Origin of the sequence: Clostridium sp. BSD2780061688st1 H5, from assembly GCF_005845155.1 — a bacterium.
Classification (GTDB): Bacteria; Bacillota; Clostridia; order Lachnospirales; family Lachnospiraceae; genus Claveliimonas; species Claveliimonas intestinigallinarum.
The window spans coordinates 1-57671 of sequence record NZ_SPGT01000018.1 but is presented as its reverse complement, the minus strand read 5'-3'; the positions used below and the strand labels follow the sequence as shown (position 1 = coordinate 57671).

General features: G+C 48.1%; 53 protein-coding genes and 1 CRISPR repeat array (1 of these 54 running past the window's edge). Of the genes, 48 read left to right on the top strand and 5 right to left on the bottom strand.

Annotation, left to right across the window (positions count from 1 at the left end):
• The 12 genes from FGQ86_RS11710 to FGQ86_RS11655 all read left to right on the top strand — a co-directional run.
• Nucleotides 1-143 carry the 3' end of a response regulator transcription factor gene (locus FGQ86_RS11710; protein WP_138304169.1) on the top strand. 523 nt of this gene lie to the left of the window's left edge, so the window shows 143 of its 666 coding nt (coding positions 524-666); its start codon lies off the left edge, out of view; it ends in the stop codon at nt 141-143.
• An 88-nt stretch (nt 144-231) separates the two neighbouring features.
• Nucleotides 232-1146, top strand: a complete 915-nt coding sequence (locus FGQ86_RS11705; protein WP_138304168.1) for an ATP-binding cassette domain-containing protein — start codon at nt 232-234, stop codon at nt 1144-1146.
• Entirely contained in the window at nt 1139-1906 is a 768-nt protein-coding gene (locus FGQ86_RS11700; RefSeq protein WP_138304166.1) for an ABC transporter permease subunit, read from the top strand. Before FGQ86_RS11705 ends, FGQ86_RS11700 begins: the two co-directional genes overlap by 8 nt.
• Before the next feature lie 88 nt (nt 1907-1994).
• Nucleotides 1995-2813: a HAMP domain-containing sensor histidine kinase gene (locus FGQ86_RS11695; RefSeq protein ID WP_226811947.1), complete on the top strand. Its 819-nt coding sequence runs from the start codon at nt 1995-1997 to the stop codon at nt 2811-2813.
• 233 nt (nt 2814-3046) lie between these two features.
• Nucleotides 3047-3445, top strand: coding sequence for a conjugal transfer protein (locus tag FGQ86_RS11690; protein ID WP_138304164.1), 399 nt, complete (start codon nt 3047-3049; stop codon nt 3443-3445).
• Entirely contained in the window at nt 3423-5873 is a 2451-nt protein-coding gene (locus tag FGQ86_RS11685) for an ATP-binding protein (RefSeq protein WP_009898619.1), read from the top strand. The genes FGQ86_RS11690 and FGQ86_RS11685 overlap by 23 nt, the downstream gene beginning before the upstream one ends.
• On the top strand, nt 5873-8083 hold the full coding sequence (locus tag FGQ86_RS11680) for a YtxH domain-containing protein (RefSeq protein ID WP_138304162.1): 2211 nt from the start codon (nt 5873-5875) through the stop codon (nt 8081-8083). The genes FGQ86_RS11685 and FGQ86_RS11680 overlap by 1 nt, the downstream gene beginning before the upstream one ends.
• A complete protein-coding gene (locus FGQ86_RS11675; RefSeq protein WP_138304160.1) occupies nt 8080-9087 on the top strand; it encodes a C40 family peptidase in 1008 nt (335 codons plus the stop codon). The genes FGQ86_RS11680 and FGQ86_RS11675 overlap by 4 nt, the downstream gene beginning before the upstream one ends.
• A gap of 16 nt (nt 9088-9103) precedes the next feature.
• Nucleotides 9104-10015 carry a conjugal transfer protein gene (locus FGQ86_RS11670; RefSeq protein WP_138304157.1) on the top strand — a complete coding sequence of 304 codons (912 nt, stop codon included), beginning with the start codon at nt 9104-9106 and terminating at the stop codon, nt 10013-10015.
• A 178-nt stretch (nt 10016-10193) separates the two neighbouring features.
• Nucleotides 10194-11051 (top strand): GNAT family N-acetyltransferase, encoded by an 858-nt coding sequence (locus FGQ86_RS11665; protein ID WP_009264279.1) that lies wholly within the window; start codon nt 10194-10196, stop codon nt 11049-11051.
• A complete protein-coding gene (locus FGQ86_RS11660) occupies nt 11044-12411 on the top strand; it encodes an MATE family efflux transporter (RefSeq protein ID WP_009264278.1) in 1368 nt (455 codons plus the stop codon). Before FGQ86_RS11665 ends, FGQ86_RS11660 begins: the two co-directional genes overlap by 8 nt.
• Nucleotides 12408-12632, top strand: coding sequence for a hypothetical protein (locus tag FGQ86_RS11655; protein WP_003431901.1), 225 nt, complete (start codon nt 12408-12410; stop codon nt 12630-12632). Before FGQ86_RS11660 ends, FGQ86_RS11655 begins: the two co-directional genes overlap by 4 nt.
• 45 nt (nt 12633-12677) lie before the next feature.
• On the opposite strand, the gene FGQ86_RS11650 is transcribed toward FGQ86_RS11655, so the two are convergent.
• A complete protein-coding gene (locus tag FGQ86_RS11650; protein ID WP_009264277.1) occupies nt 12678-13970 on the bottom strand; it encodes a HAMP domain-containing sensor histidine kinase in 1293 nt (430 codons plus the stop codon).
• Nucleotides 13964-14650 (bottom strand): response regulator transcription factor, encoded by a 687-nt coding sequence (locus tag FGQ86_RS11645; RefSeq protein WP_009264276.1) that lies wholly within the window; start codon nt 14648-14650, stop codon nt 13964-13966. The genes FGQ86_RS11650 and FGQ86_RS11645 overlap by 7 nt, the downstream gene beginning before the upstream one ends.
• Nucleotides 14651-14812: 162 nt before the next feature.
• On the opposite strand from FGQ86_RS11645, the gene FGQ86_RS11640 reads away from it, so the two are divergent.
• The 18 genes from FGQ86_RS11640 to FGQ86_RS11555 all read left to right on the top strand — a co-directional run bounded on the left by FGQ86_RS11640 (nt 14813) and on the right by FGQ86_RS11555 (nt 31605).
• Nucleotides 14813-15307: a hypothetical protein gene (locus FGQ86_RS11640; RefSeq protein ID WP_005342377.1), complete on the top strand. Its 495-nt coding sequence runs from the start codon at nt 14813-14815 to the stop codon at nt 15305-15307.
• 11 nt (nt 15308-15318) lie between these two features.
• A complete protein-coding gene (locus tag FGQ86_RS11635; protein WP_009264274.1) occupies nt 15319-16542 on the top strand; it encodes an FtsX-like permease family protein in 1224 nt (407 codons plus the stop codon).
• A gap of 3 nt (nt 16543-16545) precedes the next feature.
• A complete protein-coding gene (locus FGQ86_RS11630) occupies nt 16546-17991 on the top strand; it encodes an ABC transporter permease (RefSeq protein WP_138304155.1) in 1446 nt (481 codons plus the stop codon).
• Nucleotides 17992-18004: 13 nt separating this feature from the next.
• Entirely contained in the window at nt 18005-18640 is a 636-nt protein-coding gene (locus FGQ86_RS11625) for an ABC transporter ATP-binding protein (protein ID WP_138304153.1), read from the top strand.
• Between the two features lie 274 nt (nt 18641-18914).
• Nucleotides 18915-19355: a hypothetical protein gene (locus tag FGQ86_RS11620; protein ID WP_003431889.1), complete on the top strand. Its 441-nt coding sequence runs from the start codon at nt 18915-18917 to the stop codon at nt 19353-19355.
• The gene (locus tag FGQ86_RS11615; RefSeq protein ID WP_138304151.1) at nt 19340-19573 is read left to right on the top strand and encodes a helix-turn-helix domain-containing protein; all 234 of its coding nucleotides are present in this window, start codon (nt 19340-19342) and stop codon (nt 19571-19573) included. The genes FGQ86_RS11620 and FGQ86_RS11615 overlap by 16 nt, the downstream gene beginning before the upstream one ends.
• 315 nt (nt 19574-19888) lie before the next feature.
• Nucleotides 19889-20092, top strand: coding sequence for an excisionase (locus FGQ86_RS11605; protein WP_002347229.1), 204 nt, complete (start codon nt 19889-19891; stop codon nt 20090-20092).
• 77 nt (nt 20093-20169) lie between these two features.
• On the top strand, nt 20170-21360 hold the full coding sequence (locus FGQ86_RS11600) for a site-specific integrase (protein WP_138304149.1): 1191 nt from the start codon (nt 20170-20172) through the stop codon (nt 21358-21360).
• Between the two features lie 176 nt (nt 21361-21536).
• Nucleotides 21537-21893 carry a hypothetical protein gene (locus tag FGQ86_RS11595; protein ID WP_138304147.1) on the top strand — a complete coding sequence of 119 codons (357 nt, stop codon included), beginning with the start codon at nt 21537-21539 and terminating at the stop codon, nt 21891-21893.
• Nucleotides 21894-21911: 18 nt separating this feature from the next.
• Nucleotides 21912-22640 (top strand): type I-C CRISPR-associated protein Cas5c, encoded by a 729-nt coding sequence (gene cas5c / locus FGQ86_RS11590; protein WP_138304187.1) that lies wholly within the window; start codon nt 21912-21914, stop codon nt 22638-22640.
• A complete protein-coding gene (gene cas8c / locus FGQ86_RS11585) occupies nt 22634-24439 on the top strand; it encodes a type I-C CRISPR-associated protein Cas8c/Csd1 (RefSeq protein ID WP_138304145.1) in 1806 nt (601 codons plus the stop codon). Before cas5c ends, cas8c begins: the two co-directional genes overlap by 7 nt.
• Before the next feature lies 1 nt (nt 24440).
• On the top strand, nt 24441-25298 hold the full coding sequence (gene cas7c, locus FGQ86_RS11580) for a type I-C CRISPR-associated protein Cas7/Csd2 (RefSeq protein WP_138304143.1): 858 nt from the start codon (nt 24441-24443) through the stop codon (nt 25296-25298).
• Nucleotides 25295-25969: a CRISPR-associated protein Cas4 gene (cas4, locus tag FGQ86_RS11575; RefSeq protein WP_138304141.1), complete on the top strand. Its 675-nt coding sequence runs from the start codon at nt 25295-25297 to the stop codon at nt 25967-25969. Before cas7c ends, cas4 begins: the two co-directional genes overlap by 4 nt.
• A complete protein-coding gene (gene cas1c, locus FGQ86_RS11570; protein ID WP_138304139.1) occupies nt 25966-26988 on the top strand; it encodes a type I-C CRISPR-associated endonuclease Cas1c in 1023 nt (340 codons plus the stop codon). The genes cas4 and cas1c overlap by 4 nt, the downstream gene beginning before the upstream one ends.
• 9 nt (nt 26989-26997) lie before the next feature.
• Nucleotides 26998-27288 carry a CRISPR-associated endonuclease Cas2 gene (gene cas2, locus FGQ86_RS11565; RefSeq protein WP_138304137.1) on the top strand — a complete coding sequence of 97 codons (291 nt, stop codon included), beginning with the start codon at nt 26998-27000 and terminating at the stop codon, nt 27286-27288.
• Nucleotides 27289-27446: 158 nt separating this feature from the next.
• Nucleotides 27447-28618: direct repeats of the CRISPR family, unit length 33 nt; unit sequence GTCACGTCCCGCAAGGGGCGTGTGAGTAGAAAT.
• A gap of 544 nt (nt 28619-29162) precedes the next feature.
• Entirely contained in the window at nt 29163-29324 is a 162-nt protein-coding gene (locus tag FGQ86_RS16265; protein ID WP_171031559.1) for a hypothetical protein, read from the top strand.
• A 443-nt stretch (nt 29325-29767) separates the two neighbouring features.
• Nucleotides 29768-30688 (top strand): NYN domain-containing protein, encoded by a 921-nt coding sequence (locus FGQ86_RS11560; RefSeq protein ID WP_033126952.1) that lies wholly within the window; start codon nt 29768-29770, stop codon nt 30686-30688.
• The gene (locus FGQ86_RS11555; RefSeq protein WP_138304136.1) at nt 30685-31605 is read left to right on the top strand and encodes an AEC family transporter; all 921 of its coding nucleotides are present in this window, start codon (nt 30685-30687) and stop codon (nt 31603-31605) included. Before FGQ86_RS11560 ends, FGQ86_RS11555 begins: the two co-directional genes overlap by 4 nt.
• Before the next feature lie 55 nt (nt 31606-31660).
• Here FGQ86_RS11555 and FGQ86_RS11550 read toward each other — a convergent pair whose 3' ends face one another.
• Complete coding sequence (locus FGQ86_RS11550; protein WP_138304133.1) at nt 31661-32296, bottom strand: HAD family hydrolase; 636 nt, start codon at nt 32294-32296, stop codon at nt 31661-31663.
• Nucleotides 32297-32578: 282 nt separating this feature from the next.
• Here FGQ86_RS11550 and FGQ86_RS11545 point away from each other — a divergent pair, with 282 nt between their 5' ends.
• The 5 genes from FGQ86_RS11545 (at nt 32579) to FGQ86_RS11525 (ending at nt 36120) form a co-directional block, all read left to right on the top strand.
• On the top strand, nt 32579-33211 hold the full coding sequence (locus FGQ86_RS11545; RefSeq protein WP_033126954.1) for a cell wall hydrolase: 633 nt from the start codon (nt 32579-32581) through the stop codon (nt 33209-33211).
• Between the two features lie 189 nt (nt 33212-33400).
• The gene (gene eno / locus FGQ86_RS11540) at nt 33401-34696 is read left to right on the top strand and encodes a phosphopyruvate hydratase (RefSeq protein ID WP_138304131.1); all 1296 of its coding nucleotides are present in this window, start codon (nt 33401-33403) and stop codon (nt 34694-34696) included.
• Between the two features lie 196 nt (nt 34697-34892).
• Entirely contained in the window at nt 34893-35399 is a 507-nt protein-coding gene (locus tag FGQ86_RS11535; RefSeq protein WP_138304129.1) for a hypothetical protein, read from the top strand.
• 18 nt (nt 35400-35417) lie between these two features.
• The gene (locus FGQ86_RS11530; RefSeq protein ID WP_138304127.1) at nt 35418-35888 is read left to right on the top strand and encodes a hypothetical protein; all 471 of its coding nucleotides are present in this window, start codon (nt 35418-35420) and stop codon (nt 35886-35888) included.
• A gap of 10 nt (nt 35889-35898) precedes the next feature.
• On the top strand, nt 35899-36120 hold the full coding sequence (locus FGQ86_RS11525) for a helix-turn-helix transcriptional regulator (RefSeq protein WP_033126958.1): 222 nt from the start codon (nt 35899-35901) through the stop codon (nt 36118-36120).
• 51 nt (nt 36121-36171) lie between these two features.
• On the opposite strand, the gene FGQ86_RS16710 is transcribed toward FGQ86_RS11525, so the two are convergent.
• Both FGQ86_RS16710 and FGQ86_RS11515 read right to left on the bottom strand, forming a co-directional pair.
• Nucleotides 36172-37533, bottom strand: a complete 1362-nt coding sequence (locus FGQ86_RS16710) for a TetR family transcriptional regulator (protein ID WP_347562510.1) — start codon at nt 37531-37533, stop codon at nt 36172-36174.
• Between the two features lie 136 nt (nt 37534-37669).
• Nucleotides 37670-38053, bottom strand: coding sequence for a hypothetical protein (locus FGQ86_RS11515; protein ID WP_033126959.1), 384 nt, complete (start codon nt 38051-38053; stop codon nt 37670-37672).
• A 261-nt stretch (nt 38054-38314) separates the two neighbouring features.
• Here FGQ86_RS11515 and FGQ86_RS11510 point away from each other — a divergent pair, with 261 nt between their 5' ends.
• The 13 genes from FGQ86_RS11510 (at nt 38315) to FGQ86_RS11450 (ending at nt 57441) form a co-directional block, all read left to right on the top strand.
• A complete protein-coding gene (locus FGQ86_RS11510; RefSeq protein ID WP_138304125.1) occupies nt 38315-39490 on the top strand; it encodes a glycosyltransferase family 4 protein in 1176 nt (391 codons plus the stop codon).
• Nucleotides 39457-40302 (top strand): glycosyltransferase, encoded by an 846-nt coding sequence (locus FGQ86_RS11505; protein ID WP_138304123.1) that lies wholly within the window; start codon nt 39457-39459, stop codon nt 40300-40302. Before FGQ86_RS11510 ends, FGQ86_RS11505 begins: the two co-directional genes overlap by 34 nt.
• A 24-nt stretch (nt 40303-40326) precedes the next feature.
• A complete protein-coding gene (locus FGQ86_RS11500) occupies nt 40327-41649 on the top strand; it encodes a hypothetical protein (protein WP_033126960.1) in 1323 nt (440 codons plus the stop codon).
• The gene (locus FGQ86_RS11495) at nt 41646-42404 is read left to right on the top strand and encodes an ABC transporter permease (protein ID WP_033126961.1); all 759 of its coding nucleotides are present in this window, start codon (nt 41646-41648) and stop codon (nt 42402-42404) included. Before FGQ86_RS11500 ends, FGQ86_RS11495 begins: the two co-directional genes overlap by 4 nt.
• Nucleotides 42405-42419: 15 nt before the next feature.
• Nucleotides 42420-43196 carry an ABC transporter ATP-binding protein gene (locus FGQ86_RS11490; RefSeq protein WP_033126962.1) on the top strand — a complete coding sequence of 259 codons (777 nt, stop codon included), beginning with the start codon at nt 42420-42422 and terminating at the stop codon, nt 43194-43196.
• Nucleotides 43197-43201: 5 nt separating this feature from the next.
• Nucleotides 43202-45262, top strand: coding sequence for a hypothetical protein (locus FGQ86_RS11485; RefSeq protein WP_033126963.1), 2061 nt, complete (start codon nt 43202-43204; stop codon nt 45260-45262).
• Nucleotides 45263-45277: 15 nt separating this feature from the next.
• Complete coding sequence (locus FGQ86_RS11480) at nt 45278-46660, top strand: exopolysaccharide biosynthesis polyprenyl glycosylphosphotransferase (protein WP_171031558.1); 1383 nt, start codon at nt 45278-45280, stop codon at nt 46658-46660.
• Entirely contained in the window at nt 46638-48215 is a 1578-nt protein-coding gene (locus FGQ86_RS11475; protein WP_033126964.1) for an aldolase catalytic domain-containing protein, read from the top strand. The genes FGQ86_RS11480 and FGQ86_RS11475 overlap by 23 nt, the downstream gene beginning before the upstream one ends.
• Nucleotides 48216-48731: an HAD hydrolase family protein gene (locus tag FGQ86_RS11470; protein ID WP_242842878.1), complete on the top strand. Its 516-nt coding sequence runs from the start codon at nt 48216-48218 to the stop codon at nt 48729-48731.
• A complete protein-coding gene (locus FGQ86_RS11465; protein ID WP_138304121.1) occupies nt 48712-51426 on the top strand; it encodes a hypothetical protein in 2715 nt (904 codons plus the stop codon). Before FGQ86_RS11470 ends, FGQ86_RS11465 begins: the two co-directional genes overlap by 20 nt.
• A complete protein-coding gene (locus FGQ86_RS11460) occupies nt 51423-53024 on the top strand; it encodes a polysialyltransferase family glycosyltransferase (protein ID WP_033126966.1) in 1602 nt (533 codons plus the stop codon). Before FGQ86_RS11465 ends, FGQ86_RS11460 begins: the two co-directional genes overlap by 4 nt.
• On the top strand, nt 53021-53755 hold the full coding sequence (locus FGQ86_RS11455; RefSeq protein WP_033126967.1) for a 3-deoxy-manno-octulosonate cytidylyltransferase: 735 nt from the start codon (nt 53021-53023) through the stop codon (nt 53753-53755). Before FGQ86_RS11460 ends, FGQ86_RS11455 begins: the two co-directional genes overlap by 4 nt.
• Nucleotides 53756-53892: 137 nt before the next feature.
• Entirely contained in the window at nt 53893-57441 is a 3549-nt protein-coding gene (locus FGQ86_RS11450; protein WP_033126968.1) for an ABC transporter ATP-binding protein/permease, read from the top strand.
• Nucleotides 57442-57671: the final 230 nt, after the last annotated feature.

Genomic DNA, 57671 nt, shown 5'->3' with positions numbered 1-57671 from the left:
GTATAAGCGAAGAAACACCTGATTGTATGGAAAGTTCACTAAGAGTGCATATAAGTAATCTAAGAAAAAAATTAAGGGACATTTCCGATAAAGAATATATTGAAGCAGTATGGGGGATTGGATTTAAAATCGCTGAGGAATAAATCTTTACACTTTCTTAACAATTTCCTTAACAGATTTCTTAACACTTTTGATTTAGTATTTTGACTGTAAATAAAGGAGGCTGAAAAAATGGAATATGTATTGAAAACGAAAGATTTAAAGAAAACATACGGTAATTATAACGCATTAAATGGACTTTCAATGAATGTTCCTAAAGGTTCTATCTACGGTTTGATTGGTAGAAATGGGGTTGGAAAAACAACTTTAATTCGTTTGATTTGTGGATTACAAAAAGCAACAGAGGGGGATTTTTCGCTATACGGAATAAATAATCACTCTAAAGGGATTGTTCGTTCCAGAAAACGAATAGGAGCTGTTGTTGAAACACCGTCTATTTATTTAGATATGAGTGCGGAAGATAATTTAAAACAGCAGTATCGAATATTAGGTATTCCCTCTTACAGCACTATTCCAGATTTATTAAAATTAGTCGGACTTGAAAATACGGGTAAAAAGAAAGCTAGAAATTTTTCTTTAGGTATGCGTCAACGACTAGGAATTGCAATCGCTTTATCGGGTTCTCCAGATTTCCTTATCTTAGATGAGCCGATAAATGGACTTGACCCACAAGGTATTATTGAAATTAGAGAACTGATTTTAAAACTTAATCACGAACATGATATTACGGTTTTAATTTCCAGTCATATTCTTGATGAGCTTTCTCGCATTGCCACACATTTTGGATTTATAGATAAAGGGCAAATGATACAAGAAATAAGTGCTTTGGAATTAAATACGAAATGTAGGAAATGTGTAAAACTGACCGTTTCAAATATGGAAGTGTTATGTAACGTTCTTACAGAAAAAGGATATGATTATTCTGTCATATCAGATAAAGAAATAGATGTATTTGCCAAATTAGATATAACATCACTTGTTGTAGAACTGGCAAAAAAAGAATGCAATGTTCTTAATATTCAAGAGCAGGACGAAAGCCTAGAGAATTATTATATCAATTTGATTGGAGGAAACCGTAATGAATAACTTACTTTCCGCATATTTTCAACGCTTACTTAAAAGCAGATTGTACTGGTGTTTACTTGGACTTATGATACTTTCTGGAATAATTATTCCTATATTAGCACACCGTGAAATGATAGCTTATGGAACAGATTATACTTTAGAAAGCAGACTGGTATGGCATTTTCTTATAATCGGTTTTATTGTTGCTATCTTCTGTTCTTGGTTCTTAGGAACAGATTATTCAGACGGAACAATTAAAAATAAAATCATTGCAGGAAATAGTCGTTTAAAAATATATATTTCTGCTTTGCTGATATGTGTGATTGCCAGTGTTATTTTAGTGGTGGCACATCAAATAACAATCATTGGGCTGGGTACTTGGTTAATAGCTCCGTTTAAAACCGATATTCACACTATATCTTTAATTATAGGGATTTCTATTCTTGCAACAATAACATTTGCTGGAATAAATACCATGATTGTTATGATAAATCAAAATAAGGCTTCGTCTTCAATCATCTGTTTAGTAGTTAGTTTATTGATGTTTGGAATATCATTTTATGTGTTAAGTGTGTTGTTTTCTTCTGATATGGCTCATTCAGATAGCATTGTGAAACAAATTTATGAATTTTTAAATATCTTTTTACCAACAGGACAACTTTTAAATTTAATCAATTTGCAAATTATACAAGCTACGGAAATGATTATTTACAATATACTGATACTTGTAATAAGCACGGGAACAGGTATAATGGTCTTTGAGAAAAAGAATTTAAAATGAATTTGTAGGGAATGATGTTATGTTGTGGAAAATAATGGTGTTTTTCTTGCTGGTAATAATATTTGCTTTACTTTTGAAAATCTTTTATATGAGAAAAGCAATTAGAGAGATAAAAAGAGGGTTTTCAGAAAAATTATATACAGATACGAATACTCCGATTATGCTTTCCTCACATGATAAATTGGTTTCTTCTTTAGCAAATGATATAAATGTAGAGTTGAAAGAATTACAAAAACAAAAGCACCGCTATATACAAGGCGATAAAGAATTAAAAAACGCTATTACGAATATATCCCATGACTTACGAACTCCTCTTACAACAATTTGCGGTTACTTAAGCTTATTAGACAAAGAAGAAAAAAGTGAACATATTGCTAGACAATTATCAATCATTAAAAATCGTACTTTTGCATTAAAACAGCTAGTAGAAGAACTATTTCGATATACAACTATTATTTCTGATACCGAAAATAGCGTTTATACAGAAACCGTAATCAACAATGTTTTAGAAGATTGTATTTCGTCCTATTATGCGATATTTAAGGAAAAAGGCATTACTCCGAATATAAATTTGTGCGAACAAAAAATTGTGCGTTCCGTTGATAAAACTGCCTTACTTCGTATTTTCAATAATATTATAGATAATGCAATCAAATATAGTGAGGGAGATTTAACAATATCATTATTTGAAAATGGGAAAATTGTATTTTCAAATCACACTTCTGACCTTAATGAAATACAAATTGGGAAATTGTTTGATAGATTTTATACAGTAAATACCGCAAGAAAATCTACGGGGTTAGGTTTATCTATTGCCAAAGCGTTGATTGAAAAAATGGACGGTAATATTTCTGCTGATTATAGCAATAATGTTTTAAGTATTATTATTAAATTGAATGAGGTTTAAAAGAAAGCAGTTAGTCTTATGATTGACTGCTTTTATTATGAAAAGGAGACAAGTATATATGAAAGAAAAACGAACTAATCGTATTCGTGATAGTAATCAAAAACAATAATAAAAATTAAGCTGGAAGATCAGCAACGGCATTGTTGCTACTGACAGCGTATTTCTCTTTAAGGGACAGTCTGAAAATGGCTGTCCTTTTCCATTTACAAATTTACGAAAGGAGCTGAAAGAACTTGAAAAAGATTAAATCTTATACGGGTATCTGGAACGTGGAAAAAGTCTTGTATGCAATCAATGACTTTAACTTGCCCTTTCCCGTTACTTTTACACAGATTACATGGTTTGTGATTACGGAATTTATCATCATTCTGTTTGGGGATATTCCTCCACTTTCCATGATTGAGGGAGCATTTCTCAAATACTTCGGTATTCCCGTTGCTCTCACTTGGTTTATGTCGCAGAAAACCTTTGACGGAAAGAAGCCGTACAGCTTTTTGAAATCACAGATAACCTATGCGATAAGACCGAAAATCACTTATGCAGGAAAAGCCGTAAAACTGCATAAGCAGACCTTGAATGAAACAATCACGGCAGTAAGGAGTGTGAACTATGTTCCCGATAAAATATATTGATAACAACCTTGTCTGGAACAAGGACAATGAGGTGTTCGCCTACTATGAGCTGATACCGTACAACTATTCTTTTCTATCCGCAGAGCAGAAATTTATCGTGCATGACAGTTTTCGACAGCTAATCGCACAGTCCCGTGAGGGAAAAATTCATGCGTTGCAGATTGCCACAGAAAGCTCCATTAGAAGTATGCAGGAGCAGTCAAAGAAACTGGTAACGGGCAAACTTCGTGAGGTGGCAGTCCAAAAAATAGACGAACAGACCGAAGCGTTAGTATCAATGATTGGGGACAATCAAGTGGACTACCGCTTTTTTCTTGGCTTTAAGCTCATGGTTACGGAAGAACAGCTCAATCTGAAGAACATCAAAAAATCGGCATGGCTGACGTTCAAGGAATTTCTTCATGAAGTGAACCACACGCTGATGAATGATTTTGTTTCCATGCCGAATGATGAAATCAACCGTTACATGAAAATGGAAAAGTTACTGGAAAATAAAATCTCCCGTCGCTTTAAGGTGCGTCGCTTGGAAATCCATGATTTTGGGTATCTCATGGAACATCTTTACGGCAGGGACGGTATCGCCTATGAAGATTATGAGTACCAGCTACCAAAGAAGAAATTGAAGAAAGAAACGCTGATAAAATACTACGACCTTATCCGTCCGACAAGGTGTGTGATTGAGGAAAGCCAGCGGTATTTACGATTGGAACATGAGGACAAGGAAAGCTATGTGTCCTATTTTACCGTCAATGTAATTGTCGGGGAGTTGGATTTTCCGTCCTCTGAAATCTTCTATTTCCAGCAACAGCAATTCACATTCCCCGTTGATACTTCTATGAATGTAGAAATCGTGGAGAACCGTAAGGCATTAACGACAGTCCGCAACAAGAAAAAGGAATTGAAAGATTTGGATAATCACGCCTATCAAGCAGGAAGTGAAACCAGCTCAAATGTGGTGGACGCTTTAGACAGCGTGGACGAGCTGGAAACCGATTTAGACCAGAGCAAAGAAAGTATGTATAAGTTAAGCTACGTCATACGGGTGTCTGCACCCGATCTTGACGAGCTGAAACGCCGTTGTGATGAAGTCAAGGACTTTTACGACGACCTCAATGTAAAACTGGTGCGTCCTGCTGGCGATATGTTGGGACTTCATTCTGAATTTTTACCTGCCAGCAAGCGATATATCAATGACTATGTGCAGTATGTAAAGTCAGACTTCTTGGCTGGGCTTGGTTTTGGTGCGACCCAGCAGTTAGGGGAAAACACGGGTATCTATATGGGCTATTCCGTTGATACGGGAAGAAATGTGTACCTGCAACCGTCTTTAGCTTCGCAGGGAGTAAAAGGCACAGTTACTAATGCCCTTGCTTCTGCTTTTGTGGGAAGTCTTGGCGGTGGAAAGTCATTCTGCAACAATCTACTTGTATATTATGCGGTGCTGTTTGGCGGTCAAGCACTTCTGTTAGACCCTAAAAGTGAGCGTGGCAACTGGAAAGAAACGCTCCCAGAGATAGCCCATGAAATCAATATCGTAAACCTTACCAGCGACAAGGACAATGCAGGACTTCTTGACCCATTTGTGATTATGAAGAATGTGAAAGACGCTGAAAGTCTGGCAATCGACATCTTAACATTCCTTACGGGTATTTCCTCTAGGGACGGCGAAAAATTCCCCGTGTTACGAAAAGCGGTGCGTTCTGTTACCCAGAGTGAAAATAGAGGACTGTTACACGTTATTGAGGAATTGAGAAAAGAAGATACCGCTATCTCACGCAATATCGCAGACCATATCGACAGCTTCACGGACTACGACTTTGCACACCTGCTATTTTCAGACGGGACGGTAGAAAATGCTATAAGCCTTGATAACCAGCTCAATATCATTCAAGTAGCAGACCTTGTACTGCCAGATAAAGATACCACTTTTGAGGAATACACGACCATTGAATTATTGTCGGTGTCTATGCTGATTGTGATTAGTACCTTTGCCCTTGATTTTATCCATTCGGACAGAAGCATTTTTAAGATTGTAGATTTGGACGAAGCGTGGGCGTTCTTAAATGTGGCACAAGGCGAAACCCTATCAAATAAGCTGGTTCGTGCTGGACGAGCTATGCAGGCAGGCGTTTATTTCGTTACCCAGTCTGCCTATGACGTGTCAAAGGAAAGTCTGAAAAACAATATCGGTTTGAAGTTTGCATTTCGTTCTACTGACATCAACGAGATAAAGCAGACCTTAGAATTTTTCGGTATCGACAAGGACGACGAAAACAACCAGAAACGCTTGCGTGATTTGGAGAACGGACAATGTTTATTGCAGGACTTATATGGGCGTGTGGGTGTGGTGCAGATACACCCCGTCTTTGAAGAACTGCTGCACGCCTTTGATACCAGACCGCCCGTACAGAGAAATGAGGTGGAGTGATGAAAGAAAGGATAAAAGGTGCGTTCACAAAAAGGAAGATACTTCACTTTCTCAAAATGGCTCTGTTTGTGGTGGCACTCTCCCTTATCCTGCTTTCACTTTTGGGGACGGTGGCTCATGCGACGGGGCTTGTGGACGATACCATAAACGCAGAAAATCTCTACTCCAAATATCCGCTGTCGAATTACCAGCTTGATTTTTATGTGGATAATAGCTGGTCGTGGCTTCCGTGGAACTGGCTGGACGGGATTGGAAAATCGGTGCAATACGGGCTTTACTGTATTACCAACTTTGTCTGGACGATAAGCCTTTATTTAAGCAATGCAACGGGCTATGTGGTGCAGGAAGCCTACAAACTTGATTTTATTAACGATATGGCAGACAGTATCGGAAAGAGCATACAGACCCTTGCAGGCGTAACACAGAACGGCTTTTCTTCTACGGGTTTCTATGTTGGTTTTCTGCTTCTCATTATCTTAGTGGTGGGACTATATGTTGCCTATACGGGACTGATAAAAAGGGAAACCAGCAAGGCACTTCATGCTGTCATTAACTTTGTGGTGGTGTTCGTGCTGTCCGCTTCATTTATTGCCTATGCTCCCGACTACATCAAGAAGATAAATGAATTTTCATCAGACATCAGTACCGCTTCACTTGACTTGGGAACAAAAATCATGCTCCCTAATTCTGACAGCGAGGGCAAGGACAGCGTGGACTTGATACGGGACAGCTTATTTTCTATTCAAGTGGAACAGCCGTGGCTACTTCTGCAATTTGGCAACAGCAACGCAGAAGAAATCGGGGCTGACCGTGTAGAAGCTCTGGTATCAGCAAGCCCAGAGGACGAGGACGGAAAGACCAGAGAGGAAGTCGTGAAAACAGAAATCGAGGATAACGACAACAACAATCTGACGATACCGCAGGTGGTAACCCGTTTGGGTATGGTGTTTTTCCTCTTGTTTTTCAATTTAGGTATCACGATATTTGTATTCTTGCTTACGGGCATGATGTTATTTAGCCAGATACTTTTTATTATCTTTGCAATGTTCTTACCTATCAGCTTTTTACTTTCCATGATACCGAGCTATGAAAGCATGGCAAAGCAGGCAATCGTAAGAGTATTTAATACCATAATGACACGGGCAGGGATAACCCTCATTGTAACGGTGGCGTTCAGCATTTCCAGTATGTTTTATAACATATCTACGGACTATCCGTTTTTTATGGTGGCGTTCTTACAGATAGTGTGTTTCGCAGGTATTTATATGAAACTGGGCGATTTAATGAGTATGTTCTCCTTAAATGCCAGCGACAGTCAAAGCATGGGAAGAAGAATTTTCCGCAGACCGTATCTGTTTATGGCACACAGGGCTAGACGAATGGAGCGACGCATGGCAAGGGCTGTGAGTGCTGGCGGTGTTTCGGGCGGTGTGGCTGGTGCAGTTGTCGGAAATGCTGTTGCGAATAAAAGAGCAGAAAGAAAAAATACGGCTTCTAAAGACAATCGGGGCAATCCCACTTCCAGCATAGGACAACGTGCAGGCTCAAAGGTGGGTGCTGTCTTAGATACGAAAAACAAGCTCAAAGACAAGGCTGGTGCGTTGAAAGAAAATCTCAAAGATATGCCGACCCAGACCGCTTATGCGGTGTATTCCGCAAAGGAAAAGGCAAAGTCCAGCGTGTCCGACTTCAAGCGTGGCATGGTGCAGGAACAGCAGTCCAGACAGTCGGGACGTATGGAAAAACGGGAACAGCATAGACGGAATATCGCTGACAAGCGTATGGAGCTTCAAAAGGCACAAGAAGCAAGGCAGACACAGCGAAAGGCGGACGGATCAGCGACAACGGGAGCTACCCGTCCCCATGAGCGACCAGCCACAGCTTCAACCATTCCAAAGCCGACTGTGGAAAAAACGCAGGAAGTCAAACGCCCTGCCACAGCGACGACTTCAAAAGCAAGTGAGCCAGTCAAGACAAATGTTGTAAAAGAACGTCCGTTATCTTCTGGTGCTTCTGATAGAAAAACGACCCAGCCTACACAGCCAGTACATAGGCAGAATGTAGAGAAAGTAGTATCGCAGGAAACACGCCAGAATTACACGAAAGACCGCAGAACAAAGGTTCAGCAGACCCAGAACGTCCAAAAAAACCAGCAGACCACAGAGAAACCCCGTAATCTTGTAACGAAGAAAGGACAGAAGAAAAAATGAAACTGAAACATATCGCTCTTATCGGCAGTCTGTTTCCTATCTTCTTTTCTCTGGTGCTTTTCTTTGGGGTGCTGATTAGTGCGGACAGCGACGACGAGAACAGCAACTTTTCTTCTGGCATTACGGGTATGAACTTATCCGCAGAAGTCTTGAAACATCAGCCTATGGTGGAAAAGTACGCTAGAGAAAACGGCATTTCCGAGTATGTCAATGTACTATTGGCTATCATTCAAGTGGAAAGTGGCGGTACGGCAGAAGATGTTATGCAGAGTTCGGAAAGTTTGGGACTACCGCCTAATTCCTTAGATACGGAAAGCTCAATCAAGCAGGGGTGTAAATATTTTGCGTCCCTGCTTTCTTCCTGCAAAAATCAAGGTATCGACGACTTGAATGTAGCAATACAGTCCTATAACTATGGCGGTGGATATGTAGGATATGTGGCAGGAAAAGGAAAGAAACATACCTACAATCTTGCAGAGAGCTTCGCCCGTGAGAAATCGGGTGGAAAGAAAGTAACCTACACCAACCCGATAGCCGTTGCGAAGAACGGGGGCTGGCGGTATCAGTATGGCAATCAATTTTACGTCGAATTAGTCAATCAGTATTTGACTGTTCCGCAGGTATCGGGAGAGCTGGCACAAAAAGTAATGAATGAAGCGTTGAAGTATCAAGGCTGGAAGTATGTGTATGGTGGTTCTTCTCCTACGACTTCCTTTGACTGCTCGGGACTGACGCAATGGTGTTATGGAAAAGCTGGTATCTCCTTACCGAGAACAGCACAGGCACAGTATGACGCTACCCAACATCTCCCACTCTCGCAGGCAAAGGCTGGGGACTTGGTATTTTTCCATTCCACCTATAACGCTGGTTCGTATGTAACCCACGTCGGTATCTATGTAGGAAATAACCAGATGTACCATGCAGGCGACCCGATAGGATATGCAGACCTAAGTAGTAGTTACTGGCAACAGCACTTAATCGGTGCAGGACGAGTAAAACAATAGAAAGGACTTGAAAAATATGTTTAAGAAGAATAAGAAACAGACAGAAACTATCAAAGAACCAAAAGAAAAAAAGGTGCGTACTGTCAAGGTAGGCACACATAAGAAAACCGTGATTGCATTGTGGGTGGTGCTTATCGCAAGCGTGAGTTTCGGAGTGTATAAAAATTTTACGGCTATCGACCAGCACACGACCCATGAAAAAGAAATCATTGAGCTTCGCTTGCAGGACACCAACGGGATAGAAAATTTCGTGAAGAACTTTGCGAAGTCCTATTACACATGGAATAACAGCAAAGAAGCGATTGAAGCAAGGACGCAGGCAATAGGCGGTTATCTGACAAAGGAATTGCAGGACTTGAATGTTGATACAATCAGAACCGACATACCGACCAGCTCCACAGTTACAGATGTGATTGTATGGCGTATCGAGCAGTCGGGAACGGACACTTTTTCTGCTACCTACGAAGTAGATCAGCAGATAAAAGAGGGAGAACAGACAAGCAATGTGAAAGCGACTTATACTGTAAAAGTCCATGTAGACGCTGACGGGGATATGGTAATCATTCAGAACCCTACCCTTGCACCAGCAATCGAAAAATCAGACTATGAGCCTAAGACACCAGAAGCAGACGCAAGCGTAGACGCTGATACGGTAAATGACGCTACCGCATTTCTGGAAACATTCTTTAAGTTATACCCGACAGCCACAGAAAAAGAGCTGGCTTATTATGTGTCTGGAAATGTGATTGAGCCTATCGGCAGGGACTACCTTTATTCTGAACTGGTAAACCCTATCTTTACAAAGGACGGGGACAATGTGAAAGTCAAAGTTGCCGTGAAATTCCTTGATAATCAGACAAAGGCAACACAGGTATCGCAATATGAGCTTGTGCTACATAAGGATAGTAACTGGAAAATTGTGGGATAAATCACAAGAAGTAGTTTGCATGTCATAGAAATATGATTTGCAAACTACATTTTCATCGAATTATGTTCACAAATAGTTCTGAATACGCTAAAATAGTAATTCACGCAAAAACCGCAATATATATTAAAACTTGAAGAAAACTATTTATTATAATCTAAGCTGAAAGGAGGGTGCTGTAATGGTCAATAAGGTTGAAAACATTATAACGGTTATCAATTACATAGAAAACAATCTCACAGAAAAACTGAACTTATCCTCTATTGCGATGGGTGTTGGTTATTCAAAATATCATTTGCATAGAATGTTTGTCGAAACTGTTGGATTGTCTATACATGACTATGTACAACGCAGACAATTAACAGAGTCTGCAAAACTTTTAGTGTTTTCTGATAAATCTATTCTTGAAATTTCGCTTATTGCTGGTTATGAAAGTCAGCAGGCATTTACAAATATTTTTAAGCAGATGTATAAGAAAACGCCTAACGAATATCGAATGAACGAAGAATTTTATCCGTTACAGCTTAGATTTGATTTGATACAGACAGTTAAACAAAAATTATCACAACAAGAAATGGAAGAAAATATCAGATTTGCTACAACAACAGATATACCTGCCTGCCTAGAACTAGCTTATTTAGTAATAGACGGTTTTCCAAATTTGAACGAGAATGAATACTTAACAGAATTAGAAAGAGGTATTTTAGAGCAAAGAGTGTTGATTTTAACTGATAATACTATTGCTATTGCTTTGATGTCTATTAACTATCATACGGGAAGTATTGATTTCTTTGGAGTACACCCGTTATATCGTAAATGTGGTATTGCAAAATTATTTTTAGATAAGGTTATGAATGAACTTTTAGTTGATAAAGATATTTCTGTAACAACATTTCGTGAGGGCGACAAAGCTGATACGGGGTATCGTAAGACTTACAAAGAATTAGGCTTTGCAGAAGCAGAATTATTAGTTGAATTTGGTTATCCTACACAAAAATTAGTATTATTTTCAAAAAATGGGGGTAGTACAAATGAATAGTAATCCTCTTGCAAAAGATTTTAATACTGGGTCTTTATTAAAATTTGCTTTCCCGACCATATCCATGATGTTATTTATGGGGCTTTACACAATTGTAGATACCATATTTGTATCACGATTTGTCAATACAAATGCTTTATCAGCAATCAATATTGTTTGTCCCGTTATCAATTTAATAGTAGGATTGGGAACAATGATAGCTACGGGTGGTAGTGCCATAGTTGCAAGAAAAATGGGGGCAGGAGAACCCAAACGAGCAAAACAAGATTTTACACTACTTATTTTATTTGGTTTTATTTTGGGAGTAGTAATTTTCATTCTAGGAATTATCTTTATTGATGAAATTATATATACTCTTGGAGCTGATAAGGTTTTATTTCCATATTGTAAAGACTATTTAACTATTATTTTACTGTTTACACCTGCAAGTATGTTGCAGGTACTATTTCAAAATTTATTTGTAACAGCAGGAAAACCAACTTTAGGACTTGTTCTTTCTGTAAGTGCTGGTGTAATGAATATCGTATTTGATTATCTTTTTATGGTTATATTTGACATGGGGATTGCTGGTGCAGGATTTGGAACTGGAATTGGTTATTTGATACCCGCAATTACGGGGCTAATTGTCTTTTGTAAAAAATCGGGAACATTGTCTTTTGTAAAACCTATTATAGACATTAAAGTACTTGGAGAAAGTTGTATAAATGGTTCATCAGAAATGGTTAGTCAGCTTTCAACGGCAATTACTACATTCTTTTTCAATCGCACAATGATGAATTTATTAGGTGTAAATGGTGTGGCTTCTATTACTATAATTATATATACACAATTTTTGCTTACAACATTATTTATTGGTTTTTCAATGGGGGTTGCCCCAGTCATTAGCTATAATTTTGGAGCAAACAATTATTATGGATTAAAGAAAATATATAAAATCTGTATTTCTTTCATTTTTGTAGGTTCATTATTTATTTTTGCGTTATCCTTTATAAATGGAAATACTTTGGTACGTTTATTTACTGGTACGAATGAAGCGGTATATAAAATTGCAATAAACGGGTTTATGATATTTGTATTTAGTTTTCTTTTTTCGGGTTTCAATATATTTTCATCAGCAATTTTTACTGCATTATCTAATGGTAAGCTATCTGCTTTGATTTCTTTTTTAAGAACATTTGGCTTTATAATGATAGGCTTGTTAATAATGCCACAGTTTATTGGAATAACAGGTGTATGGTTGGCTGTTCCCATTGCCGAAATATTAACACTATGTATTTCATTATATTTGAATTTTCGTCTTTGGCTTTCGTGGAATAATCAGAATAACAGCTATGAAAAAAATACAGAAAGGTTATTATGATAGGTCTAAAAAAACGAGATATTAAAAAAGCTTTGAAAGCAGGTGCAAAGGCTGGCGGTGTTTCATTGGCTGATATACGGGCTGATATTGAAGCAACGATTGATGAAGCCATGAACAGCCCAGACCCAGAGGTGCAGGCAAATTTCAAAAAATATTTTGGTAATAAACGCCCTACCCCAGAAGAATATATTTACAAGATTACCAAAAAGACAAAGATTTGAAAAAAGGCTTGCTCCATACATTTTGTATGATCTGCAAGCCTTAATCTATTTCAGAGGAAATTTAACAGTAAAAGTAGCACCGCCACCAGCAGTATCATTGATAGTTATTGTGCCGTTCAGCATTTGGGTTAATTCTTTGGCGATACTTAGTCCCAGTCCAAAATTTGATTTGTTCGTATGGGACTTGTCGCCACTATAAAAGCGGTCAAAAATATACTGCTTATCTTCATCAGAAATGCCTTGCCCGTGGTCTACCACAGAAAAAGCAATATTCTTTTCATTGGCGATTACTTCTATCTCTATCAAAGAATTATTCTTGGAATGTTGAATGGCATTATCCATAAAGACACACAAGATTTGAAATAGTCTGTCTTTGTCAGTAAGCATGGCAGGATAACTTTCTTCGGATAAATGCAGTTTTAGTTCTAAATTCTGCTTCATGCAGACTGGTTCGTAGGTTTCATATAACGTAATGAGCAAGGTATCTACATTGATTGTGCTTTTATGCAATGTCCATGTTTTTGCGTCAGAAGAAGCTAAAAGTAACATATCTTTGACTAAACGGGATAACCGCATACATTCAAAATCTATGGTCTGTACGGCTTGCCTTGCCTGTTCGTTTAAGGGAACATTATCAAGAAGCATATCCGTGTTGGAAATCATAACAGCAAGTGGAGATTTTAATTCATGGGACGCTGTTGCAACAAAATCTTTTTGGCTTTGCAGTATCCGTTCCGTTGGAGCAAACGACTTTTTCAGCAGATAACGGGTCAGCACGATAACAACGATACAAGCCAAAAACCAGATAAGAAGATAGATAGGCAATGTCTTTTGTAAAATATCCGTCAAACTGGCTGTCTGATAAAGAAAGGTTGCATGATATACGGTATCATTTGCTGTCCGAATGGTAGCAGGAATAACAAAATAAGTATCGTGATGTTTTCCTCTTATTTCCAGAAAACCGCCTTGAGAAGTTGTGTCGCTTTCTGTTCGGGATAATGGCTGTGTGGAAATCTGCTTTTCTACATCATGCAAGAGATTGTCCGCAGGCGTTGGAAATGGAAAATCACTTTGATAAATGGTATTCCCTTTTGTATCGTTAATCAAAGAAAAAATATGATAACTTTTTTCGTAGGCTGTGAGTGATTTATCCATATCCGAAGAAGCACTTTCAACTTGATAAATCAGCAAGGTTGTCAATCTTTGAAACAAGGTGCTTTCGTTGATTTTCTCTGTATGAACTGTGTTCGCAACGACAAAGGAAATCACAAGGGTAATAATCAGCATAACAGAACTTGCAAACAGAATATGAAGTTTTCGGTATAAATTATTTAACATGTTTCTTTCTCCAGTTTGTACCCTGCACCGTAGACCGTTGTTATTTTACATGAACTTTTTAATTCTTTTAGGCGTTTTCGCAGAAAAGAAATGTAACTGTCTACATTGCCAGTTTCTACTTCGGAAGAACTGCCCCAGATTTTAAGGATAAGCTGTTCACGGGAAAATAGTGTTTCTGGGTTCTGCATAAATACAAAAGTCAACTCGGTTTCTTTTGAAGTTAATAAAAGAGAATTATTTGGTGTGGATAAGGTTCTACTGTCTTTATCGAAAGTTAAATCTCCATATTGTAATTTAGACGATAACTGGATATTGGCAGGTCGCCTTGTCAATGCTCGAACTCTTGCAAGCAATTCTTTGATATGAAACGGCTTTACTAAGTAATCATCAGCACCGCCGTCTAAACCCTCAACCCGATTGTCAAGGGTACTCATGGCAGTAATGATAAGGATAGGAATAGATATTCCTTTTCTACGCATAGATTTTATGATTGTCAAACCGTCAATAATCGGTAGCATACGGTCTACAATGGCAATGTCATAAGCATAGTCTGTATTTAAAGCATACAGCATAGCGGTTTCCCCGTCATTGCAACAATCAACCATATAGTTTTCTTTTTCCAGCGAAATTTTTATATTTTTACATAATTCTAAATCATCTTCCAGAAGAAGTATTTTCATAATGTATCAATCCTTTTCTATATAAATTATAGACAGTATAACAGAAAAGTCTGTAAAAATCCTCTAAAAAATGATGATGATTTTCTTACTTTTTTACAGGATTTTTAGAATGGTTTGCTTTTACAATAGGGGCATATCGAACAAGAAAGGTGGAATACAAAAATGAAAAAAACAAACATCAGTAAATTCATAGCAGTTGGATTATGTATCTGTGCATTGACGGGGTGTGGTGCAAGTCCAGATGAGAAACCAGATACGTCTAATCCTATTGTCAATTCTAATACGAATGAAGAAAATGCAAATGGTTCTTCAGAAAATAAAGGAAACGACATATTAGATTCTGCTAATTTGATAGGAAGTGTTTTGGAATTTACAGACAATGGTTGCTTGGTAAATCAAGCAAAAGATATTGAGGGTGGAGCTGGGATAAAAATAGAAGCACCGGGAATGGAAAAAAAAGAGAATGCTGTTTCTGTAACCTATAACCCAGATTGTGAATTTGTCATTGCCACAGTAAATGCACAGTCTGGTGTTACAAATGTAACAACGGGTTCTATATCCGATGTGAAAAAGCAATCTGAAGTATATCTCTATGGAGAGTTTGCAGACACAAATCATTTCAATGCAACAAAGGTTGTCATAGCCCATTGGGAATAGAGGTGTGAAGTATGAAGTTTTATCAACTTGGTTTTCGCTATTTACAGCGAAAAAAAGGGAAAACCATTCTTCTGTTGATTGTTTTGATACTTGTAAACAGTATGATTTTAGGTACAAGCATGATTTTAAGGACTACAAATGAGTCCAAACAAGCCATGCAGGAAAAGACAAACTCTAAGATTGTGGCTGAAATTACAAGTAAGGACAGCAAGATAACAGAGAATGAAGTAAACAAGATTGAAACGCTAGAAGATGTTTCGTCTATCAACCGCATTGGTAGACAAGAGGTATTTCCGAATAATTTTGCTCCCGTTACGCTCAATACTTCTACGAATGAGGAAAATTTGAAAATAGCACTGCTTTCCTATGATGATTTGGAAAAGGACAGCCCTTTTTCAGAAATGCAGTACCGCTTAGCTTCTGGCGATTATATCAAGCGTGAGAAAAAGGGTGCTGTTATCAATGCGAACCTTGCAAATCAAAATGAGCTAAAAGTTGGAGATACGATTGAATTAAGTACAGAAAACGGAACAAAAGTATCTGTTCAGATTATTGGAATTTTCATGTCCGCAGGAAATGTGGAAAAAGACCAGCCGTCAGAAACTACCGCAGTCAATCGAATAGAAAATCAAATCTTTATTGACAACAGTACTTATAAAGAATTGTTCAAAGAAGCTGAATTTGAAAAAATCTGCATTTACTCAAAAAGACCAGAAAAATTAGATGTGCTGGAAACCAGCCTGCAAAAAATATTCGGAAATGATGTAGCACTTAGCACGTCTGATACCCTTTATCAACAGATGTCTGCTCCATTAGAGCAAATCAGTAAGGTGGCAAATCTTATGCTGGTACTTACATTGGTAACTGGTACTGTTGTTGTTTCCCTGCTGTTATGTATGTGGATGCGGACAAGGCAAAAAGAGGTGGCAATCTTTATGAGCCTCGGCAAGACAAAAAGTGAAATTTTCCTGCAAACTTTATTAGAAGCAGGCAGTGTATTTACACTTTCGGTTTTAGGAGCAACAGCCATTGGTAAATTGTTCTCGGGCGTTTTGCAAAACGTCATTACCGGTTCAGAAACAGTAACAGAAAATCTGAAAGTGGTTTTGCAGATACAAGATATTGGAATGTTGTTCCTTTTAGGCGGTGCAGTTATTTTGGTGGCATTGTGCTGTTCCATTCTTCCGATATTACGAGCAAACCCAAAAGATATATTAGCAAAAATGGAGGGATAGTACATGAATTTTTTTGGATTGGCAAGGCGTTCTGTGTTCAGAAAGCCCGTAAAAAGTATTCTCTTATTGTTGATTGTTTTTGCAATCAGTACCTTGCTTCTTGCAGGTGTGGCGAGCAAAAATGCCAGTATTGAGGTGCAGGACAAAACCAGACAAGCCATAGGTGCAGGCTTTCTTTTAGAAAGAAATGCAGAGTACCGAACAAAGCGAGTTCGTGAATACTCAGAAAAGATTGGTAATGATAAGGAAGGTAGTTTTGGTGGCTACCATCAGGAAAAAGAGATTATCAATGGTATGGAGACTTGGACAGGCTGGACAACAAATGAATTTGAAAGCTTAGATATAAAAGACATTGAGAAATTGGCAAAAGCAAAAGGAATTGCTGATTACAATATTACAACAGTAACAACTCCCGTAAACCCTGTAAATTTCAAAAGGATTGAAGATAAAGATGTAGACCAGAATGCAGATGTTGGCGGTGTAAGTTTAATTGGAAACAAAGATATGAAACTAGACAGAAATGTTTTATCTGGAAACCTGCATATCAAAGAGGGACGAATGATAACCCCAGAGGATAAAGATATGTGTGTCATTTCAGAGGAACTGGCAAAGCAAAATAATCTGAAAATCGGCGATAAGATTTCTTTTAATGATTACCACGATACTGAAAATTCAAAGGTATCAGAAGCTGAGATTGTTGGAATTTATCAAGTGGATCAAAAGATGTCCCCACTTATGCAGGGAGATACTTACCGTTCGGAAAATGTAATATTTACAGATTTGAGATTTCCAGAAAAGGCAGAGGGTGAAACAAGTCCATTATATGAAAGAGCCTATTTCAAAGTGGAAGATGTGGAAGCTTACGACGAAGTAAAAGAAAATCTGCAAAAAGTAGACATCAATTGGGAGCAATATGATTTGATTGACAATAACGGAAATTCCGAAACCATGTCCTCAAACTTCAATGATTTAGCAAAAGTAAGCGAAATGATGATATTGGTAATCTCTGTTGCAAGTTTTGTTATCCTTGTTTTAGTATTTCTGTTCTGGCTGAAAAATCGAGTGCAGGAAGTCGGTATTTTCTTATCTCTCGGTGTTCCGAAATTTAGAATTATCGGACAAATTTGGAGCGAAGCGATTATGATTACTGTTCTTTCCCTTATGTTATCCTTTGCTGTTGCCCCTGCTGTTTCCAAAGTAACTGCAAATTATCTGGTATCACAGCAGGTTCAGCAAATGCAGGAGGAAGAAAAGAATAATGAGGGAAAAGTATCCACAGAATACGTTGCACCAAAGCAGGACGTGCAGAGTATCAGCGTAGAGGTTACGCCAGAAATGTATCTGCTGGACGGGGTAAGTGTTCTTGTGTTAATAACGGCTTCTGTTCTGGTATCTGGAATTGTAATACTAAAGAGAAACCCGAAAGATATTTTAGCGGAAATGAGTTAGGAGGACGACGAAAATGTTAGAAGTAAAGAATGTAAGCTATGCTTACAAAACCAAAAAAGATAAAATCATTTTGAATAACGTATCAGCTACTTTTGAGGAGGGTATCTTTTATACCATTGTCGGTCCGAGTGGTGCAGGAAAAACAACACTCTTATCCTTGTTAGCAGGCTTGGACACAGCAGTAAAAGGGACTGTCCTTTGCAATGGCGAGGATATTACAAAAAAGGGGCTGAATTACCACAGAAAGCATAATATCTCATTGGTATTTCAAAATTATAATCTGATTGATTATTTGACAACGGTTGAAAATGTCAAATTAGGTGGTAGTGGAAATGCTGAAAAATTATTGGAAGAAGTCGGCATTGGAAAAGAATACTGGCAGAGAAATGTATTGCAACTATCTGGCGGACAGCAACAGCGTGTAGCGATTGCAAGAGCATTAGCCAGCGACGCTCATGTACTTTTGGCAGACGAACCGACGGGAAATCTTGACGAAACTACCGCTGATGAAATCATTGCTTTGCTGAAAAAGACTGCACATGAATTAGGAAAATGTGTTGTTGTCGTTACGCATAGTAAGCATTTGGCAGAAGAAGCGGACGAAATCTTAGAAATTAAAAACGGTGCAATTTCTTTTCTGTCTGAATAAATTAGAATAGTGCCGTAAAGGAGTTGTCATTATGGAATATTTTAGATATACCTCGACGCAATCAGTTTGAACCTAACGGCATTTTTATAACAACTGAATATAGCACAGTTTTAAAAGCTCGTACAGACTATATGTTTTGTGCGGGCTTTTTTCATGCCAGAAAAAAATTTTTTAAAGTTTTTTCGATTTTGGTTACGCTGTCCCCCACTTTCAACGCGGTATATATGAAAAGGGGCAGACACCTCTTTTCGACTAGCGAAAGGAGGTGAGGAAAATGAAACCGTCAGAACTACAAGAAAAAACCTGTCATCAATTCGATTGTGCTATTAAAACAGTTATACGTCATAGAGCGATTGACTTCTATCGAGCGATACGTCGTTCAGAGAAAAAAGAAATGCCATTCGCCGAAATTATGGACGACCTCTTAAATTCCATAGGCACAGAAGATACATATTCTACGGATTATGTTGCGGTATTTGAAGTCTGTGGAGAAAAAGTATCAATCGAAGATGAACAACTGGCTCGTGCTTTGAAAGCTATCGAAGAACGAAAGCGTAATATCGTTTTACAGTATTTTTTCATTGGGGACACGGACACTTACATTGGGAAAATGCTTGACTGTTCCAGAGCGAATGTAACGAAGTGCAGAATACAAGCACTAGACAAGTTAAAGCAACTGATTGAGGAGGAAAAAGAAAAATGCCAAAAGAGCTGACACCGACTTTCACGGTTATTTCCAAAGCCTGCGACGGCGACGAAATGGCTATTTCAAAAATCTTGGAGTTTTACGACCCATTTATCAATCAATGCTGTATGCGTCCGTTTTATGACGATAATAACAACTTACGTCTTGCGGTAGATTTGGAAATGAAAGGTTTTATCAAAGAAGCGATTATTCGTAAAATCTTAGACTTTGATATTAAACGCTTCTAATTTATATCGGGATTGATTATGCCCGTCTGTTCTTTGACAACTGAATAAAGCAGACAAATACGTTTGTGAGATAGCGAGCCACGGGGACTGTACGCCACGACCTTTTCAAAAGAAAGCGAGCGACCCACGCAGTGATCCGAGAGCGACTGTTGGAAAAGTCGTTTTGCCACGACCTATCCTCACAGAATAATGATACGTCCGCATGGTGCGGTTCTGCCCACAAGAATGGGAATAGTTGAGATACTAACGGAGCTTTCCAAAGCCGTCTGCCTGCTTGTTAAAAAAATGACACACAGTAAAGGGGGTGCATAGATTATGAACAATACTGATGTGCCTATCTGGGAAAAATATACGCTGACGATTGAAGAAGCGTCTAAATACTTCCGCATTGGCGAAAAGAAATTGCGTAAATTAGCCGAAGAAAATCTTGACGCTGGCTGGGTTATCGTGAACGGTAATCGTATTCAGATTAAGCGAAAACAATTTGAAAAAATCATAGATACATTGGACGAAATCTAATGTCATTGAGCCGTAGATATGGTATAATATTAGTAGCGTATCACGGCTCATTCCATGACGGAAAGGAGCTTTACACTATGTCTAATGTAAAACGAAAAGACAGTAAAAATCGCAATTTGCGTAATGGAGAGAGCCAGCGAAAAGACGGAAGATACGTTTATAAATATACCGATATATACGGAAAGCCACAATTTATCTATTCTTGGAAACTTGTACCGACAGACAAGACACCTGCTGGAAAGCGTGATGATATATCGTTGAGGGAAAAAGAAGCACAGATAAAAAAAGACCTTAACGACGGTATCGACACAGTCGGCGGTAAAATGACAGTCTGCCAGCTCTACGACAAGAAGAACAGCCAAAGAAAGAACATCAAAAGGGCTACTGAAAAAGGACGACAGTATCTTATGAATGCTCTGAAAAATGACCCGTTGGGTATGAGGGCGATTGATACGGTTAAGCAGTCGGACGCTAAAGAATGGGCTATCAGAATGAGTGAAAAAGGATATGCCTATAAAACGATTGATAACTATAAGCGTTCCTTGAAAGCGTCATTTTACATGGCGATACAAGACGACTGTATCAGAAAGAACCCATTTGAATTTAAGTTAAGTGATGTTCTGGAAGATGATACCGAACAGAAAGTTATCCTTACACCAGAGCAGGAAGAATGCCTGCTTGCCTTTATGGAAAAGGACAAGATTTACAGCAAGTATTATGATGAGGTTGTGCTTCTGCTGGAAACGGGACTTCGTATTTCTGAATTTTGCGGATTGACGACGCATATTGATATGCAGAACAGAATACTCAATATAGACCACCAGTTATTGAAAGATAGCGAAATGGGCTACTATATTGAAACGCCAAAGACCAAAAACGGAAAACGGGAACTTCCATTGACAGAACGGGCTTATCAAGCAATCCAAAGAATACTAAAGAACAGAGGAAAGGCACAACCGCTGATTGTAGGTGGTTACAGCAATTTCCTATTCCTAAATCGTGAGGGCTTGCCTAAAGTTGCAGGAAACTATGAGGGCATGGTGCGAGGACTGATTAAGAAGTATAACAAGTATCATACGGACAAGTTACCGAACATCACGCCACATTCATTCAGACATACTTATTGTACGAATATGGCAAACAGAGGAATGAACCCAAATACTCTGCAATATCTCATGGGACACGCTAACATAACCATGACACTTGGCTATTACGCACACGGCACATTTCAATCTGCAAAAGCAGAACTGGAAAGGCTGGCTTGTTAATATCGGAGCTTATATTTACTACTCATTTACTACTTTTGGTTGCATTTTCATGCTGGTAAATGCCAGCTTATGCAAGGTATCTTCCAAAAAGAAAATACCGATAAAGCCCGAAAATACGGGATATATCGGCATTTACCAACTTATGAAAAGATAATCAGAAATTTAGTAAGTTTTTTATGAAAAAAGAGGATATACAGAAACATGCAATGCACCAGGAGTGTTCAGATATAGCATCTATTCCCTTTAAAACATATGCAGAAAAGTTTGAACTGATTGATTCCAGAACAATATCGCTGGTAGTGCCGAGGGATAAACAGAGTGAAAAGATGGTTGAGACATTAAAATATACTAAAACTGGGAATCCAAGACAGCTTCAGAATTACACATGTTCATTGTATCAGTGGGAACTGGAAGATCTGATTAAACAACATGTGGTAGATGACTATGGAACCGGAATTTTCTGTCTGACTAATAAGGATTATTACGATGATAATACAGGGATCCTGTTCGAGGCAAAAGATTATTTCCTGTAGGAGAAAGGGGTGAAAAAGATGAGTTATGGTTTCAAAATTATTGTGGAAGGAGATTATGCCTGCTTTAGCAGACCGGAACTCAAAGTGGAAAGAGTGAGTTACGATGTCCCTACACCGGGAGCGCTGGAAGGGCTTTTGAAAAGCATCTATTGGAAGCCATCAATCCGTTACGTTATTGATAAGATCATTGTTTTTCAGGATATTGATTTTGTCAATATTCGGAGAAATGAAGTCAAAGATAAGGTCCTTCTGAGCGCTGTGAAAAGCCAGATGTATGGAAAAGGTGCAGATCCCTGCATCTATGCATCGGAAAGCAGAAGCCAGAGAGCCTCCATGGTTCTGAAAAATGTAAAATACGGGGTGGAGTTCCATTTCGAATTGACAGGGCTGAAAAACGATGAAGAGACAGATGCTGAAAATAAGCATTATAACATCATTAAGAGGAGACTTGAAAAAGGACAGTGGTTCCGGACTCCTTGTCTGGGATGCAGCGAGTTCCCGGTAAAGAGGATAGAACCAGTAGACGAGTTTGACGAGAAGCTTATCAGCAGCAATATTCTTGAAATGGGAGATGTAGATCTTGGATATATGAGCTACAAGGTGATGTTTGCTGACGGAGGGAAACCGGTCAATGGTGACTGGGACAATCCTAGGTTTTCTGATAAGGCATCTACAGTTTATTATCGTCCGCATATGATCAACGGAGTAATTGATGTGAAAAAATACAGGGAGGAATTGCGATGCTGATAAAAGCATTATGTGACTATTATGACATTCTGTCAAAAGATGGCAAGGTTCTTCCGGAAGGTTACTCCAATGTTAAGATCCATTATCTGATTTCCTTAACAGGAGAGGGAAAAATAGATGAGATCATTGACTGCCAGAAGAAAGAACAGGTGCCGGCAGGGAAAAACAAAGTGAAAGAGAAAAAAGTGCCAGTGGAACTGGTGATGCCTCAGCGGACAGAAAAACCAGGAATTGATGCCAATATTGCAGAGCACAGGCCTTTGTACATATTTGGATTAAATCTGGACGGTGATACACTTTCTCCGGAGGACCGGACAGACAAAGCCAGGAAATCCCATAAAGCATTTGTAGAGACCAATCTGAAATTTACGGAAAATCTGCATTCGCCGGTTGTAAAGGCTTACAGAAACTTTCTTTTAAACTGGAAGCCGGAAGAGGAGACGGAAAACAGATGGCTTCTGGGATTAGGAAAAGAGTATGGAAAGTCTGGCTTTGCTTTTTGTCTCTCTGGAAATCCCGATTGTCTGCTTCATGAAGACGCAGAGCTGCTGAAAAAGTGGGAGGCCGGGTACGCGCAGAGAACAGAAGGAGGGGAAAAAGGGAAAACGGCCCAATGCGCTATCACCGGAGAGCAGGCCCCGATTGCCAGAATTCACAGTAAGATAAAAGGCGTCTACGGAGGCCTTGCAACAGGAAGTGTGCTGATCGGGTTTAATAATGACTCTGAAAATTCTTATGGAAATGAGCAGTCATATAACAGTAACGTCTCAGAAAAAGCTATGAAGAAATATACAGAGGCGCTGAATTATCTGTTGAACAGCAGCCGGCACAAGGCCATGCTGGATGAAATGACCATTGTATTCTGGGCCATGAACAGTAATGAGGCATATGAAGATCTGTTTACACAGATTTTTTTCGGACAGTCTGATCAGATGGGAGCAGACAAGACAGAACAGATGCTGAAAGAGATGCTGGCAGATGCCCGGAATGCAAAAGTAGCGGAAAGCAGACTGAAGTCTCTGGAACAGATCGATCCTGGTGTAGACTTTTATATGCTGGGGCTGAAACCTAATTCATCGAGACTGTCTGTGAAATTTATCATCAGAAGAAAATATGCGGATGTGCTCTGGAATATTGCCAGATTTCAGCAGGATCTGCAGGTGACAAAGGAATTTCATGCAATTTCACTATCCTGGATCAAGAGGGAGATGGTTTCGCCCAGGAGTAAAAATGATAAAGTAAACCCGGCGTTGATGGCCCGGTTATTTCAGTCCATTATTTATGGCGGCGCTTATCCGGCAGCGCTTCTTGAAACAGTGGTAAGAAGAGTGAAAACGGACAGTGGGAGTGCGGGGATCAACCCGGTGCGGGCCGGTGTTATCAAAGCATGCATTAACAGAAATTATAAAGAGGAGGAATTGAAGGTGGCTTTAGACAAAGAAAATTACGGACAGGCTTACTTATGCGGCCGTCTGTTTGCAGTACTTGAAAAGCTGCAGCAGGAGGCGTCCAACAATTCACTAAACAGGACGATTAAGGATGCGTATTTTGCATCTGCATCGTCAAAGCCGGCACTGGTATTTCCAAAACTGATCAGACTTGCTCAGAACCATCTGAATAAAGTGAAATATCCAGCGTTTTATAACAAGCTCATCGGGGAGATCATCGGCCATTTGAATGGGGAATTCCCAGAAACTTTCTTTTTGAAGGACCAGGGTAAATTTATTGTCGGATATTATCAGCAGTATCAGAGCTTTTTTGAAAAAGCAGAAAAAGCAGTAGAAATGGAGGAAAAGTAATATGGCACTTTCAAACAGATATGATTTTGTAATGCTTTTTGATGTGGAAAATGGTAACCCCAATGGCGACCCGGATGCAGGAAATGCGCCGAGAGTTGATGCTGAGTCGGGATATGGGTATATCACGGATGTGTGTTTAAAACGTAAAATAAGAAATTATGTTGAGCTTGTGAAAGAAGGTGCGGAAGGTTACAATATACTGATCAAACCAGATAAATCACTGAACATCAAATTTACAGAAGCCTATGAAGCGGAGGGGCTTACAACAAAAAATAAAGGGAAAAATCCGGATGATGTGAAGAAAGCCCGCGAGTATATGTGTAAAAACTATTTTGATGTGAGAACATTCGGAGCAGTAATGTCAACGGGAGATGACCCTTGTGGAATTGTGAGAGGACCGGTACAGATTAACTTTGCGCGTAGTATTTCTCCGGTTAATATCCAGGATGTTACCATTACCCGACAGGCCCGTACAACCGAAGAGAGGAAGGAAACCGGAGAAACGGAAATGGGGAGAAAAAGTGTCATACCTTATGCCCTCTACCGTGCGGAAGGTTATGTGTCAGCAGCTCTGGCAAACAAATCTACAGATCTGTCTGAAGAGGACGTAGAACTTTTATGGAACGCCATTATAAATATGTTTGAGAATGACCATAGCGCAGCAAGAGGAAAGATGTGTATGAGAAAGCTGTATGTGTTCAGGCATAATAATATACTGGGAGCATGCCCGTCGCATATTCTCTTTGACAAGATATCTGTCAGGGAGAAGGAAAATGTTCTTCCCCGAGCTTTTGGTGATTACGACATTGTGCTGGATGAAAATATGCCGGCAGGCGTTGAACTGATCCAGAAATTATGAACACGGCAGAGATAACGATCCGGTCCATTCAGCATTATATGTATTGCCCGCATCGCTGGGGACTGTTGGAGATTGATAAAGCATGGGCGGAAAATATATTTGTGACAAAAGCAGACTTGATGCATGAGCGGGTGCATGATCCGGAGAAGAATTATACAGCAAAGGGTAAAAAGGTATTTACATCTGTTCCTGTGTACAATGACCTGGAGGAGTATAATCTTTATGGTGTGACAGACTGTCTGGAACTGTTTCCCGATGAGAATGGAGTAGCTATAGAAGGAAGCGAAGAGAAGTTTCGAATCTGCATTGTGGAATATAAGCCGACGAAGCCGAAAGACAGACCATACAGAGAGGATGATCTGATGCAGGTATTTGCCCAGAAGATCTGCGTGGATTATGTTTTTGGAGGGGACTCTGACGGTGTGATTTACTATGCAGACGTAAAAAAGCGTATTCAGCTTCCTCTGAAAGAAAATTTTGAGGAATACGATACAAAATTAAAGGTCTTGCTGGGTAAAATGAGAGATTGTCTCAAAAGAGGAGAAATCCCATCTGTTGAGAAAGGACAGAAGTGCAGCGGATGCTCAATGAAAGATTTGTGCATGCCTTCAATCAAACCTGTAAAAAGTCTCCGGTCTGAGATTGAAAAGATAGAGAGGGCGGTGCTATGAGAAAACTTTTAAATACGGTCTATGTCACAAATGAAACGGCGTATCTGACATTAGACGGAGAAAATCTTGTCTGCAAAATAGATGGGGAAGTAAAGCTTCGTATTCCATTTGAAAACATTGAAAATATTGTATGTTTTAATTACGTGGGATGTTCACCAGCCTTGATGGGAAAATGTGTTGGAAAGACAATTCCAATCAATTTTATTTCACCACAGGGGAAGTTCCTGGCTAAAGTCTGTGGAGAGACAAAAGGGAACGTGTTCCTGCGTGTGGCCCAGATTGACAGATTCAGAGAAAAAGGCTTGATGCTCACGCAAAATACAATGGCTGCCAAATTCAGCAATACCAGGCAGCTGATCCGGCGAACGCTCCATGACAATGCCGAATTGAGGGAAGATGAGGCAATACAGGAGACGGTGGACGTTTTGACAACGGGGATCAGACAGGTGTTTGAAGCACAGAGTATAGAGGAGGTTGTGGGGATTGAAGGGTACTGTGCGCAGAGCTATTTCTCCATCTTTAATAAGCTGATAACAAATAAAAAAGTGCCGTTTACTTTTGAACTTCGCACAAAGAGACCACCTCTTGATCCAGTCAATGCAGTCCTGTCTTTTGTGTATACATTGGCCATGTCTGAATTTGCGGCAGCCCTGGAGACAGTGGGGCTGGACAGTTATATAGGATATTGTCATACTTTGAGAAGCGGAAGAGTATCGCTGGCATGCGATATGGTTGAGGAGGCCAGGTGTCTTGTGGAGCGTTTTGTTTTGACACTTTTAAATCTGCAGATAATAGGTGAGAAGGATTTTGATAAACAGATTTCCGGGGCAGTATGGCTCAATGACGAAGGCCGTAAAAAAGTACTTTCCCGATGGCAGGAAAAAAAGCGCTCAGATATGATGCACCCATATTTAAAGCAGAAGATACCCATGGGACTTCTTCCCTACGTTCAGAGTAACCTTTTGGCAAAGTATGTGCGGGGAGATATAGAAAATTATCCACCATTTCTTTTAAAGTAGGTGAAAAATATGATGGTTTTGATCAGTTATGATGTGAGTACTACAAGTTCTGCAGGAAGAGGCAGATTGAGAAAGGTGGCAAAGGAATGTCAGAACCATGCCCAGAGAGTTCAAAATTCAGTGTTTGAAGCAGATTTAGATTATTCGTCATTTCTGCGTTTAAAAGACAGACTGCTGAAACTGATTGATCCAGAACAAGACAGCCTAAGGTTTTATTACCTGGGAAATAACTGGAAAAAGAGAGTTGAACATGTGGGCGCCAAGAAAACGTATGACCCGGAAGGAGTCATTATTGTGTGATTTTTATGTGCATGCGAAGGTGGAGTGATGTGTGAATTCCTAAGAGGTTCGCCTGATAAAGAAGAGAAAATGCCATAAAAATGCAGAAATCTGATGGTGAAAAGTTTTGTCCGTCCCAAATGAGGGTGCGTGATCGCTGACAAACACAATATATAGCGGTCACGTCCCGCAAGGGGCGTGTGAGTAGAAATTGTTGGAGAACAATGGTGGGGACGTTGACAAGGCAGTCACGTCCCGCAAGGGGCGTGTGAGTAGAAATCCTGTAGCTGTTTGTAGAACAAACTCAGCACCTGGTCACGTCCCGCAAGGGGCGTGTGAGTAGAAATTTATTGTGATTGACTCCGTTCCGTCTATGCAACCGTCACGTCCCGCAAGGGGCGTGTGAGTAGAAATATTGTCTAATGGGAACACAGGGAAGGCTGTTACTGTCACGTCCCGCAAGGGGCGTGTGAGTAGAAATTGCCATTTCCTGTAACATGCTCTGGTCTATGTTCGTCACGTCCCGCAAGGGGCGTGTGAGTAGAAATAGAGAGCGTATGGATTGACCAAACACTAACATATAGTCACGTCCCGCAAGGGGCGTGTGAGTAGAAATGGAAAAATCATAGACGGACAACTTACCTACCCGCCGTCACGTCCCGCAAGGGGCGTGTGAGTAGAAATGCATCTTTTCAATTGTCTGGTCAATACTACCCTGGTCACGTCCCGCAAGGGGCGTGTGAGTAGAAATTGTAATTTCGTAGTCCCTATCCAGCAGAGTGCCGTCACGTCCCGCAAGGGGCGTGTGAGTAGAAATGCAAGCTCTTCTTCTTCCTTGTCCGCTATCTCAGTCACGTCCCGCAAGGGGCGTGTGAGTAGAAATTCTTGAAATTTCCGTCTAAAATCGTTATCATGCCGTCACGTCCCGCAAGGGGCGTGTGAGTAGAAATGACAGGCCATTTATTTTCTGTGAAGCTGTTGCACGTCACGTCCCGCAAGGGGCGTGTGAGTAGAAATTCCATAGTTCTGTATCACGCCGTCTGTGATACCGTCACGTCCCGCAAGGGGCGTGTGAGTAGAAATGCCGCAAACATTCCAACAGCCAGAGCGGCCATTGGTCACGTCCCGCAAGGGGCGTGTGAGTAGAAATCATAGTTCTTAATCGTATCGTTATACCCTTTTAATGTCACGTCCCGCAAGGGGCGTGTGAGTAGAAATGTTCCCATCTGGGCCGGCAGCAAGGACGACGCGGTCACGTCCCGCAAGGGGCGTGTGAGTAGAAATTGGAACGCTGGATATTATGCGGGATACACGCCGTGTCACGTCCTGTAAGGGACGTGTGAGTAGAAAATTGGATACGCTAACCGGGACGCTAGAAAAGAGGATATTTTGTGGAATTAATCAGAAATGCCATAAGCGATATCGACCAGTATGAAAAATGTAGAGAGATCATCGAAGACAGTGTTGGTAGCTTTGAGGAGTTCAGGTAGATGAAGTACAATAATCTTGAAAAGTTTGATTTTATAAAAGATGGATTACTAGAGAAGGATAGAATTGATTAATCATCCAAGATTCTGAAAGTCGGAAATGCAAAAACTATTGATGGCAAATTTACAAAACAACTTCTGGGCGGTAAAAACTAGAGTGGGTTAGAGAAAGGACAGATTTTTGCCAGTAGACTGGGTATGCTACTAAAAAATGGGAGGATTTTTGTTTCAGAAATACAATAATATTCAACCAGATACCCGGCAGAGAGCAAGCGAGAACAAGGTATGAGGAGAAAAGTATACTGTATGGGGAAAAGGCATCCCAGCCAATATGGCAGTTGAGTGCATTGCCAAAGCATATGGGTTTACGTCTGAGACAAGCATATATATTAAAAAGGTGAAAAAGAAATGATCGTGAAGCAATATGATACAGTGTTATTAAAAGATGGAAGAGAGGCTTCCATAGTTGAGATATTTGACAGTAAAGTGTTTATCGTAGACGTTGGAAGTTCACCTGAAGACTGGGAAACTATTGAAATCACAATAGACGATATCGCGAAAGTGCTTTAGTTGCCACTCGTTCCAATGAATGAGTGGTATAAATATGAGTATGTTGCCAAAGAAGAGGAGAGTCTTTTTAATAATGCTCTGGATAAAGCTAACATTGCGGCTGAAGGCCATAATAGGGAAGATATCTGTGGGTTGTTGGATATAGATGATTTTTGAAAATCGAGAGATTAGATAGAGAACATCAAGAAGAGCTAGGACTATATTTGTGATTCTGATGCCTATCTGTTGTTATGTTTTGCAAGTGGAAATGAAAAAAAGTCTGCCCGAAAATAGAATGTTAAAATAGACATAATTATGAAAAGTAATTGTCATATCCTTTCAGAGATTTATAAACATATTTTTTATATTTCTTTTCACCTTTACTATGTATGACCGGAAAATTCTGCTATAATAAATAAGAATGTGTTATTCAGAACGGAAAGATTTAATGGGAGGTAACAGGCGTGGAGGACAGATTTGCGCTGCTCATCGATGCGGACAATGTATCATCCAGGTACATTGAGCCCATTCTGGATGAGCTTTCAAAATATGGGAAAGTGACATACAAAAGGATTTACGGGGACTGGACCAGCACCAACAATTCAGGGTGGAAGGATGAGCTTCTCAACAACTCTATCACACCCATCCAGCAGTTCAGCTATACCCACGGGAAAAACGCCACGGACTCAGCCATGATCATTGATGCCATGGACATGCTGTATACGAGTGAGCTGGAGGGCTTCTGCCTTGTGTCCAGCGACAGCGACTTTACTAAGCTGGCCAGCCGTCTGAGGGAGAGCGGTAAGACTGTAATCGGGATGGGCGAAAACAAGACACCGGCTCCCTTCCGCAAGGCCTGCGACATTTTCACTGTGCTGGAGCTCCTCATGGAGGAGAATATGGGAGACAGCGACGTGGTGGACAGAAGCCAGATCGAGGAGGCGGTCATCCGGATCATCACAGAGAACCAGAACGATGACAGAAAGACAGGCCTGGGCGAGGTGGGAAGCCGTCTCGTGAAGCTGTACCCGGACTTTGACGTCCGCCGCTACGGCTATAGCCTTCTGTCCCGGTTCCTGGAGTCCTGCCCCAAGCTGAAGCTGATCCAGTCCGGCTCCCAGATTACAGTGACTCTTTTTGAGGATAAGAGCAGGAGAGAGCAGATCGAGGAGTTTATCTTAAAGCAGATCAAGGACAGCGGGAAGCACGGCATTTTCCTGAGTGTCCTGGGAAACCGGATACGGAACAAATTCGGGGACTTTAAGGTACGGGATTACGGGTATTCCCAGTTCAAGCAGTATATTCAGAGTTTCTCCGGTGTCCACGTTCTGGATGACGGAGAGCATAACAGAGTGATCTACAGCAAAAAGGATGAGCATAAATGAAAATAGACGGGCTTTTTGACCTCCAGGTCATGATGTTTCTTCTCATGGCTGTGGGGGTCGTCCTGAGAAAAATGAATATTATCACAAAAGAGGGAAAGAGCATGATGACGGATCTTGTCATTGACCTGATCCTTCCCTGCAACATCATATCGGCCTTCTACATGCCTATGGACAAGTCGGTATTTGTGGCGGAGCTGGAGATCCTTGTCATCTCCATACTGATCCAGATATTCTGCACCCTTGTGAGCGCTGTGTTTTACCGGAAGGTGCCAAGGGAGAAGAAGATGGTTCTTCAGTACGCCACAGTCTGCTCCAATGCGGGATTTCTCGGCAATCCGGTGGCGGAGGGGCTCTACGGCTCCATCGGCCTTCTGTACGCCTCCGTCTACCTGATCCCCCAGCGGATCGTCATGTGGTCAGCGGGGATATCTTATTTTACAGAGAGCCCCAGCAGGAAAGAGGTTGTAAAAAAGGTGCTGACACATCCCTGTATCGTAGCGGTGGAAATTGGCATCGTGCTGATGGTGACCCAGGTAAAGCTGCCTGGGTTCTTAAGCTCTGCTATTGACAATGTGGGGGGCTGCACCACGGCCATTACCATGATCCTTATCGGCACCATCCTGACAGATGCGGACATGCGCCATATTTTGACAAAGACCACGGCCCTTTATTCCTTTATCCGTTTGATCTTTATCCCGGCGGTGGTGTTTGCGGGGTGCTGGCTGGCGGGTATTGACTCCATTGTGGCCGGCGTCTCTGTGACTCTTGCGGCCATGCCCGCCGGCACGACCACAGCCATCCTGGCTATGAAGTACCACGGAGACGAGGAGTTTGCCACCCAGTGCGTGGTACTTACCACCCTCCTGTCCGTGGTCGCCATTCCTGCGTGGAGCCTGATCATACACAGCGCCCTGTAAGCAGCTTCAGAGCTGATGCTTAGCAGGGCGCTGTGATTAGCTGTGAACGGGGGACTTATCCGGTCACCTTCGTCAGTTCCCGGATGGAGGAGATGGAGGCAAAGCAGTCCCTTTCGTCCACCTGGCCAAATCCGTAAGAGGCATAGATGAACGGTATCCCAGCCCATTTGGCGGCTTTCTGGTCCCCGGCGGTATCCCCTACATAGCAGGTGCTGCCGGGGATATTTCTGTCCATGACGAGCCTGATGTTCTCCCCCTTTGTCTTTTTTGTGTTGCCAAAGCATTCAATGTCTGTGACATATTTCCCCAAGCCGGTCTTTCTTAAGAAAAGCTCGATATATCCGCTCTGGCAGTTGCTGACGATAAAGAGCCTGTGGGTCCCTGCGAGGGCGGCGACGGTCTCCCGGATGTCCGGGTAGAGGGGTGGGATATCCAGCCTCTCCAGAAATTCGTCCTCCCAGCGGCAGCAGGCCTCCATGAGCACATCTCTTTCTGACACAGGCAGGTGGGGGAATAGATCCTCGGCGATCACGTCCATTGTCTTTCCGAACTCATTTTTCAGCTGCTCCCCCGTGATGCCAGCAGAGGGATAGCCCAGTGTCTCCACCGCGTAATTCCACGAGTCAGCCACAGTTTTGGTGGTATCCCACAAAGTTCCGTCCACATCGAAAATAATATTCTCAAATTTCATAATGATTTCCTTTCTGAAAAGCAAAAATTCCTATTCCAGTCTATCATAACTCCTATATTTTTGGGAAAAATATTGTGCAGTTTTACGGTGAAAACCGGTAAATTCTCCGGAATTCTCCGGATGGGAAATAAAAAAGTTGACAGCCTGGGTGGTTTATAGTAGAATAGCCGGCGTAACATTTTTGTAATATTCGTAATACATGTGCAATAAAACGCATATAAATACATATAAATATAAAACAAATGTAAGAATATTGCAGGAAATGGAAATCAGGAGGAGTATATGAAGTTAATAAGGACGAGAAATCTATTCTGTGCCGCGGCTGTCATGACGGCCTGCACCTTCTGCACAGCCGGATTTACCAGCTATGCTATGTCGCCTGACCAGGGGAGAGACGGCGGCGTTCTCACAGCAGAGGACAGTGTGCTGACGGATGAGATGGCCCAGACTCTGTCACAGTCGGCAGTGCAGATCGCCGCGGAGAACAGGACACAGAGAGAAGAGGAGCTGAAGGCCCAGGCGGAAGCTGCCAGACAGGCGGAGGAGGCCAGGAAGGCGGCAGAGGAAGCCGAGAGGCAGGCCAGAGAGGCGGATCAGAGACTGCTGGCAGCCCTGATCTTCTGCGAGGCCGGCAACCAGCCCTACGAGGGCCAGGTGGCCGTGGGGGCCGTAGTCATGAACCGGGTGAACAGCGGCGCCTATCCGGGCTCTATCCGCGAGGTGATCTACCAGTCCGGACAGTTTGGGCCTGCCATGACCGGATGGCTGGATCAGGTCCTGGCAAATGGCAGCTATACCCAGACTGCCCTGCAGGCCGCGGCGGACGCCCTGGCAGGCAGTGATCCGGTGGAGGGGTGTCTTTCCTTTGGAAATGGAAATTACGGCATCCGTATTGGTGACCACTATTTTCACTGAATAATGAGACATATAAAATAATTGAGAAAAGTTCTCAAATAAGAGATTGATTATCCATCATTCTTCTGGTACGATACATATAGTTAGCTATTGCTAACTGTGTGTGAATAAATCATGGACAACTCCTTTTGCCCTTTTCCTTGGCAGGCAGGGCAAAAGGGAGGCCCATGGGAAAGGACAGAAGGAACGATGGATTTTTTAGAAATTGAAAAAGTAACAGGCCGGGAGATCATCGACTCGAGAGGCAATCCCACTGTGGAGGCCCAGGTGTATCTGGCGGACGGCACTACCGCGAGGGGAGCCGCTCCCAGCGGCGCGTCCACGGGAGAGTTTGAGGCGCTGGAGCTGCGGGACGGGGACAAGACAAGGTTTGGCGGAAAGGGCGTCTCCAGGGCAGTGGAAAATATCAACACAGTGATCAACAACGCGCTGAAGGGAATGGACGCCTCCGACATTTACGCTGTGGACAGGGCCATGATCGAGGCGGACGGCACAAAGGACAAGTCAAAGCTGGGAGCCAACGCTATCCTGGCAGTTTCCATTGCCTGCGCCAGGGCGGCGGCCTGCGCTCTGGAGCTTCCCCTTTATAAGTTCCTGGGCGGGGCAGGAGGCAACCGTCTCCCCGTGCCTATGATGAATATTTTGAACGGCGGCGCTCACGCGGCCAACACAGTGGACGTGCAGGAGTTTATGATCATGCCTGCCGGAGCCCCCAGCTTCCGGGAGGGGCTGCGCTGGTGCACCGAGGTGTTCCACGCCCTGGCAGCGCTCCTGAAGGAGAACGGCCTGGCCACCTCTGTGGGGGACGAGGGGGGATTTGCCCCTGACCTGTCAAGCGACGAGGAGGCCATCGAGTACATCCTCCGGGCTGTGCAGAAGGCCGGATATGAGCCGGGAAAGGATTTTGTCCTGGCTATGGACGCAGCGTCCAGCGAGTGGAAGAGCGGCACAAAGGGCGAGTACGTGCTACCCAAGTGCGGAAAGAAATTCACATCCGCCGAGCTGGTGGCCCACTGGAAGAGCCTGTGTGACCAATACCCCATCTACTCCATCGAGGACGGCCTTGACGAGGAGGACTGGGAAGGCTGGCAGATGATGACAGAGGAGCTGGGCGGACGGGTGCAGCTTGTGGGCGACGACCTTTTTGTGACAAACACAGAGCGCTTGAAAAAAGGAATTGACCTTGGATGCGGCAATTCCATCCTCATCAAGCTGAACCAGATCGGCTCTGTGTCCGAGACGCTGGAGGCCATCAAGATGGCACACAAGGCGGGATACACGGCTATCTCATCCCACCGCTCCGGCGAGACGGAGGACACCACTATCGCGGACCTGGCAGTGGCCATGAACACATGCCAGATCAAGACCGGGGCTCCCAGCAGGAGCGAGCGGGTGGCCAAGTACAACCAGCTTCTGCGGATCGAGGAGGAGCTGGGAGACGCGGCTGTCTACCCGGGCTTTGGGGCTTTCAACATCAAAAGATAAATAAGTGAAGATATTTTCTCTTTTCAGGCAGGTCAGCCCGCGGGATTTTCCCTGGGCAGCCTGCTTTTTTAATGATTATCATTAAAAATATATTGCAAAACATAAAATATGCTGGTATGCTGAAAGCAGGTAATAAAAAGAGCGAGGCGGATAAAACCGCGGAGAAGGACAGAAGACATGAGAGGAGGAAATGTGTATGGATGAAAAGATCAGGGTGGACTGCAGCAGGGAGAAGGAAGTCCCCGGAGGAAGGCTGTTTCGCAGGCTGACGGTTGTGACGATTATTTTTCTTGTGATTATAGCGGGCTGCACAGTTATGTATCTGGACTGGCTTCTGGACCGGGAAATCTGGTCAGGAGACAATGCAGCCGCTGTCTTGTGGGGCTTACTGCTGTCTGTCCTGTCATGGTTCTGGGCGGGAGCGCTTATCTGTGTGATAGCAAGGCTACATGACGGTCAAAGAATTCTGGGAAAAGAAATCTACAGAGCTATGTATGTGAGCGGTGTCAGCGTGACGGCGGCTTCCACAGTTTTTCCCTTTGTGCCGGGCTACAGGATCTTGCTGGGCCTGCATATATTGAAGATTTCCGATGTTTTTGTGATTGACGGCGTCCCCTTTGTGATCGGACTTCTCTGCCTGATATTGGGATATATCCTGCGGATAGGGCTGGCCTGTCAAAACGAGGTGGAGGAGACGATATAGATACAGGAGGAACTGGATATGAACTTTATAGAAGAAAGAGAAACACCGGGGAATGTGGTAAAGAAAAGATGCGGTGAGATTGGGATGCTCTTCCGCATCCTGTTCTGGATCTCCCTTCTTTTCCTGGCGGCAAAAGTCATATGGGCCATCTACATAGGGACCATGCCCGGGTCTTCGTTCCGTCTGACTCTGATGGACGCGGAAGGTCTGACCTACGGGGTGGCGTTCTATGGGGCGGGGCAGAGGATTGAATTCCAGGAGGGAGTCCTAAGCTATGCCGCCCAGAGCTCCCCCAAGTTTTGCTTTATGGCGGGAATGGCGGTGTATGTGCTGCTTGGCGCTGTAACCACCTGGATCCTCTGGCTGGGGAGGGCACAGGTCTCACTGGTGGACGGGAAAATGGTGCTGGTGGGCTGCCTGATCATCAGCCTGTCCTATATTTTTGAGTACGGCTCTGCGCTTCAGAAGGAAGCGGATGAGACATTGTGAGGTGAGAGATATGTCCATTATACTTCGGCTTGACAGGGTGATGGCGGATCGGAAAATGTCTCTGAATGAGCTGTCCGAGCGTGTGGGGATCTCCAATGTGAACCTGTCCAACTTAAAGACAGGGAAGGTGAAGGCCATCCGGTTCTCTACGCTGGATGCCATCTGTGATGTGCTGGACTGCCAGCCTGGCGATATACTGGAGTACCAGAGGGAGGAGCCAGGCGGCCAGTAAAAGAGAGCATGGCGGGATTAAAAAGCTGCCAGGGTTAAAGGGACGGCAGGGTCACGACCTCTCAGAGGCGAGGCGGCCGGCGCAGGCAAGAGCGATGCGGAAGAATTTCCCGCAGCTCTTGACGCCGTATTCCGGCAAGTCCTTCATCTGCCAGCTATCCCCCTCAAAGCTGTCCAGGCCATAGAAGAAGGGGTAGAGCTCTGCCCCGCGGAAGATGGCTACAGCCAGGGCTGCCGCATACTCCATTTCCACCGCCAGACATCCCTGTGCCCGCCTCTGCGCGACCTGGGAGTCAAGCTCCCGGTAAATGGCGTCTGTGGTCCAGATTTTTCCGGTAACGCCGGGTATTTCCAGCTCTGCCAGGATTTCTTCCATAAAAGAAAGTATGTGCTCCGGCGTGGTCAGCTCCGGGGAGGGCGGACAGTAGTGGAAACTGGTACCCTCGTCCCGCAGAGCAGAGGAGGGGAGGATGATCCGGCCTTTTGTTTTTGCTTCATCCAGAATTCCGCAGCTCCCGAAAAAGATGATTTTCTTTGCGCCCATGGCGATAACCTCCTCAAGCCCCACGGCGCAGGCGGGGGCGCCCCCGCGGGAGAGGAAAAGGGCCGCTTTTTTCCCGCCGGCAGATATCTCATACACAGGCAGATCCCCGTTGGCAGTTTTCAGGGATGCGATCATCCGGGCTGGATTATTGCTGACAAACTGTGCGATCATGTCCTGCGAGAAGGTGGTGATGCACACTTCAGGAAAGCCGGGAATCCTGGAGATGACATCGGTGGGATTGATGAGAGCTGTCCCGTCCTTTCCTTTTTGCCCTCCATCCTGATCTCTGACCAGAATTTTTCGGATTTCCCCTGTGATGCGGGAGGGGAGAGACCGGCTGGCTGGCCCGATCTGACTGTACATCCGGACACCCTGATAGGAAAAGAGGATCAGATCACACACAGCAGGGATGTGAACCTGCCGGAATTCACCCCGATCCACGCCGTACTGTATCAGCTCCGTCCACATGGCCACAGAGCGCTGATACTGGAGGGAGATGGGATTTTGATTTTTCCCGGAGGCGGCCGTTTCCCTGCTGCTGAAATATTCATAGATGGCCAGAGAGAGGCACGAGGAGCTTTCTGCCATCTCCGCTTCATAGCGGTCCAGAACATCGTCCAGTATGGCAGCGGCGCTTTTTCCCGCTTGGATCTTCGCGCGGAATTCATTTTCCTGCTGCTTCATGAGATCCTCTATGATTTCCCGGAAGATCTGTCTGGTGCTGCTGTAGTGGCAGTAGAGACCGCCCCGGCTCAGTCCGGTTATCCCGCAGATATCCTTCATGGTCACTCCCTTAAATCCCTTCTGTGAGAAGAGGACAAGGGACTTTTTTTTGATCATTTCCCGGGTCTGGGTGCCGCGCATGTTCATATAGGTTCCTCCCTGATCATTGTAAGTCAAATTATGGGTGATTTCTGTACACAAATTTTCCGACACGTATGTCTGTAAAATAATTATACGACACACATGTCGGAAAAACAAGTGGAAAGAACAATAATGGGAATAGTTACGAGATTTTGGCCTTCAGATATTCGACATCCGTTTTTAACGTAGAAACGACATCCACCAGCAGAGCGATCGTGCTTTGCTCTGATCGTACAACGACTTTATTTTCCAGATTTCTGATGCGGGTGCTGAGCTCTGCGTAGTGCTCTTCAGACCGTTCCTGGATCCGGTCTACCTCTGTGAGTATCATGTTTTCCGTCTCTCTAAGATCATCTTTGGTGGCCATCTTTGTTTCCAGAGCTTCCAGATTGCCCTCCAGAGCCCTGAGCTCGTCCTTGGTAGCCATCTTTGTTTCCAAAGCTTCCAGATTGCCCTCCAGAGTCCTGAATTCGTCCTTAGTCAACATATGCTCCGCTATGTACCGAAGCAGCTCATCGTTTGACATATGTGTTCACCTCCTGCCTGTGAAAAAGCGCTTTGTCAGCGAGAAACTCAGAAGTTTACGTAAAAATCTGTAAACTAAGTATAGCACGGATGGCGGGAAAATGCCAGTGGTATCCCCTTAAAAATCACATCATTTTTTTGCCGCTTTTTGATTTCCAGCTTTCATATGTTTTTCCAGAAAAACCATAAGGAATATCCATGGGCAGGATGTTAGACTGATAGCGCAGCAGAAAAGAGACACAGGGGTAAGGAGAGATGGGCTGTGAGACAGAAGAATGTACTGATTGTGACGACGGTGAGCGGCTTTTTGTGGCAGTTTGAAAGGAATACGGTGGACATTCTGCGAAAGGCAGGAGCCAGGATCCACTATGCGTCCGGCTTCGGGAGTAAGGGCTATGATTTTGATGAGGAGTATTTCACGGAAAATGAGATCCAGGTGCACCCTGTTTCTATCCGGAAGTCCCCTTTTCATATAAAGGAAAATTGCCGGGCGCTGGTGGAGCTGATCCGCATCATACGCAGGGAGGAGATCCATGTGGTGCACTGCCACAATCCTGTGGGAGGTGTGCTTGGACGGCTGGCTGCCTGGCTTTCCGCAAGAGAGGTGAAGGTGATCTACACGGCCCACGGCTTTCATTTCTACAAAGGTGGGTCTCTGAAAAGCTGGTTTCTCTTTTACCCTGTGGAGAGAGCGCTGGCCAGGATGACAGATGTGCTGGTGACTATCAACAGGGAGGACAGAAGCTGTGCCGGCCGGTTTATCTTAAAGAAGGGCGGCCAGGTGGCGTTCATGCCGGGAACGGGGACAGATACAGACAGGTTCTGCCCGGACAGGAGCAGACGGCAGGAGGCGAGACAGGTCATGGGTGTGAAGGAGGAGGAGTACTGCCTTGTGACAGCGGCCCGCCTGGACCGGGAAAAGAACTGTCAGACTGTCCTGCGAGCCATGGAGGAGCTGGGAGATATCCCCTGCCGGTATGTGATCTGCGGGGAGGGACCCTGGCGGCCCTTCCTGGAAAGAGAGGTCAGGCGGCGGGGGCTGGAAGACAGGGTGAGGCTCATGGGCTTTCGGGCAGATATGGATTTCCTTCTGCAGGGCGCCGACCTGTTTCTCTTCCCCTCTCTCAGGGAGGGGCTGGGAATGGCGGCTCTGGAGGCTATGGCCTGCGGCCTTCCGGTAGTGGCAGCAGACAGCCGGGGGACGAGAGAGTATATCCGCCAGGGGGAGAATGGCTTCCTGTGCAGCGGACGGCAGCCCCGGGAGTTTGCGGAGGCGGTCAGAGAGCTGTGGCAGAGGGAGAATCTGCGAAGCGACATGGGCAGGGAAGCAAGAAGGATGAGCCTTCGGTTCTCCCGGCAGAGGGCAGGAGAAAAAATGGAAGAAATTTACAGGAGCGTTGGAATATGGAAAAAAGACCCGAAGTCAGCGTCATTATGAGTGTGTATGATCCAAGACCTTTCAGGCAGCTTGAGGAGGCAGTGGACTCTGTGCTGGAGCAGACCTTTTCAGATTTTGAGCTTCTCCTGTACAATGACGGCTCCTGCGAGGCTGTGTCGGAGAGGATCCGGCAGCTGGCCAAGAGGGATCCGAGGATCCTTTATCTGGAAGGGGATGAGAACAGAGGTATTGCCAGCGGGCTGAACTGCTGCATCGGGAAGGCCCGGGGGAAATATATCGCCCGGATGGACGGAGATGACCTTCTTCTTCCCCAGCGGTTTGAGCGGCAGGTCCGGTTTCTTGAGGAACACCAGGAGTACGGCTTTGTGGGCACCGGAGCCTGGCTCTTTGACGAGGGCGGCATCTGGGGAGAGAGACTGATGAGGGAGAAGCCCAAGAGGGAGGATTTTCTTTGCTTTTCCCCCTACATCCACCCCTCTGTCATGTTTCGCAGGAGCATTTTTGAAAAATGCGGATTCTATGATGAGTCAGAGAGAGTCAGGAGATGTGAGGACTATGAGCTTTTTGTGAGGCTGCATATTTTGGGCTGCCGTGGGTATAATCTCCAGGAGAGGCTGATCTGCTACCGGGAGGGAGCGGACAGCTGGAAGAAGAGAAAATTCTGTTACCGCCTGGACGAAATGCGTTTTCGCAGCCAGGGCTTTCAGGCTTTGGGGCTCACAGGGGGCAAGGCCTGGATCTGCCGTTTCCGTCCCCTGGCCGCAGGGATGATTCCCCGGTCAGCGGGAAGATGGCTGAAGAGGCGGCAGACCGCGCTTTCACACAGCGGCCCGCAGACCGGCCCGGACTAGCCGGCGGGGGAGATAAGGGGGCAGGTGACAGAGGAAGGAGCGGATATGGACGGAAGTCTTGTCACAGAGGAGGAGCGCCTCGAGACTGTGCGGGATCGTGCCCGGGAGGTGCTGGCGCCTGCCATGGTTGAATTTGTAAAGTGGATCTTAAGATCCGCCGGAGAGAGAAATATCCGGCGGATCTATTTTCTTGCCAGGGACGGCTGGCCTATGTACCGGGCTGCCAGGATTTTGGGAAGGGATGTGGAGCCTGCTGTTGATTGCCGGTATTTCTGCTGCTCCAGGTATGCGCTTCGGATCCCCTGCTTTCACCTCATGGACAAAAGAGAGATAGCGGATCAGGTCTGCGTGGGAGGAGTGGATGTCACACTGCGGAAAATCCTGAAAAGAGGGGGGCTGGATGAAAAGGAGGCAGAGAGGACGGCGGAGGTGATGGGCATGCGTGAGGAGCTGGACCGGGTCCTCCCCTACCGGGAGATTCTCCGGCTGCGGGAGAGCCTCCTGGAGGGGGAGCTGTTCTGGCGGTATGTGTACAGCCACGCGGCAAAAGCCTATGACAACGCAGTCTCCTGGATCGCCCAGGAGGGATTTCTGGAGCCGGTCCGGTGCGCTGTGGCGGACAGCGGGTGGACAGGGAGTATGCAGCTGACGCTGAAGCGGCTTTTGGAGTCCATGAACTACAGAGGGAAGCTGGAGGGCTTTTACTACGGGCTGTACCACATTCCGGAACAGGCAGATCCCCGGGATTACCATGCATATTATTTCGGCCCGGATGGAAAGATAAGAAGAAAGGTGTATTTCTCCAACAGTCTCTTTGAGTGCGTGTTCAGCCAGCCCGAGGGCATGTGCGTCGGATACGGGAGGACAAAGGAGGGGATGGCTCCCGTGCGGGAGAAAGGCCGGCCTGAAAACCGGGCCCTCCTCACCTGTGTGACTGAGGCGGTGGAGGAGCAGGCGGGAGAGGAGAGAAAGGAGCTGGCAGAGCGGACGCTGGACTGGCATATCCAGGATCCGGGGACAGCCCAGAGGAAGCTGGCCCGGCTCATGGGAAGCCCTACCCGGGAGGAGGCGGAGGCCTTCGGGGGCATGGCCTTCTCCGACGACGTGCTGGATGCGGATCAGACCCTGGCGGCGCCCTTAAGCGAAGAGCAGATCCGGGAAAACAGGTTTCTGGCACGGGGCCTTTCCATGGTCGGACTTCGCAGGGATCCGGTCCATGAGAGCGCCTGGATGGAGGGCTCCATTCTCCTCTGCGGGAGACATGTGAGGCGCCATCTCTGGCATAACCGCCTGTACAAATACGCTCTGTATTACAGAAAACAGATGGGAGAGAGAAGGAAGCGATGAAGGGACAGCCATACTTTGCGCTGAGGCAGCTGGTGACAAGGGAAATGAAAAGAAAATACAGCCGTTCCAGGCTGGGCATCCTGTGGAGTGTGCTGAGTCCGCTCCTCTCCATGGCTGTTCTGTCCCTGGTCTTTTCCACCATGTTCCGAAAGTCTATCGAGAACTATCCGGTATACTATCTGACCGGGTTTGTGATCTGGAGCTTTTTCACTGCGGCCACCAACACGGCTATGACAGCCCTGGCGGACAACCAGGCCCTGATCCTCCAGGTCCGGCTGCCCAGGTCTGTCTTCCCCCTCTCCAGGGTGGTGACAGCCTTTGTGAATTTTCTCTACTCCCTGGCAGCCTACGGCGTCATGCTCCTTTTGTTCCGCATTCCGGTGAGGGGGAGCGCGCTTGTCTTTCCGGTGCTGGTCTTTTTTCTCTTCCTTTTCTCCCTGGGCATGGGGTATATCCTGTCCGTCCTCTATGTGTTTTTCGGGGATATCCGCCACCTGTACGGAGTGGCCCTGACGCTGTGGATGTATCTGTCCGCCCTGTTTTACCCTCTGGAGCTTCTGCCTGGGACTATGCAGGCGGTGATCTGGCAGAACCCGGTGTACAACTTCATCGCCGGGGCCAGGGACTGCATCCTCTACGGCAGGATCCCCCCGGCCGGCGTCCTCCTTCGGACGGCAGTGTGGGGAGCCGGCATGTACGGGATCGGGAGGCTTGTGTTCCGCAGGAGTCAGAGCAAGGTGATACAGAAACTGTAAGGCAGGTGAGAGGTCATGGAGAAGAGAACAGAGGAAAAGCCGATCATCTCGGTGCAGCATGTGAGCATGCATTTTAAGGTGCCCCTGGAGGGGGCCTCCAGCCTGAAAGAGTATGTCATAGGAGGGCTGCGTGGGAAAAACAAGACCCGGATTTTACGCGCCCTGGACGACATCAGCTTTGAGGTCAGGCGGGGAGAGATACTGGGCATTATCGGGACAAACGGGTCCGGAAAGAGCACCCTTTTGAAAATCATTTCCGGCGCCCTCCTTCCTACGGAGGGGCGGGTGGTGGCGGACCAGGACAGCATCCAGCTCCTCACTTTGGGAACCGGGTTTGACCGGGAGCTGACAGCCAGGGAGAATGTCTATTTAAGCGGCGCTCTTCTGGGCTACAGCAGGGAATTTATCCGGCGCAAATACAGGCGGATCGTGGAATTTGCGGAGCTGGAGGGCTTTATGGAGCAGAAGGTGAAGAATTTTTCCTCCGGCATGGTCTCCAGACTGGGATTTGCCATCGCCACAGCCAGGGAGACGCCTGGCATTCTCATACTGGACGAGGTGCTCAGCGTGGGAGATATGTTTTTCCGGGAAAAAAGCGCCGGCCGGATCCAGGAGATGATCCACAGCGGGGCTACGGTCCTGATCGTGTCCCACTCGGTGGACACGATACGGAAAAACTGTACCCGGACCCTGTGGCTCGAGAGAGGCCGTCAGCGGATGGAAGGATCCCCCGGGGAGGTGTGTGCGGCCTACACAAAGTGGGGCAGGCAGGAAAACGAAGGGAAGGGGTAAGAAGGATGAAGGAGCATACGAGACAGGAAAATGTAAAACGGAAGGTGTACAGCCTCCTGGCCGGCAGGGTGCCGGGGATCGCCGGGAGATACCAGCGCTTTCGGAAAGACCATCCGGGGATGGCCGGCAAAGTGGGGGCGGCGGCAGGCCTCCTGTGGTGGAACGCTCTCTACTATGGAGGGCGAAAGGAGAGCCTCAGGTTTCCGGACGGATACGGCTTTTATGAGAGGAGGAGGCTGAGGCTGCCGGAGTCGGGTGCCACTGGTCTTCCCACCTGGAAGGAGACGGCAGAGCTGCTGCTCTCCTTTGACCTGGTATCCTTTGACGTCTTCGACACTCTGCTCCTTCGCCCCTTTCGGGAGCCTGCGGATCTTTTCTATCTGCTGGGAATGAGGCTGTCCATTCCGGATTTCCGGCATCTTCGGATAGAGGCGGAGCATCTGGCAAGGCAGGAGGATGTGAGGCGGGGCGGCAGCGGTGAGGTAACCCTGGAAAAGATCTGGAGGATCCTCTCCGCCATGACAGGGGCGGACGCGAAAGAGGGACAGAGGGCGGAGATGGAGCTGGAGAGGCAGTACTGTCAGGCCAATCCTTATTTCATCCCCATCCTGGAGCGGCTGAGAGGAGAGGGAAAGCGGCTCCTCCTTGTGAGCGACATGTACCTGGAGTCTGATTTTATCCGGCAGCTCCTGAAGGAGAAGGGGCTGGGGGCCTTTGACGGCTGCTTTGTGTCCTGCCAGCAGGGACGGTCCAAGTGGAGGGGAGACCTGTACCAGGAGGTAAGAGGGAGCATTGAGAGAAAATGGACGGACGGGGGAGACTGCCGGGCAGTCCACGTGGGGGATAATCTCCACGCGGATGTGCGCATGGCAGAGAGGGCCGGCTTTGCGGCCTTTTGGTACCCGGGTCCCCAGGAGGCCGGACGGCCCTGCCGTGCCAGGGACATGTCCGCCGTCACCGGCAGCATGTACGCGGGCCTTGTCAACATCCGGCTCCACAGCGGACTTAAGAGATACACCTCCTTCTACGAGTACGGCTACGTGTACGGCGGTCTCCTGGCCCTTGGCTACTGTCGGTTCATACACAGGTTTGTCAGGGACAGGGGAATCCGCCGGCTCTGGTTTCTCTCCCGGGACGGGGAGGTGCTGAAGAAGGTGTACGACCAGCTCTATCCGGGGGAGGATACCTGCTATGTGCTCTGGTCCAGGAGCGCGGCCGCCAGGCTTCTGTCTGGCGTCAATCAGCACGATTTTTTTCAGAGGTTTCTCTTCCAGAAGGCGGACCAGGGGTATTCCATCCGTCAGATCTTTGCCAGTATGGAGCTGGACTTTCTCCTGGAGGAGGCCTGCCGGAAGCAGGGCTGGGGACAGGAGGAGCGGCTAAGCGCCGCCAGGGCCGAAGCGTGCCGTGATTTTCTCCTCTCTAAGTGGGAGGAGGTGCAGGCGTCCTACGAGAGAGAGCGGGAGGCGGCCGGGAAATACCTGGCGGGGCTTTCCTCCGGCGCGGCGGCCATGGCGGCGGTGGACGTGGGGTGGGCCGGAAGCGGGGCCGCCTCCCTGGATGTGTTCCTGCGCCAGGTTCTGGGGCTGCCCTGCTGGGTCTACGGTACCCTGGCGGGCACGGCCACTGTGTACAGCGCCTCCCCGGACACGGCGGAAGGCTTTTTCTTCTCCGGACAGATGGACAGCTACCTCTTCTCCCAGAGCAAGAACAGGGATCTCTGGAAATTCCACAACCTGGGGGAAAAGCATAACCTCTACATGGAGCTTCTGTTTACCTCCCCCTCCCCGGGGCTCAGAGGCTTTGCCCTGGGGGAGGAGGGGGAGGTGGTGTTCCGGTACGGGAGGGAGGAAAAGCATGCGGATGAGATCCGGCGGATCCAGAAGGGAATTTTGGATTTTGTCCGGGATTACATGCGCTGCTTCCCGGAATTCCTGGAGGGGGAGACGGGCTGGATCTCCGGACGGGACGCCTACGCCCCGCTGCTTTTGTTCCTGAGGGACAGGAGGATAAGGCGAAAATTTGAGGCCTCCTTCTGCTGGGACACGGACGTGAATGTGGAGTAGAAAGAAATGGCAGGTATGAAGAAAAGAAGGAAGGGATACACTATATTCAGGGCGTTGAAGACGGGCGGTCATCTCCTGGTCCTTGGGGGCAGCTTTCTTGGAGCCTTTCGGGTGCTGGAAGATCTGGGGCATGGGCGGCCTCTTCCCCTGGCGGTCCTGTACCTTGTCCTTCTGGAGGGGTTCTGGCTTATTCTGGAGGCAGGAGATGTGGAACAGCGAAGATTTCTGGATCTCATGTACAGTCAGTTCTTCGGGGCCGCGGCGGCCAGCCTTTTCTTCGGGGCGCTGATGTGCGCGGTGAGCTCCCTTTCCATGTGGCAGATACTGGGGGAGTTCTTCCTGCTCCTCGTCCTGCAGTCCGGGGCGGGCATGGCATGGGCGGCCCTCTGCTTTGGCCTGTACCTGCGGGGACAATCCCACAAGCGGGCGCTTTTCATCTACGGGGAGAGGGAGGAACCGGAGGAGATCACAGAGAAAAACAACCGGATCAACGGCTATTTTCACATTGCGGCCAGTGTCCCCTGCCGGGAGGCGGCCAAAAGGCCGGGGGAGGTGCTGGGCGGATACCAGGCGGTGTACCTGGGAGACCTGCCCCCGGGGGACAAGGGGGCCATCCTGGAGCAGTGCATGATCATGGGAAAGGACTGCTACAGCATCCCCGGGCTCATAGATGTCTATACCCAGAACGCCCGTATTCTGCGGCTCCAGGACAAGGTACTGTTCCAGTACCACAAAGGAGGGCTGACGGCGGGGCAGAAAAAGGCAAAGAGAGCCCTGGATATAGGGGTGGCTCTGGCTCTCCTTGCGCTGTCGGCGCCTCTGATGCTGGTCATCGCTCTGTGCGTCCGGCTGGAGGACGGGGGGCCTGTGCTCTACAGGCAGATCAGGTACACTGAAGGGGGCAGGCCCTTCCGGATGCTCAAATTCCGGAGCATGCATGTGGATGCGGAGCGGGAGGGGGCCAGGCTTGCCAGCAGGAATGACAGCCGGATCACCCGGGTGGGGCGGATCATAAGGAACCTGCATTTTGACGAGCTGCCCCAGCTTGTCAATGTGCTGAAGGGGGACATGTCCATGGTGGGGCCCAGGCCGGAGCGCCGGGAGTTTATTGAAGAATACTCCCGCGTTATCCCAGAGTTCTCCCAGCGCATGAAGGTGAAGGGCGGCCTCACCGGGTACGCCCAGATCTATGGCAAGTACAACACCGGGCCGGAGGACAAGATCAAGTACGATCTCATCTATATATACAACTACTCCCTCAGGCTGGATGTGCGCCTCCTTTTCCTCACGGTCCGGATTTTATTCCAGAAGGAGAGCGCAGAGGGGGTGGAGGAGGGGCGCAGGAGCGCTGTGAGGGAAAGAAAGGAGAGACAGGATGGAGACGATCAGACTTCTTGACTGTACCCTCAGAGACGGGGGGTACATCAATGACTGGGACTTTAAGCGGAAGAACATACGAAGGATCATGGCGGGGCTGGAGGAGGCCGGGACAGACCTCATTGAGGCGGGTTTCCTGCGGGACTGCGCCTACCGGGAGGACCGCACCCTCTTCAACTCGGTGCGGGAGCTTAAGCAGATCCTGCCTGAGGGCGGCGGACGGGGCGGCTACGTCCTCATGGCCCTCCACGATAAGTACGATGTCCGCAAGCTGGAGGAAAATGACGGTACTGTGGAGGCCATCCGGGTCACCTTTCACGACTACGATGTGGACGAGGGGCTGGAATTTGGCAGAAGGGTCATGGAGAAAGGATACCGTCTCTTTGTCAACCCCATCAACATCATGGGCTACAGCGACAGCAGTCTCCTGCGGCTCCTGGAGAAGGTGAGGGAGCTTCGGCCCTACGGCTTCTCCATCGTGGACACCTTTGGCTCCATGACCAAAAAAGAGCTGGTGCGGATCAGCTCCCTGTGCGAGAACAACCTGGACAGGGGAACCGTGCTGGGACTTCATCTCCACGAGAATATGGCCCAGTCCTTTCTGCTGGCCCAGACCTTTCTGGAGATCAAGAGCCAGGAGAGATCCTGCGTGCTGGACGCCTCCCTGAACGGGATGGGGCGGGTGCCGGGCAACCTGTGCATGGAGCTGATCATGGACTATCTGAACCGAAGCTACGGGAAGCGCTACGACCTGGATCCGGTGCTGGATGTCATCGAGACCTGCATCACGCCCATCAGGGAGAAGGAGCCCTGGGGATACATGGCGGAATATTTTCTGTCCGCCAAACTGAACCTCCACAGAAACTACGCGGAGTACCTGCTCTCCAGGGGCAATCTGACAGCCCGGGACATGCACCGCATCCTGCAGCTCATACCAGAGGAGAAAAAGAGTGTCTATGACGAGCGGTTTGTGGAGAAGCTGTACCGGGTCTACGAGGACCGCACGGTCCAGGATCAGGCCGCTATCCGGAGCCTGGGGGAGGTATTTGCCGGGAGGACCGCAGTCCTTTTGGCGCCGGGAAAGTCCCTGGAGTACCAGTGGGACAGGGTGCGGGACTATATCCGTGAGAAGGATGCCATCCCTGTGTCAGCCAATTTCTACTTTGAGGAACAGCAGGGAGGCTACGCCTTCTTCAGCAACGCCAAGAGGTACGACAGCTACCGGGCTTTCCGGAACCCGCGGGAGCACGTGATCCTCACCTCCAACATTACCAGAGGGGTGGGAGAGGAGGACGATGTGGTCAGCTACGGACGGCTGGCACAGGACGGCCGTCCCACGGAGAACTGCGGGGTGCTGCTTTTGCGCCTGATGCGGCTTCTGGGGGCAAAGGAGGCGGCCCTGGCCGGCTTTGACGGCTACAGTACGGGGCAGGACAATTACATGAAGGGATATTTCGGGGAATACCACAGCGCCAGGAGCGCGGACAATGAAGAGATCGCGGAGGAGATCCGGGAAGTGGGGAGAAGTCTTCCTGTCACCTTCCTCACTCCCTCTCTGTACGAGGAGGCGGTGTAGATGCAGCAGGTGATGGAAAATCTGGAGAAAATACGGTATCTCATACTGGACGTGGACGGCACCATGACGGACGGGGGTGTCTATCTGGACAGCAGGGGAGCGGAGATGAAGAAGTTCAGCATCAAGGACGGGGCGGGGATCCTCCTGGCCAGGAGGGCAGGCATCGAGTCCGTCATCCTCACAGGGAGAGAGAGCCAGTGTGTCCGGAAGCGGGCCGAGGAGCTTGCCATCCCTCTCGTCTTCCAGGGAGTGAAGGACAAGAGGGCGTTCCTTCTGGAATTTCTTGAGACCAATGAGATCCTCCCCCAGGAGGCGGCCTATATGGGGGACGACCTGAACGACCTGGAGGCCATGCAGTGCGTGGGCCTTGCCGTCTGCCCTCAGGACGCGGCCAAGCAGGTGAAGGCCTACTGTCCCATCGTTCTCTCCGCCAGAGGCGGTGAGGGGGCTGTGCGGGAATTTGTGGAAATGATACTGGAAAAGCGAGGGATACAGTATGAAGGACTGGCTCTATGACAGGATCGTCCGCCATAACGAGAGGATCCAGAGGGAGTATGAGCGGTATGTGCGGGGACATATGGGAGAGCACAGGAAGAAAAGGTGGAAGCATTGGATCGTCCTTCTCCTGCTGGCAGTGAAATACAGGGACAGCCAGAAGGACCGGGTCCACAGCCTTGTCCTTGTGAAGCTGAAGGAGGGGACCGCGAAGCTGCGCATGGAGTGGGTGCCGGGGGCGGTCTGGTACAATGTGTATATGTCCCGGGACGGGCTGAACTACCGCTTTGTGGAGAAGGTGAAGAGGCACGTGTGCAAGGTGCGGGGGCTGGAGGAGGACAAAATGTACTTTTTCCGGTTCAAGGTCTCCCTGGACGGCAGCAGCTACAGCGAGTTCTCCGAGGCGCTGACTGTCACGGCTGTCAAAAACAAGGAGCACTACCTGATGGAGCAGATCTCTGTAAGAGAGGCGGAGGGAGGCTGCGGAAGGGCCGATGACAGGGAGTTCCCCGGAGCGGAGACCGGGTCGGGGAAGGACAGGAGAGAAAAAAAGGGGGACGGCAGCTATGCTTTTTCGGCCTCCCCGGGGGAGTCCGGAGGCCTGCTGCTTGTCTGGGAGAAGATCCCGGGAGCCCTCCACTACAATCTGTACCGGTCCCGGGAGGGCGGCAACTGGCGTTTTGCGGTGCAGACCGAGGAGGACCGGTATCTGGACAGCCAGGTGAAGGGCGGAGACGCCTATGTATATAAGCTCAAGTACACCTTTGACGGGAAAAGGTACCACGAGTTCCCGGAGCAGGCGGCCGGGCGGGCGCCGCTGGAAAAATACCGGAACGCCAACAGCGGGCGTCTCTGGGAGAGAGGGGCTGAGTCGGAGGCAGTGGGGCGGCCTCTGCCGGTCCATCTGGCCAAGAGCATGCTGGCCTTTGACGTGGTTTCCTTTGACGTCTTTGACACACTCATCCTGCGCCCCTTTTCCGAGCCCTCAGACCTCTTTATCCTGGTGGGTGAGGAGCTGGGTATCATGGACTTCTGCGAGATACGAAAGAAGGCGGAGGAGGACGCCCGCAGAAGGAGCGAGTTCCTGCGGGGCAGCCGGGAGGTGACCTTGTACGACATCTACGAGATGGTGGAGGAGGAGACCGGCGTGGAGGCGGTGTCGGGGGCCAGGACAGAGTTCCTCACAGAGAGAAAGCTCTGCTTTGCCAACCCCTATATGCTGGAGGTATTCCGCATGGTGAAGGCCAGGGGAAAGACGGTGGTGGCCGTGTCGGACATGTATCTGCCCCGGGAGCTGATGGAGGAGCTGCTGCGGTCCTGCGGATACGAGGGATTTGACGACATCCTCGTCTCCTGCGACTACAGCTGCACCAAGAGAAAGGGCGGCCTGTTCGACATCCTGAGAAAGAAATACAGGGGCGCGATCTTCCATGTGGGGGACCATCCAAGGTCCGATGTGGAGGCCGCCCGGGAGAGGGGCATCGAGGCGAGGCAGTACAGGAATGTGAACGAGGCCGGAAGGCCCTTCCGGGCAAAGGATATGTCCCGCCTGGCGGGCAGCGCCTACCGGGGCATCGTCAACGCGAAGCTACACAACGGCAGAGACCGGTACACACCCTGGTACGAGGTGGGCTATGTGTACACAGGGCTGTACTGTATGGGATTTTGCCGCTGGATCATGGAGCAGGCCAGGGCACACGGGCTGGAGAAGATCCTGTTTCTGGCAAGAGAAGGGGATCTGTACCAGAAGGTGTTTTGCCAGATGTACCCGGATTTCCCCACAGCCTATGTGCTCTGGTCCAGAATTCCCGTGGTGAAGACTACTGTGAACTGGAACAGGCATCCCTTTCTTCTCCAGATCATCCACCACAAGGCCGGGGCTCTCTACAAGTCCAGGCTGGGAATCCTTTTTGATAGAGTGGGCATCGGGGCCCTGAAAAAATATTTTCCCGCCTACAGGCTGCGGGAGGAGGAGTACCTAACCAGTGAGAACGAGAAGGCGGTGCGGCGACTGGTGACGGAGCACTGGGATGAGCTGGCCTACTGCTACAGCGCGGACCAGGCCTGCATAGAGTCCTACCTGAGACGGCAGGTGGGGGACGCCCGCAGAGCCGCCGTGGTGGACGTGGGCTGGTCCGGCAACAATGTGCTCCAGGTCAGGCATCTGATCGAGGAGGAGTATGGCATGGACTGCAAGATCCACTGTCTTCTGGCGGCCGCGAGGGATGTCAACGACACCTACATGGCAGGCATGATGCAGCGGGGGCAGGTGCAGACCTACCTCTTTTCCCCCATGCACAACAAGGGGCTCCACGATGCCCACCAGGAGGAAAATGAGAGGCTTAACTCCTTCTTCTTTGAGATACTGACCCAGTCCGCCACCCCCACCTTCCTCGGCTTTGACAGCCAGGGCCGGTTCCTCTACGACATTCCGGAGGTGGAGAACTACGCAAGAGACGGACAGATCCATGAGGGTGCGCTGGATTTTGTGAGGGACTACACGGAGATATTCAGGGACTTCCCCTATATGATGGATATCTCCGGGCATGACGCCTACATGCCCTTCCAGTATTTTTCCAGAAACCTTCTCTGGATGAGACAATATTTTGGAGACTATATTTTCGGGAGAGACCTTTTTGCCACCCAGGACAAGGCAGTGATGGAGTCCGTGCGGGAGGTGATGGAAAAGGCCGGATTATGGGAGGAGAGACAATGATACTGTACCAGGCTCTGTCGGCCTACCAGATACTGGAGTGTATGGTCCACCGGCAGATGTATTACAGAGACAGAAAATGTGTCCTCATACTGGGGGACTACATCAAAGAGAGGATGCCCCGGTATTTTGAGCTGGAGACGAAGCGGTTCTTCAATGAGGTGTACCTGTTCCGGTTCGGGGGCTACAGAGGGTCGGAGGAGGAGATCATCCGCCAGGTGGGAGAGGAGCTGGCAAGGAGCATTCCCTACAGGCCACAGGACTTTGAGAGGATACTCATCGCCGGGATCCACACCTACCTGCAGGTCTATCTCCTGTCAGAGGGCATCTCCTTTGAGATGTTCGAGGACGGCAGCGGGGCTCTGAGCCGTCCCTGGGTCCTGGCGCAGATTCACCAAAAGAGCGCGCCGGGGCGGTACGCCCTCATAGAGAAATACGGACTTTACGACCACACCAGTCCCCTGATCACAAAGAAGTACTGCGACATGGCTGCCCAGGAGCCGGGCTTTTTGGACCCCAGAGCGGAGGATTTTCAGGTCATGGAGGAATTCCACAGACTGCCCGGGCGGCAGCAGGAGGAGATCCGGTGCATTTTCCAGGTTCCGAGGCTTTCGGGGCGGGAGGATGAGGTGCTCCTTCTCACCCAGCAGTTTGCCAGCCTGGGCCAGCTTACCTTTGACGGCCAGATCGACATTTACCGGCATCTGTTTGACTACTATCTGGAGGGCCGACGGGTGCGCATCAAGCCCCATCCGGACGATATCCTCTACTACTCCCTCCTCTTTCCCGAGGCGGAGCTCATAGAGGGGAACTTTCCCTCGGAGCTTCTGCCCCTGGCCTTTGACCGGCTTCCGGGCACGGTCTGCACGGTCAGCTCCACAGGGGTGAACCAGATCCGGCGGTTTTTTGACAGACAGATCCTTTTTAATCCGGAGTACGAGGAGAGCTATCAGCACGATGCCCTTTACTGTATGGCTCTCTGTCTGGCGCTGCATTTAGGGATGGAGGGGATCCTGACAGAGGGGGTCAACCTGGCGCAGCTGCGGAATATGGCCAGGTGTATGGGAGAGCCCTGGGACGCCCTGGACATCCGGGAGTACCGGGAAGGAGAGTACCGGAAAAAAGAGTGCCGGGAGGCGGAGGCCTGCGCCCTCCTCCTGCTGCGGGGAGATGAAGGCTCCCGGGAGCTGCCGGGGGAGCGTCCTCCCGGGGAGGAGACGGATCCCTGGGCAGTCCTCTGGCTCAATGAAAAGGGAAGGTACAGGATGTATGACCCCGGCAGCAGGGAGCGCTTTTTTCAGCTGCGGCCCCTGGTGGTCCGGGAGGGAGATGCGCGGCATATCATGTATTTTTATTCGGCAAGGAGCGAGGTGAACAGGATGGCAGAGGAGTTCAGGGAAAGGAGGGAGCTTCCCCACCAGGGGAAGACCATCTCCGTGGAAGGGCTGACAGAGGAGGAGCTGCGGATTTGCATGCTGGAGGGAATTCTGGCAGCTACGGAGCGGCGGCTGCTGGAGTATATAGAGACGGAGAAGGAGCTGAGAGAGGAAATAAGAAGCCTGAAGGAAGCGGGCGAGAGAAGAGGGGGGAGGACGCAGTGAGGACAGCAGGCATCATACCGGCCCGGTACGGCTCCACCAGGCTGCCCGGGAAGCCCCTGCTTAAGATCCAGGGCAGACCCATGGTGTGGTGGGTCTGCGAGAGGGCCAGGAGGGCCCGGCGGCTGGATGAGGTGTGGGTGGCCACGGACGACCGGCGGATAGAGGAGGCCTGCAGAGGCCTTCAGATCCCGGTGGTCATGACAGGGCGGGAGCACCGGACGGCGGCGGAGAGGCTGCAGGAGGCGGCAGGGCAGGTGAGGGCGGACTTCTACGTGCAGATCAACGGGGATGAGCCCCTCATCGACCCGGCCAACATCGACGCCGCCGTGCCGGACGAGGTTCCCCTGGACGTGGAGTTCGGCACCAACATCATCGCCCGGGTGAAGGACCCGGCCCAGCTCTGTCACGCCTCCAACATCAAGGTGGTCTTTGACGACAGCTTCCGGGCCCTCTACATGTCCAGGACGCCGGTGCCATACCCCTTCTGCGATGTGTCTTTTTCCTATTATAAGCATGTGGGGATCATCGGCTACAACCGGAAAATGCTGGATTTTTATAAGTCCTCCGTCCCGGGGCGGCTGGAGCTGATCGAGGGAATTGACACCCTGCGTTTTCTGGACTACGGAAAAGAGCTTCGGCTGATCCCGGTGGAGCGGGCGGACAGTCTGTCTGTGGACACGGAGGCGGACCTTCGCTGGGTGCGGGAGAGGATGGGTGAAAAGAGGTTATAAAAATTTAATAATGGGCTCTGTTGACTATAAAAGAGCCGCCCGCTATACTTGAAACTGGATTGTTTTTCGCGGGCGGTGATCTTTTGTGCAAAGATCACCGCGCGGACATTTACAGAAAAAAGGAGACGGGATCACACATGCTTCAGATTAAAGACATCTGTAAGGAATACAGGACAGGAAGCCTGGTGCAGAAGGCGCTGGACCATGTAAGCCTGAACCTGCGGGACAACGAATTTGTGGCCATCCTGGGGCCCAGCGGCTCCGGAAAGACCACGCTTCTCAACATCATAGGGGGACTGGACCGGTATGACAGCGGCGACCTGATTATTAATGGCGTGTCCACGAAGAAATATAAGGACAGAGACTGGGACTCCTACCGGAACCACACCATCGGCTTTGTGTTCCAGAGCTATAATCTCATCGGACATCAGACCATCCTGGCCAACGTGGAGCTGGCTCTCACCATATCCGGCATCGGCAAGGCGGAGCGCCGGCAGAGAGCGGCGGACGCCCTGGCCATGGTGGGGCTGGGGGAACAGCTCCACAAGAAGCCAAACCAGCTCTCGGGCGGGCAGATGCAGAGGGTGGCCATCGCCAGGGCTCTGGTGAACAACCCGGATATCCTGCTGGCGGATGAGCCCACCGGCGCTCTGGACAGCGACACCAGCGTGCAGGTCATGGATCTTCTGCGGGAGGTGGCCCGGGACCGCCTGGTGGTCATGGTGACCCACAACCCGGAGCTGGCCCAGGAGTACGCCACCCGTATCGTGCGCCTGCGGGACGGGAAGATCCGGGAGGACTCAGATCCCTTTGCGGTGGATGAGAGGGAGCTGGAGGAGCCGGAGCACAGAAACCTGGGGAAGACGTCCATGTCCTTCCTCACGGCCCTCTCCTTAAGCTTCAACAACCTGCGGACCAAGAAGGCCCGGACCATCCTCACCTCCTTTGCGGGCTCCATCGGCATCATCGGCATTGCCCTCATCCTGGCCCTCTCCACGGGAGTCAACGACTATATCCAGAATATGGAGGAGGAGACCCTGTCAGAGTATCCCTTGGAGATCCAGAGCACAGGCTTTGACCTGTCCTCCATGATGATGACCGGCTCCGGCAGCGGCGGCAGCTCCGGGGAGGTGAATGTCATCCAGATGGTGACAGACATGTTTTCCAAGATGGACTCCAACGACCTGAAGTCCCTGAAGGAGTACTTTGACAGCGGGAAGAGCGGCATCGGGGACTACACGAACGCGGTGGAGTACAGCTACAATGTGACGCCCCAGATCTACCGCGTAAACGACGACCAGGTGCGCCAGGTGAACCCGGACCACTCCTTTGACGCCCTGGGGTTCGGCTCCTCCTCCAGCTCCAGCAGCCTCATGTCCTCCATGATGAGCACGGACGTCTTTTACGAGATGCCGGCAAACGCCTCCCTCTACGAGGGGCAGTACGACGTGAAGGCGGGCAGATGGCCCGAGAAGTACAATGAGTGCGTGGTGGTCCTGACCCAGGGAGGCAGCATCAGCGACATGATGCTCTACACGCTGGGACTGCGGGATCCCCTGGAGCTGGATGAGATGATACAGCAGTTTTTGAATGAGGAAAACATTGACACGCCGGAGGATATCGGCACCTACTCCTACGATGACATCATCGGCACCACCTTCAAGCTGGTGGACAGCGCGGACTACTACACCTACGACAGCCAGTACCAGGTGTGGACGGACCGGTCCGACGACCAGTCCTACGTCCGTAAGCTGGTGGAAAACGGGGAGGACCTGACTGTGGTGGGCATCGTGCAGCCCTCACAGGACGGCAACGCCATGATGCTCCAGTCCGGCATCGGCTATCCGGCCTCCCTGACAGAGCACCTGGTGGAGGAGGCTGGGGACAGCCAGATCGTACAGCAGCAGATCGCGGATCCGAATGTGAACGTGTTCTCCGGCGAGCCCTTCGGGGAGGAGAGCAGCCAGGGGCTGGATATGGACTCCCTCTTTACCATTGACGCGGAGGCCCTGCAGAACGCCTTCTCCTTTGACTCCTCCGCCATGGCGGCCGGGCTGTCCGGCTCCCTTGACCTGACAGGCGGCTCAAGCGGAGGCGGCGGGACTCTGGACCTGTCCGGCATGATCGACCTGGATGCGGTGGAGACCCAGCTGCCCGCCATGGAGGGCTTTGACCTGTCCTCCCTGGGCCAGGCCATGGATCTGACCGTCACGCCGGAGCAGCTGGGCAGCCTGGCCCAGGGCCTGCTGGAGGGCTACCAGGCCTATGCCTCCCAGAATCCGGCCACAGACTACACAAAGCTGGGGGAGGCCTTTGTGTCCTACCTGAACACGGAGGAGGCCAGGGAAATCCTGGAGGACAATATCCGCGAGATCATCCAGTCCGGCGGCGGGACCACCGTCACCACAGACCAGCTCCGGGAGCTGCTCTCCAGGATACTGGCAGGTTATCAGTCCTATGCCCAGGCAAATGGCTGGACAGACGGGGAGAAATTTGACGAGTACCTGACGGCCTACCTGCAGACAGGGGAGGCCCAGGCCATCCTGGAACAGTGGGCGGGGGAGACCTTCCCCTCCGGCATGGACATCAATATCACCCAGGAGCAGCTCCAGAAGCTGGCCAGCGAGCTGGCGGCCGGCTACCAGACCTACGCGGCAAATAACAATCTGCCGGACCCCTCAAAGATCGGGGAGAGCTTCCTCGCCTATCTGGGGACGGAAGGAGCCAAGGGGCAGCTGACGGCGGCCCTGGCGGGCATGCTGGATACAGAGGCCCTGGAGCAGCAGCTGACGGGGGCGGTGGAGAGCTACATGTCCTCTGTCATGGAGAGCGGCACAGCCCAGGCCCTGGAGGGGCAGATCACCTCTGCTGTCCAGACCATGATGGGACAGATCACCTCCGGCATGGAGAGCGCCATGCAGAGGGCGGCAGCCCAGATCGGGGAGAACATACAGAACGCCCTCTCCATCGATCCGGAGGCCTTCCAGAGCGCCTTTGAGATGAACATGGATGAGACCCAGATGACGGAGCTGCTCATGTCCTTCCAGTCCGCGGGGACAGCCTCCTACAAGAGCAATCTGCGGACCCTTGGCTACGCGGATTTCGATGAGCCTGCAGGCATCAGCATCTACCCGAAGGACTTTGAGAGCAAGGACCAGGTGGTGCAGATACTGGACGACTACAACAGCCGCATGGAGAAGGAGGGGCAGGATGAGAAGGTGATCACCTACTCCGACATGGTGGGCACACTGATGAGCTCCGTCACGGACATCGTCAATGTGATCAGCTATGTGCTCATCGCTTTTGTGGCCATCTCCCTCATCGTGTCCTCCATCATGATCGGCGTCATCACCTACATCAGCGTCCTGGAGAGAAAGAAGGAGATCGGCATTCTGCGGGCCATCGGCGCATCCAGGAGGAATATCTCCCAGGTGTTCAACGCGGAGACCTTTATCATCGGGGGCTGCGCGGGGCTCATCGGCATCGGGCTGAGCCTTCTGCTTTTGATCCCGGGCAACATGCTGATCCACTATGTGGCCGGCTCCAATGAGGTCAGCGCGGTGCTGTCGCCCGTCCCGGCGGTCATCCTCATCGCCCTGAGCATCGTGCTCACCCTGCTGGGCGGGCTGATCCCATCCAGGAAGGCGGCAAAGAGCGATCCGGTGACGGCTCTCCGGGTGGAGTAGGCGTTGGCGGGGACGGATACCCGGAATTTAGCAGATATACGGAATTAAAAAAGGATATACCTGCCTTTGGAAGCAGGTATATCCTTTCAGACTGTAGACAAAGTCCCCGGTTTACCCCGGGGCTTTTCTATTGTAGTTATCAACATTTCAATAATCCTTCCGGTTTTTATCAAGAAAAATCCCCTACTTATCAACTCTAAAGTTAAGCGGTACGTTCCCTGCACATGGTA

Bases quoted from the DNA above. Each gene is read 5' to 3' on its own strand.
- FGQ86_RS11705 (WP_138304168.1), top strand. From the start codon at position 232: ATGGAATATGTATTGAAAACGAAAGATTTAAAGAAAACATACGGTAAT.
- FGQ86_RS11700 (WP_138304166.1), top strand. From the start codon at position 1,139: ATGAATAACTTACTTTCCGCATATTTTCAACGCTTACTTAAAAGCAGA.
- FGQ86_RS11695 (WP_226811947.1), top strand. From the start codon at position 1,995: ATGAGAAAAGCAATTAGAGAGATAAAAAGAGGGTTTTCAGAAAAATTA.
- FGQ86_RS11685 (WP_009898619.1), top strand. From the start codon at position 3,423: ATGTTCCCGATAAAATATATTGATAACAACCTTGTCTGGAACAAGGAC.
- FGQ86_RS11680 (WP_138304162.1), top strand. From the start codon at position 5,873: ATGAAAGAAAGGATAAAAGGTGCGTTCACAAAAAGGAAGATACTTCAC.
- FGQ86_RS11675 (WP_138304160.1), top strand. From the start codon at position 8,080: ATGAAACTGAAACATATCGCTCTTATCGGCAGTCTGTTTCCTATCTTC.
- FGQ86_RS11670 (WP_138304157.1), top strand. From the start codon at position 9,104: ATGTTTAAGAAGAATAAGAAACAGACAGAAACTATCAAAGAACCAAAA.
- FGQ86_RS11665 (WP_009264279.1), top strand. From the start codon at position 10,194: ATGGTCAATAAGGTTGAAAACATTATAACGGTTATCAATTACATAGAA.
- FGQ86_RS11660 (WP_009264278.1), top strand. From the start codon at position 11,044: ATGAATAGTAATCCTCTTGCAAAAGATTTTAATACTGGGTCTTTATTA.
- FGQ86_RS11655 (WP_003431901.1), top strand. From the start codon at position 12,408: ATGATAGGTCTAAAAAAACGAGATATTAAAAAAGCTTTGAAAGCAGGT.
- FGQ86_RS11650 (WP_009264277.1), bottom strand. From the start codon at position 13,970: ATGTTAAATAATTTATACCGAAAACTTCATATTCTGTTTGCAAGTTCT.
- FGQ86_RS11645 (WP_009264276.1), bottom strand. From the start codon at position 14,650: ATGAAAATACTTCTTCTGGAAGATGATTTAGAATTATGTAAAAATATA.
- FGQ86_RS11640 (WP_005342377.1), top strand. From the start codon at position 14,813: ATGAAAAAAACAAACATCAGTAAATTCATAGCAGTTGGATTATGTATC.
- FGQ86_RS11635 (WP_009264274.1), top strand. From the start codon at position 15,319: ATGAAGTTTTATCAACTTGGTTTTCGCTATTTACAGCGAAAAAAAGGG.
- FGQ86_RS11630 (WP_138304155.1), top strand. From the start codon at position 16,546: ATGAATTTTTTTGGATTGGCAAGGCGTTCTGTGTTCAGAAAGCCCGTA.
- FGQ86_RS11625 (WP_138304153.1), top strand. From the start codon at position 18,005: ATGTTAGAAGTAAAGAATGTAAGCTATGCTTACAAAACCAAAAAAGAT.
- FGQ86_RS11620 (WP_003431889.1), top strand. From the start codon at position 18,915: ATGAAACCGTCAGAACTACAAGAAAAAACCTGTCATCAATTCGATTGT.
- FGQ86_RS11615 (WP_138304151.1), top strand. From the start codon at position 19,340: ATGCCAAAAGAGCTGACACCGACTTTCACGGTTATTTCCAAAGCCTGC.
- FGQ86_RS11605 (WP_002347229.1), top strand. From the start codon at position 19,889: ATGAACAATACTGATGTGCCTATCTGGGAAAAATATACGCTGACGATT.
- FGQ86_RS11600 (WP_138304149.1), top strand. From the start codon at position 20,170: ATGTCTAATGTAAAACGAAAAGACAGTAAAAATCGCAATTTGCGTAAT.
- FGQ86_RS11595 (WP_138304147.1), top strand. From the start codon at position 21,537: ATGAAAAAAGAGGATATACAGAAACATGCAATGCACCAGGAGTGTTCA.
- cas5c (WP_138304187.1), top strand. From the start codon at position 21,912: ATGAGTTATGGTTTCAAAATTATTGTGGAAGGAGATTATGCCTGCTTT.
- cas8c (WP_138304145.1), top strand. From the start codon at position 22,634: ATGCTGATAAAAGCATTATGTGACTATTATGACATTCTGTCAAAAGAT.
- cas7c (WP_138304143.1), top strand. From the start codon at position 24,441: ATGGCACTTTCAAACAGATATGATTTTGTAATGCTTTTTGATGTGGAA.
- cas4 (WP_138304141.1), top strand. From the start codon at position 25,295: ATGAACACGGCAGAGATAACGATCCGGTCCATTCAGCATTATATGTAT.
- cas1c (WP_138304139.1), top strand. From the start codon at position 25,966: ATGAGAAAACTTTTAAATACGGTCTATGTCACAAATGAAACGGCGTAT.
- cas2 (WP_138304137.1), top strand. From the start codon at position 26,998: ATGATGGTTTTGATCAGTTATGATGTGAGTACTACAAGTTCTGCAGGA.
- FGQ86_RS16265 (WP_171031559.1), top strand. From the start codon at position 29,163: ATGATCGTGAAGCAATATGATACAGTGTTATTAAAAGATGGAAGAGAG.
- FGQ86_RS11555 (WP_138304136.1), top strand. From the start codon at position 30,685: ATGAAAATAGACGGGCTTTTTGACCTCCAGGTCATGATGTTTCTTCTC.
- FGQ86_RS11550 (WP_138304133.1), bottom strand. From the start codon at position 32,296: ATGAAATTTGAGAATATTATTTTCGATGTGGACGGAACTTTGTGGGAT.
- FGQ86_RS11545 (WP_033126954.1), top strand. From the start codon at position 32,579: ATGAAGTTAATAAGGACGAGAAATCTATTCTGTGCCGCGGCTGTCATG.
- eno (WP_138304131.1), top strand. From the start codon at position 33,401: ATGGATTTTTTAGAAATTGAAAAAGTAACAGGCCGGGAGATCATCGAC.
- FGQ86_RS11535 (WP_138304129.1), top strand. From the start codon at position 34,893: ATGGATGAAAAGATCAGGGTGGACTGCAGCAGGGAGAAGGAAGTCCCC.
- FGQ86_RS11530 (WP_138304127.1), top strand. From the start codon at position 35,418: ATGAACTTTATAGAAGAAAGAGAAACACCGGGGAATGTGGTAAAGAAA.
- FGQ86_RS11525 (WP_033126958.1), top strand. From the start codon at position 35,899: ATGTCCATTATACTTCGGCTTGACAGGGTGATGGCGGATCGGAAAATG.
- FGQ86_RS16710 (WP_347562510.1), bottom strand. From the start codon at position 37,533: ATGAACATGCGCGGCACCCAGACCCGGGAAATGATCAAAAAAAAGTCC.
- FGQ86_RS11515 (WP_033126959.1), bottom strand. From the start codon at position 38,053: ATGTCAAACGATGAGCTGCTTCGGTACATAGCGGAGCATATGTTGACT.
- FGQ86_RS11505 (WP_138304123.1), top strand. From the start codon at position 39,457: ATGGAAAAAAGACCCGAAGTCAGCGTCATTATGAGTGTGTATGATCCA.
- FGQ86_RS11495 (WP_033126961.1), top strand. From the start codon at position 41,646: ATGAAGGGACAGCCATACTTTGCGCTGAGGCAGCTGGTGACAAGGGAA.
- FGQ86_RS11490 (WP_033126962.1), top strand. From the start codon at position 42,420: ATGGAGAAGAGAACAGAGGAAAAGCCGATCATCTCGGTGCAGCATGTG.
- FGQ86_RS11485 (WP_033126963.1), top strand. From the start codon at position 43,202: ATGAAGGAGCATACGAGACAGGAAAATGTAAAACGGAAGGTGTACAGC.
- FGQ86_RS11480 (WP_171031558.1), top strand. From the start codon at position 45,278: ATGAAGAAAAGAAGGAAGGGATACACTATATTCAGGGCGTTGAAGACG.
- FGQ86_RS11475 (WP_033126964.1), top strand. From the start codon at position 46,638: ATGGAGACGATCAGACTTCTTGACTGTACCCTCAGAGACGGGGGGTAC.
- FGQ86_RS11470 (WP_242842878.1), top strand. From the start codon at position 48,216: ATGCAGCAGGTGATGGAAAATCTGGAGAAAATACGGTATCTCATACTG.
- FGQ86_RS11465 (WP_138304121.1), top strand. From the start codon at position 48,712: ATGAAGGACTGGCTCTATGACAGGATCGTCCGCCATAACGAGAGGATC.
- FGQ86_RS11460 (WP_033126966.1), top strand. From the start codon at position 51,423: ATGATACTGTACCAGGCTCTGTCGGCCTACCAGATACTGGAGTGTATG.
- FGQ86_RS11450 (WP_033126968.1), top strand. From the start codon at position 53,893: ATGCTTCAGATTAAAGACATCTGTAAGGAATACAGGACAGGAAGCCTG.